This is a genomic window from Collinsella sp. AM42-18AC (assembly GCF_003467965.1).
In the GTDB taxonomy this organism is placed as follows: domain Bacteria; phylum Actinomycetota; class Coriobacteriia; order Coriobacteriales; family Coriobacteriaceae; genus Collinsella.
Window position 1 is genome coordinate 1 of sequence record NZ_QSFY01000009.1, and the last position, 57,671, is coordinate 57,671.

A 57,671-nucleotide genomic window follows, 5' to 3' on the forward strand; every position below is an offset into this window, starting at 1 on the left:
TCTTCAATACAGACAATATCAGTGCGGAATGTTTTCAGAGCTTTACCCTGTAGGGTCCCTGCCGCTACGTGGCAGCTAAGGAATCTGGAGTGGACGGCGGCTTGGCTACGAGCTGGGGCTGAGGATCTGAATGAATGGGTCCTGTTGCTGAGAGCACATGCGTTTGGGATCGATCACTTTGGATCCGAAAGGCGGAGTGCGGCCGCCGTCCCCCTGACAACAAAAAGGCCTCCGAAGCCGTTTGCTCTGGAGGCCTTTCGTTTACTTGCAAATACGCGCGTTAGTTGTTCTTGGTCAGACGCTCGACGTCGTGGGCTATCATGTATTCCTCGTCGGTGGGGATGACCATGACCGTAACGGCGGAACCGGCGGCACTGATGACCTGTGGGCCGTTGCCCACGGCCTCGCGGTTCTTATTGTTGTCGATGCGTACGCCCAGCCACTCAAAGCAGTCGCAGAAGGCCTTGCGGATCGACCAGTCGTTCTCGCCGATGCCGGCGGTAAAGGTGATGGTGTCCACGCCCGCCATGGAAGCGATCATGGAGCCAGCCTGCTGCATGGCCTTGTAGGCGAACATATCGAAGGCGAGCAGGCAGCGCTCGTCGCCCTCGGAGGCGCGCGTACGGATGTCGCGGGCGTCGTTGGAGATGCCCGAGATGGCAAGCAGGCCAGACTGCTTGTTCATCATGTCATCGACTTCCTGATAGCTGTATCCGCCCTCACGCTGGAGGTAGCACACGGTGGCCGGATCAATGGAACCGCAGCGGGTTCCCATCATCAGGCCGTCGAGCGGTGTGAGACCCATCGTGGTGTCGCGGCACACGCCGTCCTCGATGGCGGCGAGCGAAGCGCCATTGCCCAGATGGCACGAAAGCAGACGGTGGCAGCACGAGCCCAGGATCTCCTTAGCCATCATCCACTCGTAGCGGTGGCTCGTACCGTGTGCGCCGTACTTGCGCACGTGGTACTTGTCGCACACGTCCTTGGGCAGCGCGTAGGTGTAGGCGACCTCGGGCATGGTCATGTGGAACGAGGTGTCGAAGACGGCCACGTTGGGCAGCTCCGGATACTTCTCGCGGCAATATTCGATTGCCGCGGCCTCGCCGTAATTGTGCAGCGGAGCGAGCGGGGCCACCTCAAGAATCTTGGCCATGACTTCGTCGTCGACGACCGCAGAATCATCGAAGTGCCAGCCACCCTGAACGACACGATGTCCAATGCCGTCAATCGTAAAGTCGGTCTTCTCGAGCTCCTCGAGTACGCGCGCAATGGCCGAGCGATGATCGGGGAAGGGAACCTCTTCGGTCTGCTTGGCGCCACCGTTCTCGGCGTGACCAAAGATGCCCATGTCCGAGCCGATACGCTCGCAGTTGCCCTTGGCGAAAACCTCGCGGGTATCGGTATCCAAGAGTTGATATTTAAGGCTTGAGCTGCCAGCGTTAACAACAAGTACGTTCATGAGACTCCTTTGCAATGCAATACGGTCGGTAAAGGCCCCTTAAGGCGGCCGCATGTTAATAAGAAGTTATCATAACTTGATAAATAGCTATCAGATATATCGACCAGCGAGCGCAAAAGAGGGGCCGAACGGCGCTCGGTCGTCCAGCCCCTCCCCTCTTGTAATTACTTGGCGTTGACGATGCGCTCGACGTCGGAAGCGATCATGAACTCCTCATCCGTGGGGATGACGAAGATCTTGACCTTGGAATCCTTGGCGGACAGGCACCAAGCGCCGTCGCCGCGCAGGGCGTTGCGGGCATGGTCCATCTTGACGCCCATAAAGGCCAGACGGTCGGCCACGCCGGCGCGGACAGCCGGAGCGTGCTCACCGATGCCGGCGGTAAAGACCAGGGTGTCCATGCCGCACATGGAAGTGGCCATCTCGGCGGCCTTGGCGGCAATCTTGTAGACGAACATATCGAAGGCGAGCTGAGCCTCGGGGTCGCCGGCAGCGGCGAGCTCCTCGACGTTGCGGCAGTCGTTGGTCTTGCCGCCGGTCACAGCCAAAAGGCCGGACTTCTTGTTCATCATCTCGTCGACCTCGTCGAAGGTGTAGCCGCCTTCGCGCTGCAGGTAGCACACGGTAGCAGGGTCGATGGAGCCGCAGCGGGTGCCCATCATGACACCGTCGAGCGGTGTCAAGCCCATGGTGGTGTCCATGCACTTGCCGTCCTCGATGGCGCACAGGGAAGCGCCGGAACCGATGTGGCACACGACGACCTTGCGGGCCTCGCCGTTGGTCATCTCGGCAACCTTCTTGGAGATGTAGCGGTAGCTGGTGCCATGGGCGCCGTACTTACGAATGTGCAGCTTGTCGCAGACGTCCTTGGGCAGGGCGTAAGTCTTGGCGACCTCGGGCATGTTGAAGTGGAAAGCAGTGTCGTAGACCGTGACGTTGGGCAGGTCGGGATACTGCTCGAGGCAGTACTCGATAACGTTGGCCTCGGGGTTGTTGTGCAGCGGGGCGAGCGGAGCGACCTCGCGGATCTTGGCGAGGACGTCTTCGTCGACGAGGGAGGAATCGCCGAAGTACCAACCGCCCTGAACGATACGGTGGCCGATGCCCTCGATCTTGACGCCGTTGGCCTCGAGGTCCTTCAGGACGACCTCGATGGCGACCTTGTGGTCGGGGAACTCGATGTTCTCGGTCACCTTCTTGGAACCGTTGGCAGCGTGGGTGAAGGTACCGCCGGTAAAGCAGACGCGCTCGCAGGAGCCCTTTGCGGACACCTTGTGGGACTTGGTATCGATGACCTGATACTTAAGGGTCGAAGATCCTGCGTTGACGACCAGAACGTTCATGTGTCTCCCTACTAACAGGCGGTGTGGCGCCGCCAGGTTACATACGCTTCAATAATAAACCCAAACGCCCTCGCGCTCGGGTTTATTGCGTTGATATATAAGTTATCGATGCCTAAATACGCATGGCCTTTGACTTGTAAGACGAAATAGCGCGGGGATATACACCAAAGAAGAAATCCCGAGCGCGACAAGCAATATGACTCGAATGTCCGCGATGCTGCCCAACGCAGCATTGAACAGATAGAAAAGGATGGCACCCACCGCCACCATCTGACTTTGAACCGAAATCAGTGAACAGCGCATCGAAGAATCGGCGGCATTTTGAAAAATTGAGTATTTAATTGGAGCAAATAACGAGTAGGCGACCGTCTGCAACACATAGAACACGGGCAGCAAATAGATCGGAGTAAAGGGAATCAAAAATAGAGCAGTCAGGGAAAGGCGCACGATGCCGCAAATACGCGCAAAACGGCTCTTGTCGACATGAGCAATCACACTGGGCACAATAAGCCCCATGGAGGCCGAGGCAAGGAGCTGGACCGCAATGATCACACCCGAAGCGACGGCATTCATTCCGCGGCCCGCAAGCAGCAGTGAGAAAAAGTCTTCCAGGGCGACAAAAGCAAATGCCTGAGAACAGTCCATGATGAACGCCGAACGAAGAATACCATTACACGCAATAGCGGCACCGATCATCTTCGGGCTCATTCCACGTTCAGGTGTCGCCGCAGTGCCCTCTCTTCGCATCTCAGGAATGCAGACAACAACAACCAACGTCAACACCATTGCGATGATATCTGCCGAAAGACCGATGAGATATGTACCGACAAACGAAATGAAACCGCCCACGCAAGCGGAGATGGCATAAGAGGCATAGAAAACAAATCGCTCAACGACATTAAGTCTTACGAGCTGGTCCTGAGAGACGCTGTCAATGTAAATCGCTTCTATGGATCCGCTCAGACATGCAACGGCAAAACCTTTGAGAACGAACGCACCGATTAAAAGCGGAGGAGAACGGACGAGAAGCAGGGCGGCGTAGTACCCAAGCGTCCCCACAATGCCAACGAGGCCGCTCACCTTTCGTCCAAGCCTGTCAGCAATATAACCAGTAGGAACCTCAAGAATGAACTTACTCACTTGGTATGCAATCATCATGCTAGAAATCGCTACCATCGAGAATCCGACGAACTCAAGGTAGACAGTTAGAAAATACAAGATGGTGCTGAAGTTCGACAGAAAAACGAACGTCATATAAAGCAAAACCGTACGGTTTTTCATGCTCCGCCCTCCAAGAGTCAGCAATCTAAATCGAAATCTTGGAAAAGCATGAGGGCAAAGCTGTCAGCTATGTGTTGCAGGGCGTCAACATTCACTTGACGACACGAGGCCAAATGGCCTCACGAAGCGAGATGACGCAATAGGTGAAGAAATACCGTCTGGTGTCGATCGGTCCAGGCATTTTGTCGATAGCAAAAGTAGATGGGCAAGGCTACGTCATGTGAGGCTTCAATGGAGCACTCGCTCACTTCCGATCCATCCGATGCGAGAGAAGAGCCAGAAAAACTCAATATCAATCCCCCGGCTTGAAGAAACTCGGTCTGAGCCCTGCTTCCGTATTCAACATCACGGAAGCGAAAATTGACGAGCTGGGCTTCAGGGCATTGATTGATTGCATTGAGACAGGGTGACAAATTAATGGGAACAGCGAGCCTGCCGCCCAGTAACTCACGAATGGTCATAGCGTCAACAGATTGATGACCAGCTGGACATGAAAGAACCCTGAGCTCCTTTTCACCCAAATATTTTGAAGAAAGGACGCTGTCCCGTGGTTCCTCAAACGAGATAGCCGCGTCCGAAATTCCAAGTATAAGTGATTCAAAGCATGTTGCCGTTGGCTGATGCCACACATCAAGATGAATCTGAGGGTGCGAGCTTTCAAACGAGTCGTACCAGTTTTCGGAAAAAAGGCGCCCCCGCCCATGAAGGCAGGGGGCGTAAAGACGAAAGTGGCCATCGGGCGAGACGCCGTCGTCCCTTGATTGAGCGTACTTTTTGAGATCGTCGACTTGTGCCAGAATCACGCGTGCACGACGCGCAAATTCTCTGCCCGCCGGAGACAAAACAGCCTCCCCCGCCGATCGGTCGAGCAAAACAATCTGATACTCAGATTCCAACTTTTTTATTGCCGACGAAACGGCCTGCGGACTCACGTGAACAGCGCGAGCTGCTTTGCGCACGCCGCCATAGTTCGCTACCGCTTGAAGGTATTCGAGTTGAGAAAGCTGCATAGATTACTCCAAAGGCAGCCAAGTCGACGGCCTACGCGCCCTCAGATGAGGTTCTCGCCCAGGTTCTTGCCGCCGAGAACGTGCATGTGGAAGTGCATGACGGTCTGGCCGGCGTTGACGCCCTTGTTGGAGATGACACGGAAACCGTCCTCCAAGCCCTTGGCCTTGGCGACCTCCTGGATGGCGTGAGCCATGGCGCCCATGGTCTCGGCAGGCACGTTGTCGGCGATGTCGCTGTAGTGCTTCTTGGGGATCACGAGCGTGTGGACCGGCGCCTGGGGGTTGAGGTCGTCGAAGGCGATGACCTGATCGTCCTCATAGACAACGGTCGAGGGGATCTCGTGGTTGGCAATTTTGCAGAAGATGCAATCACACATGGTAGGTTCCTTTCTCACAGACCAAGGTAATTATATTTGGTCGGGATGGTTAGAACGAGAGACTGTCGTTGGTGTTGGCGGCCTCGCCGTCGGCGAGCACGTCGTTGCCGTCGACGTCCTTAAGGAGCACCGAGACCTTCTGCTCGGCATCGGACAGGCGGGTGCGCAGGCTCTTGAGGAGCTCGACGCCGCGGGTGTAGCTCTCGAGCGACTCCTCGAGCTCCATATCGCCCGACTCCAGGCTGCGGATGATGAGCTCCAACTCCTGCGAGGCCTGCTTGTACGTAAGCTGCTCGACCGGGGTCTTCTCTGCCATATCTGTTTCCTTTCCTAAAGGTTTATCGCTATGAAATGCGGCTTACTCGACCGTATCGACCGTTGCCGCCACGTTGCCGTCTGCCATGCGCACGCGAATGGCGTCGCCGGGCTTAAAGGTCTTGGCGCTCGTAGCCACACCGTCATCGCTGTACGCGATGGAGTAACCGCGGGCAAGCACCTTGAGCGGCGACAAGGCATCGAGCGACGCGGCAGCTCGGCCCAGGTCAGACGCGGGTTTGCTGAGCATCGTACGTCCCTGATGTTCTAGACGGGAGCTTGCAAGCGTGAGCGCATGGCGTTTACCATCGAGCCCTGAAGTGCTTGCGATCAAGCGCTCGGGCAGACGCTCGAAGTTGGAGCGGAAGGCCCCGACCGAGCGCGTTATGGCACCGGACAAACGATCGGCCGTTAAGGCAAGCTCAGACTCGCGACGCTCGACCATAAACGTTGGATCGTTGAGGCACGGGCGGCATGCGGCGGCATCGAGGGCATCGCCCAAGCGAGCCGTATAGGCATCCCAGGCACGGCGACCGCGCTGATCGAGCATCTCCAAATCAACCTGATTCGACCCAATCATCGATCCCATCGCGGCGCCCAGACGCTGATGGCGCGTCTCGAGCACGTCGGCCAACTCCGTCATAGCCGGTGCCACCGATTCCGCCGCTGCCGTTGGCGTGGAGGCGCGACGGTCGCTCACCATGTCGCAAATCGAGGTATCAGGCTCATGCCCAATGCCCGTCACCACAGGCACGGGACAAGCTGCCACCGCACGGGCAAGCTCCTCGTCGTTAAAGGTCATGAGGTCCTCGAAGGAACCGCCGCCACGCACGAGCAAAATGCAATCGGGCGCCGGCGTAATGGCAGCGGCGCGGTGCAAGCCTTCAATAAGCTCTGCCGGCGCGCCCTCGCCCTGGACCTTTGCGCCCACGCAGACAAGCTCGACGAGCGGGTTGCGACGACGCAGCGTACGCTTGACGTCGTCGATCACGGCACCCGAAAGCGAGGTGACGACCGCCACACACGAGCAAAACACCGGAATGCGGCGCTTGCGCGCTTCGTCCATCAGGCCCTCGCGACGCAACTTTTCGGCCAACTGAGCCACCTGCTGACGCAGCAAGCCCTCCCCCGCCAGCGAGAACGAGCGGGCGACGAAGCTCATGCGACCCGTAGGCTTGTAGAGATTGAAGCTGCCCTTAAAGCTCACCTGCATGCCGTCGCGCAGATCGAAGGTGCGCTTAAGGTAGGCACCCTTCCAGATGATGCAGTCGACGGCCGCCGAGTCGTCCTTGATTTGGAAGTAGCAGTGGCCGCTTCGGGCATTGGGACCACGAAAACCCGTGACCTCACCCAAAACGCTCAGCTGCGGAATGGCATCGAGCGCGCCGGCGGCGATCTCCACCGCTTGGCTCACGCTAAGCTCTTTGCGCTCCTGCTCGTCCGATCCGTCGAACTCGGCGGAAACGGCATTGCCGGTCAGATTCCAGCCTGCCACGCAGCCTCCTTTCGTTATCGCGCACAGAGGCTCCGGCCCTGTGCAAATTCAAGTCCAACACATAGTACAGCGCCGCAGGGACACAAATCCCCACGGCGCCCGTCGGTCCCATTTGTTATCGGTTGGAGTTTCTGTTGTAGCGAGCCATCAGGTAGAGCAGTTGAATGATCGAAGTGAGCGCTGCGGCCACATAGGTAAGCGCGGCTGCCGTCAGCACCTTCTTGGCGCCGTTGACCTGCTTGGAACTCATGCCCGACTGCTCGATATACGCCACGGCGCGGCGACTGGCATCGATCTCGACCGGCAGCGTAACCAACTGGAACAACACGCTAAACGAGAAGAAGACCAGCGCGAGGGTCGTGAGCCCCGCGATGTTCATGAACAGGCCCATGAGCAGCACGATCGTCCAGGTGTTTTGGGTAAAGTTGACGACGGGGACCAAAGCGGTGCGGACCTTCATCATGGCATAACCACTTTGACGCTGGGCGGCATGGCCCGCCTCGTGGCAGGCGACGGCAACGCTTGCGACCGACCCGCCCGAACGGTTGGCATCCGACAGATACAGGTTGTTATCCTGCGGGTTGTAGTGGTCGGTGAGCTCGCCAGCGACGCCCTTGATGCCCACGGCGCTACAACCGTTGGCATCGAGCATGCGGCGAGCGACCGTGGCACCTGTGTCGCCGTCCGAGCGAACCTTGGACCAGGTCCTGTACGTCGAGTTGATATAGCTCTGCGCGGCAAGGCCGAGCACCGTACAAACAAGAACAACCAGCAGGTACAGCGGGTCGATGCCAAAGCCGTATCCATAGTAATAGGGCATGCGAATTCCTCCGAATCGAGTTACACGTTGGAGGCATTCTACCCACTCAAGCGGCTAGGCTTCCTTATAGCAATTCAATTTTGCCATCTTTGACCGTCAACCCCATATTGCCGGAAAGCAGATCGTCCAGACGCGAACCCACAAGCTCAAAACGCCAGCCTTCGCGCAGGGGGCTCTGCTCGGGGTGCTCAATATAGTCGGCCAGGTCATCGCGCGAGGCAATGACCGAGGTCGCCACGCCCGAGCGCTCGGCAACCAGGCGAATGAGCGCATACATCAGGTCCGTCACGCTCTCCAACTCCGGCGAAATCTGACGGTGCCCGCGCACCATGAGCGGCAGGCGATCGTGCGGGCAGCTCGCGCCGCGCTTGATGGCCATGAGCGCGCCGTCCACATCGCGTTCCCCCAGCTGATCGGTGCCGCGGATGCTGCGGAACTCCTCAACGCGCACAGGATTGCGTTTGACGAGCGCCAGCAGCGTATCGTCGGACATGACCCACTTGCGAGGGATGTTGCGGCGCTCGGCGCGGTCCTCGCGCCAAGCGGCAAGCTCGCGCGCGATGCCCAACTGGTGACGGCTACACGAGTTGATGCGCTTGACCTTGCGGAACGCCTCATGGCGGTCGGCGCGGTAGTGCGACTCGTCGGCCAGCGGACGCAACTCGTCGAGCACCCAGTCCACCCGGCCCAGCTCGCGCAGGCGACTCATCATCTCGGTATAGGCGACAATCAGGTACTTGACGTCATCGATCGCGTACTCGACCTGCTTATCAGTCAGCGGGCGGCGCGACCAGTCGGTCAGCGACTCGGTCTTGGGCAATGAGACGCCGCAAAACGTTTGCACGAGCGCGCCGTAGGAAATCTGCTGGCGCTCGCCCAAAAAGGCGGCGGCCACCTGCGTGTCAAAAATGGGGCGCGGCAGCACGCCCACGGTGTGGAGCATGACCTCCATATCCTGCGAGCAGGCGTGGAAGACCTTGGTTACGCTCTCGTCGGCCATAAGCTCGGCCAGCGGCGACAGGTCGTCGATCACCAGAGGATCGACCGCGACACTCTCGGCAGGGGTGGCAATCTGAACCAGGCACAGACGCGGATGGAACGTGCGCTCGCGCAAAAACTCGGTATCGACGGCAATCGCGTCGAACTCGCGAGCGCGCTGGCAAAAGTCGAGCAGAGCCTGATGTGTGGAAATGTACATATCAACCCATCGAATAAGGTTAGGCCCGAAAAACACGGGTAGGATATCGGCATTGCCTTACAACTATACTCGGTTAGTCACAGAACGGGAACGTAAGTATGCGCTGCCTTATCATCCACAACCCGGCATCGGGCCCTAGCTCAGATGAAATCTACGCATTCACGCACGCCCTCGCGCAGGGCGGCGACGAGGTCGTGATGCGCTTTATCGGCGATGGCATGGAACCCGAGGATGCCGTGGCGGACGTGCGCGAGTTTGATCGCGTGGTCGTTTCGGGCGGCGATGGCACCGTCTCCAACGTGCTCGACCAGATGCGCGGGTGCGGTGTCCCCACGCTCGTCTTCCCCTCCGGCACAGCCTGCTTGTTCTTTAACAACATCGGTAATGCCCCCGAGGCAGCGGCGCTTGCCAAGGCTTGCCGCGCCGGTCGCACGGTCAAAGTAGACATGGGCGAGCTCTTTTGGCTCGACGAGGACGGCAACGAGAAGCGCCACGGCTTCATCATCATCGCCGGCTCGGGCTTTGACGCCGAGATCATGATGAAGGCGGCCCCCACCAAAAACGACATCGGCGAGATCGCCTACTTCCTCTCTGCGCTCGCCACGCCCAACCCTACGGTAGCGCACTTTACGATTGAGCATGACGGCATTGTCGAGGAGCTCGACGGCATTTGCTGCATGGCCGGCAACACCTCGGTCATCCAAAACGACATCAACCTGTTCCCCGACTGCCGCATGAACGATGGCATGGTCGACATTGCGGTCATCGAACCCGTGCGCACCGTGCAGCTGCTGCCTACTGTGATCACCGCTGCGCTTGACCCCGCCGGCAAGGTACTCGGGCGCCCGCAGTTCAAGATCATCCAGACCAAGGAAGCCAAGATCACCTGCACCCCGTCGCTGGGCATGCAGTTCGATGGCGAGATCATCTCCAGCAACTCGGGCGTCTTTGGTGCCCGCGCACTTCCGCAATGCCTCGACCTCATCGTCGACGAATTCTCACCGCTCGGAAAATAGGAGGACCCCATGAACGACAATCCCCTGCTCGGCTTTATCGTCATCGTTTTGGCCATGCTCGTCGGCTATGCGATCAACGTGATCCACCGCCGGAAGAAGTAATTCCACATTGGTATGATATTCATCCAATTATCGTCTCCCCCGTTGTTTATGCATTTGCCAAACAGCGGGGGATTTTCATTTCGAGCATTCCAGCTACTTTATTCGGCTACAGTAATTACAGGGCGTCTTTATTAAAGTAAAGCTACAAACTGAGTATAATTAACCGCTCATCGCATATTTCATTACGCTTATCGAGTAAGTTTCTTTCATAGATGAATATTGTTTCCAGTTCGTTACGCTAATGAGGTGTCTTTATTGGCTGAAGCCCTCTGGCGACAGAGGGCTTTCGCACGCTGGGAGGGAAAATGAGGAAAACTCGCCCCGTCAACGCGCTCAAGAAGCTAGGCATAGGCCTCGCCTTTGGAGCTGCGACCATCATGTCCATGCCGACATCTGCGCTCGCCTGCACGCAGATGTACATGGGCAAAAACCTTACGGCCGACGGCAACACGTACTACGGCCGCGCCGAGGACTTTGGCAAGCGCTATCTTAAGCACTACGGCATCGAACCTGCCCACGAACCTGGCTTTAAGTACAGCTCGATTGAATCTGCTTTTGAATACACTTCGAACAAGCCTACCTATCGCTACAGCTATGTACGCGACCACCCCTCCAACTGGATGGGTCGCACCGACGCCTACTCCGAGGCCGGCATCAACGAGAAGGGCGTCTCCTGCTCCGCCACGCTAAGCACCTCCTATAACGAGGAGGCCGCTGCAGCAGACCCCATCGATGAGGAAGTGGGTCTGGGCGAGTACAGTTACGGCAGCATCATCCTGGGCGAGAGCGCCACGGCCCGCGAGGGCGTCGAGCTTCTCGGCAGCCTGATCGATGATCAAGGCGTCTGCACCAACGACCAGATCATCATCGCCGACAACAACGAGACCTGGCTGTTCGCCACACTTTCCGCCCATCAGTGGATCGCCATGAAGCTCGCTGACGACGTCGCGTCGCTCAACCCTAATATCGGGAGCCTCAACTACGATGTCGACCTCAATGACACCGAGAATTGCCTCCACTCTGAAAAGATCCAATCCATGCCCGAAGAAAAGGGTTTCGCCAAATACTCCGCTGACGGCAAATTCGATGTCGCCCAAACGTATGGCGAAAGCCTCGCCGATTCCGGCGTAAACCAGTGGTCCCGCTATGTGCAAGGCCGCGATTATTTTGGTAGTCAGCTGACCGAAGGCACAGATTACGACATTATCACAGTAAAGAAGGAAGGAAAACCTGACCAAAAGGGAGCCATGGTCAGCGAGATCCAGCCCTTGTTCTTCAAGCCTGGCAAGTCTGGCTGGAGCACCTTTGAGCTGATTCGTGCCTTTGGCAACCGCGGCGAAAATGTCCCCGGCCTTAACGCCAACACCGACGGCGTCTACGCCATCGGCACCGAGCGCAACACCGAGATCAACCTCTTCCAGATTCGTCGTGGCCTTGACCCCCAGGTCGCTACCATTCAGTGGGAAATGCTCTCCCGCGCCGCGTACTCCGTCGCCATCCCGTTGTACTCCGCCCTGATAACTGAGGTCAGCCCGTACTTCAGCGATCAGACCGTCTCCTTCGATCACTGCAAACAGACTGACGTCGTGTACAACGAGGAGCCCGAGAACTCAATCAACTACGTCCTCATGGACATCAGCTCGCTCTGCTTTGAGAACCCTGACACCCTTGGTATCAGCGTCCGTGCCTACCTCGATGCGCTCCAGAACGAGCTCATCGAGCAGAACAAGGAAGTTGACGCTGCCATGCTGGCCGAGACGACCACCGAGGGCCGCACTGCCCTGGCCAACAAGGCCGGCAAGGCTGCTACCGAGAACACCTACGTCAAGTGCAAGGCCCTGCTCCAGGAGATGCGCGCCTATCAGAAGGCCGAAAACTTCGACCAGCCCTTCACCCCGAGCGACCTGAACACCGAGACCAACGGCCTCAAGGTGTCCATCACCTACGCCAAGGACGCTCTTGCCACCGACCCGGTAACCCCGGATCAGCCTGGCACTCCCGAGCAGCCCGGTACCCCCGAGCAGCCCGCTAAGCCCGAGAAGCCCACCACCAAGCCCGAGAAGCCTGGCAAGTCGGACACCACGACTACGGTAACCACCAACAAGACGAACACCAAGGGCGGCCTGCCCACCACCGGTGATCGTTTTGATGGCCGCGTGGTGGCTGCATTCGCCATCGCTGGCGTTGCCGTCATCTCCGCGGGCGGTTACTTCCTCTACCGTCGCAATAAGGAGTAACGTCTTAGCTGAGCGGGCAAGGCAGCAATGGCAGCCTCGCCCGCTCAGCCCGCTCTTTTGACCGGCGGGAAACCCGCCTGAAATCTTTTTAAAAAAGATTTCCCCGCACACACTTCGCTGTGCTATAGTGCAGCGCAACAGCTACTAGGTGCGACCGCGCCACGGCATCACGAAAGGAGCCACCAACATGAAGAACACGATGAACTCTCTCAACAACTGGTGGTGGCGTGATGCGAATACGATCGGTCGACAGTGAGTCCCTCACGCCTGTTTTTGCGCTCTAGGTGATTGGAAGGCCTCCGGTTTCGACCGGGGGCCTTTTTTCTATCTCGAGCCCGATCGCATTCGCATCACGCGCCTCCGCTTTTCTCTTGCACTCCCATTCCGAAAGGATTTTCACCATGTCTCAGAACACCACCGCCGCCCAGCCCCGCACCGTCCAGACCGCCGACCGCGGCAAACTCGATGTCCGCGCCCTCGTCCTGCTCGCCATCCTGCTCGCCGCCGGCTTCATCCTCAACTTCACCGTCGGCAAGGCAATCTCGGGCATCTCGGGCGGCATGATCAGCCCCGAGTTCATCATCTCGGCCTTCTGCCTCACCATCCTGGTCGTTCGCCCCAACATCGGCCAGGCGCTCGTCATTGGCCTCATCTCGGCTGCCGTGATCCAGATCACCACTACTTCGCCGTTCGTCGATTTTGCCGCTGAGGGCATCGCCGCCATGCTCATGGCCGGCATCGTCAACGCCGCCGGCAAGAACGGTCAGGTCAAGCCCGCGATTGCCATTGTCGCAACTTTCCTGACCACCTTTGTCTCCGGTGTCATCTTCATGGTCATCAAGATGGCCATGCTCGGCGTGGTCGGCGAGCTCGCCGCCGCCATGTTGCCCGTCGTCGCCATGACCGCCGTCTTTAACGCCATTCTGGTCGGCGCCCTCTACTTGCCCATCCAGAAGGCCCTGAAGCTCAACTAACCCGCTCGGCTTTATGAGCCACCCCATCTTGGCGCTCATTCGTCGCTCGCGTACCCAAGTACGCTTCGCTCCTCTTTCGCGCCAACCTGGGGCCCCTCGTAAAGCCGTCTCCGCACTCCACCAACAAAGACTGTCCCAAACAACGAGCTCTTGGGGACGTTCTTAAACGACTAGTCATTTAAGAACGTCCCCAATGACTATGAAAGGTATCCATGGAAACGATCATCAACGTCGACGATGTCTCGTTCTCCTATGGCACGCAGACCGAGCAGGCGCTCAGTCACATCTCGCTCAGCGTGAACAAGGGAGATTTCATCGGCATCATCGGACCTTCGGGCGCCGGCAAGTCCACACTTGCCGCCTGCCTGTCGGGAGCCGTACCCCACCATTACACCGGCACGTTTTTTGGCGCCGTCACTGTCGACGGCAGCGACACCTGTGAAGTTTCGCTCACCGATGTGTCGCAGATCGTCGGCAGCGTGTTGCAGGACATCGACACGCAAATGGTCGCCTCGGTCGTCGAGGACGAGATGCTTTTTGGCCTGGAAAACTTTGGCGTTCCCCACGACCAGATCGAGCAACGTGTGAGCGAGACGCTCGAGACCGTCGGCATCAGCGACCTGCGCGACCGCGAGATCGCCACGCTTTCGGGCGGCCAAAAACAAAAGGTTGCCATCGCCGCCATCCTCGCCATGCGTCCGCGTGTGCTCGTGCTCGACGAACCCACCGCGGCGCTCGACCCCGCCAGTTCCACGCTGGTCTTCGAGACCCTGCGTGAGGCCAACCGTGCACTCGGCATCACCATCGTCGTCGTTGAGCAAAAGGTCGCCCTGCTTTCGGAGTATTGCAGCCGCGTGCTCGTGCTCAATCATGGCGAAATCGCGCTACAGGGCGAGCCGCACGAGGTCTTCGCGCACGCCGATGAGCTCCGCACCATCGGCGTCGATTGCCCGCGTGTCACGCGCATTTTCAACAGCCTCGAGGCCGATGGCCTGGCCAGCGGCACTCCCTGTTTGGATGTTGATGAGGCCGAGCGCCTGATTACGGGCATCGTCGACCCCGCACACGCAAGCAGCGACAATCAGGCACCCGCCGGCTCACCGCACGCACCGTCGTTGCGCCCGCACGCCAAGGACGCCGAGCCCGTGCTCGCCTTCGATCATGTTGAGTTTGCCTATCCCAATGGCGGCGCCGCCGTCCACGACCTCAACCTGACCCTCTATCCCGGCGAGCTCGTGGGCATCGTCGGCCAAAACGGCGCCGGCAAGACCACGCTCACCAAGCTGCTCACAGGCCTGCTTAAGCCCGCCTCGGGCAGCGTGCGCGTCACGGGACTGGATACCGCGGCCGTTCCCACGAGCCGCATCGCCCGCGAAGTCGCAACCCTCTTCCAAAACCCCGACCGCCAGATCTGCAAGGACACCGTGCTCGACGAGGTCGCCTTTGGCCTGGAGCTTGCCGGCATCGACCGTGCCGAGGCTCTGCGTCGCGCCCAGCTCGTCATCGACCGCTTTGGCTTGCCGGCCGACGAGGCGCCTTTCTCGCTTTCGCGCGGCCAGCGACAAATGGTGGCACTCGCCTCTGTCGTGGTCGTAGAGCCCAAGATCGTCGTGCTCGACGAGCCCACGAGCGGCCTTGATTACCGCGAGTGCATGACCGTCATGGAAACGGTGCGCACCATGGCCGAGCGCGGTTGCGCCGTTATCATGGTCTGCCACGATATGGAAGTCGTTTCGGATTTTGCCGAGCGCATTGTGGTAATGGCCGACGGTCGCATCCTCGACCGCGGCCGCACGCACGAGCTATTCTCGAACATCGATCTCATGCGGCGTGCCTACGTGGAGCCTCCCCAGGTTATTGAACTCTCGCGCCGTCTGGCATCTTCCGTCTCGCCCGCTTTTGCGCAGGTGAGCGAGGTCACCGATATCGTTCGCATTACCGAGGAGATGGTCTGCCGTGGTTAACGTCATCGACTACATGCCGGGCGACACACTGCTGCACCGCCTGAACCCCGTCATCAAACTGGGCCTCGCCGCAGCCATCATCATCGGCATCTTCTTGTCCGACACCTATGTGGCATTGTTGGGCTTTTTGGCGCTCACGCTCGCGCTGGGAGCCTACGCCGGCGTCGTCGACCGCCTGCTCGCGCTGCTCAAGCTACTGATTCCACTCGCGCTCATCATGCTGGTGCTGCAGCTGGCTTTTATGCGCGATGGCAACGTGGTATGGAGCTTTGTCACCGATGAAGGCCTCATCACCGGCTCCAAGGCCTGCCTGCGCCTGCTAGGCGTGGCTCTGCCACTCATCCTCATGCTCATGGTGACCAAGCTCAACGACCTTGCCAACGCTTGCGTCGAGGTGCTGCACGTGCCGTATCGCTATGCCTTCACCTTTACCACGGCGCTGCGCTTTGTTCCGGTGTTTGGTCAGGAGATGAACGCCATCATGGAGGCGCAGACCGCACGCGGCGTCGAGTACGACACCAAGAACCCCATCAAGAAGCTTAAGCTCATGCTGCCACTGTGCGTGCCACTGCTCATCTCGAGCGTGGGCAAGACCGATGCCACAGCCTTGGCGGCAGAACAGCGCGGCTTCTGTCTGCGCACGCGCGCCAGCTCGTACAAGCGCTACCCCATCAAGGGCCTGGACATTGCCGTGCTCATCGTCAGTATCGCCCTCATCGCCATCGGCTTCCTGTTCTAGTTCACCACCGACAGCAACCGCCCAACGCAAAAGGCCTCGGCTCGCACCAAAACGAGCCGAGGCCTTTACTGTTTCACCAGATAAAACCTACCAAAATAAACCTGTCCCTTTTTGGCAGGTCGGAAGCTAGAGGCGGTAGGGGGCGCCGCTGCGGATGATGGATTCGCGCACCAGGACATCCATGGCGTCGAGGGTAATCTCGGGCATCTCTCGGTACTTCTGCAGCACCGATAGCTCGGTGCAGGCCAGAATGACGCGGTCGCAGCCGCTACGGGCGAACTCCCACATCACGCGGTCGAACTTATCCATATCGGGCTCACGTCCGGCCTTCACATCATCGTAGATAAGCGACATCACATCGTTCTGACGTTTCTCGCTGGGATAGACGACCTCAACACCCGCAGCCTTACATTCGCGGCCGTAGACGCCCGCGCCCACGGTTCCGTCGGTGCCCATGATGCCAATCTTGTGCACCGGCTCGGCCGGCATACTCAGGTTGGGGTCGAACTCGCACTCCCCCATCACCGCACCGGCCAGAGCATAGCGCACCGACTCACGCGGCATGTGAATAATCGGCACCTTCGTAAACGACTGGATCTGGTCGTAGAAGTAGTGCGACGTGTTGCAGGGAATGGCAATGTGCGCACAGCCCAGCGACTCGAGTGCCTGGGCACACTCTTTCATGGTCGCCAGCAGCTTGGCATGCTCGCCGGTCTTAATGGCAAGCGTGCGGTCGGGCATGGTCGACTTGGAGAGCACCACCATGTCGATATGTTCCTGATCGCAGGCAGCAGCCGTATGGCGCACCACCTGGTCGTAGTAATACGACGTGGCCTCGGCGCCCATGCCGCCGATAACTCCCAGCTTTTCCATCGCCGCCTCCTTGGTGACGCTTGCGCAATTGCGCGTATCATACCCGCGCCCGCCCGATGTAAACCGGACGGGCGCCGCACTCATCTACTTGTAATACGTCTTGAACAGCTTAAAGTGGCGCAGCTTGGTGTGCCACATGCGCAGCCAGCGGTTAAAGACAAAGTCGCCCTTCATAAACGAAGGGTCGGCGCCCTTGCCTTCCTTGTCCAGGCGATGCACCTTAGCGCGCAGCTCGGGATCCTTGACGTACTTGTCGACGACGCCCATGGGAACGACCATCCACAGCGCCTCGTCCTGCGCCGTCACAAACTCCGGCTCAAACGGGCGGTTGAACACATACTCGTCCACCACATACTTGGCAACGTTAAAGCCGCTGTTAGTGACGTAGTAGTTGCTGCGACCTTGGCGCGTGTTGAAATCGAAGAACTTAAACGAGCCGTCGCGCTCGTCGTACTTAACGTCAAAGTTGGAATAGCCCACAAAGTGAAGGTCCTCGAGCAACTTGCGCACGCCGCCCATGAGCTCGTCATTGGGCTCGGTGATGATACAGGCGTGGTTGCCGACACCGTGAGGCTGATGCTCCTCGAGCAGCACGTGACCCAGGCACATCATGCGCACCTTGCCGTTGCGGTCGGAATAACTGGTGAGCACGCGCATGTACTCGTCATTGCCGGGCACGCGATCCTGCAAGATCAGGTCGTCGGTGTAGCCGCTGGCATACGAGTCGCGAATGACCTGTTCCAGCTCGGCACGGTCGGCAATCTCATAGGCCTTTTTCTGGCCCTCGAACTCGTGCTGCCACCACATGATGCCGTCAGAAGGCTTCAGAATCATCGGGTAGGGAAAATCGATCTGGTCGAGCACTTCGGCAGGTGCCTCGCCTTGGGCGTTCAGCATCGCCATGGTGAAGGTAAAGGTATGCGGATAGGGCACGCCATGCTTCTCGCACAGCTCGTAGAAGATCTCCTTCTTCTGACACTGCTCAAGCATGCTGTAGGGAGCGTAAGGCGCGACGATGTTATCCGCCAACTCATGGGCATCCTTGGCCTGAGCCACGAGGGCAACATAGTTATCGCCACAGCCCACAAGAACAATCGTCTTATCGGCATGCGCTTGGGCAATGCCGTTGACGGTCCTGAGCATCACGGGCATGGTATCGATATCCACGTTGGGCGTGTAGTCGATAATCTGGCTGCGGTACGCGGGACCCGTCTGGTACTTGCCAAAGACCAGGCTCTTGACCTGGTACTCCTCGTAGAAGGCGCGCGCCACCGAATAGGCGTTGATGTCGCCACCGAGCAGCACGGGAATAAACTCGCGCTCTGTAAACTGCAATGCCATGGAAACTTCCTATCATGAACTGCCCACACAACGGGCGGTCTTTGCGCAACTGATTTATTCTAGCGTGCCAAACCGCCGGCGCCCAAAGCTCCACCGTATCTATGGCAATCGACGTAATCGTCCAGCACGAAGGCCAGCACGAAGACGGCGCTCACCGTTGTATGACAACGGGCAATGAACCTACCATTGTTGTAGGATTCAACATGTTGCCCGCCCCGTCGAAAGGTGCACCGTGCCCCAGGCTCATCCGATCAACAACCCCATCATTGACGCCGCCAAGCGCGAACTTGCGGATCGTGCCCAGACGGCAGCTCCCCTACGCACCGCAAACGATGCTTACAACGGGCCTGCCCGTATCGTCTCAATCAACACGTCGGAGCACAAAGGCACTCGCAAGTCGCCCGTCGCCGATGGACGCGACACCGTCATCGAGCAATTTGGCCTCGCTACCGATGCGCACGCCGGACATTGGCACCGCCAGGTCTCTTTTTTAGCCGCGGAGTCCATCCAGACGGCGCAGGCACGCGGGCTCGACGTACACGAGGGTGACTTTGGAGAGAACTTCACCACGCAAGGCATCAATCTACCCTCGCTCCCCCTGGGAACGCAGCTCAAGATTGGCAACGATGCCCTGGTCGAAATCAGTCAGATCGGTAAGGTCTGCCACACCCGCTGTGCCATCTACTATCTCGCCGGCGACTGTATCTTTCCCCACGAGGGCGTTTTCGGCGTGGTACTAAAGGGCGGAGAGGTCCATACCGGCGACGAAATCCAGGTGGTCAAACTCGGCGACGGCACCTGTTCGTTCACCCCTGCCAAGGCCCTCGAAGAGATTGAGCTGGCTCGTCAAGAGGGCACGCTGTAGTTGTAAAACCCCACGTTGAGATAGCTTTTACAGCCCAAAACTCCTCTCAAACAGGGTTCCGTAACGTTAAAGTTGAACTCTATGGTTTCTCAACAATTCATCATAACTGCAGGTCAAAGCCAAGCCTCAAGTTCAACTTGACCTTTTGGAACCTTTAAGGTTCAAGTTGAGGTCGAAAGCAGTAGTAGAATACCGTTCGAACCATAACCTACGATTGATTGCAGAGGGACTGGATGCAGCATTCGAATCATCGCACCGCAGCGCTCATTGCGTCGAAGCCGGCTCGTATCATCACGAGCGCCGCGCTCGCCGTTGCGCTGACGGCCACGCCGATGCTCTCCCCCGTTGCGGCGTATGCCGCCTCGCAGGCAACGCAGGACCAGCTTTCCGCAGCCCAGCAGAAGATCGAAGCCGCCACGAGCGCCTACAACGACGCCCGCACCAAACTCGATGACCTGCAAAAGCAGATTGACTCCAATGAGGCGAGCATCGAGGAAATCGAGGCTAAGCTTCCCGAGCAGCAGGCCAAGGCAAGCTCCGCCATGCGCGATCTGTACAAGTATCAGAAGGGTACCAATCCCATCGTGAGCTTCCTGGTCAATGCGCAGAGCCTGGGTGAGTTCATCACGACCTGCAAATACACCAACCAGATCACGAGCTCGAGCGTCGACGAGATCGAACAGCTCAATAACATGCAAACCGAACTCGAGCAAAACAAGGCTGAGCTCCAGCAGGCCAAGTCTCAGCTTGAGGCAGAGCAGAAAAACGCCGAGGATGCGTTGGCTCAGGCCCAGCAGCTCCGCAGCGAGGCACAGGCAAAAGCCGAGCAGGAAAATGCCGCCGAGCTTGCCAAGCTTGAGGCCGATAAGGCCGCTGCCGCCGAGAAGCTCTCGGGCGAGGGCGTAAGCGGCAGCAATTCCAGCAGCCAGGCCACCAACACCAACACCACCATCGACACCACGGTGAACAACGCCAATACCGGTAACTCCGATTACGATTCGTTCATTAATGAGTGGACGAGCCGCATCGACAATTATCTCGCCGGCTCCCCCATGGCAGGCCAGGGCTATAACTTTGCCGTCGCCGCTTGGAATACCGGTGTCGACCCCCGTTGGTCCCCCGCCATCGCCTGCATCGAGAGCACCAAGGGTGCTTATTGCGCCAATTCTTACAACGCCTGGGGCTGGAGTGCCCGTGGCGGCGGTTGGCGCAGCTTTGGCAGCTGGAGCGAGGGCATCTCCGCTCACGTTGCCTATCTGGGCGCCAACTACGGCTCCACCCTTACCCCGGCAGCGGCCAAAAAGTACTGCCCGCCCACGTGGCAGGACTGGTACAACAAAGTCGCCGCTCAGATGAACCGCATCTAGGTGCAACTGCAAAGGGCCCCAATGGGGCCCTTTTCTTTTAGGTAGCGGAGGTATCGACGACGCCGGTCGCATTGGCAACCGCGACTATGACGATCATGCATAGGAGCAGCACACCCAATGCCTTGAGCCAGAGTTTCGCGAGTTTCTTGCCGCGATAGCTGTCGAGCAGTGCGAATCGCCAACGAAGACGGCGCTTATCGAGCAGCGCAAAATGCATAAGCACCATAAGGCCATCGACAAAGAAAAAATACTCGATTATGAGAAGCCACGTCGGGTAGCTTTGGTTTGCTCCCGTGGGGTGAAAGACGGCAAAGTGACTTCCGGCAAAAAACACAAGCAGCGAGAAGCAGACGAGCGTATTCCAAATGCGCCCCAGAGACTCCGGAACGCGAGAGAGCAGACCGCATGCAGCGGAGGCGGCAGGCCTAAGAAGCCCTGCGGGGTTCTGGAGCCCTTGGGGCGTCAACACCGTCTCCGAGGCCGGAGTACGGACAGGCGCAGGCGCAGGAGGCCGCACGGGGCGACTTAGACCGTATGCCGCGCGCGTCGCCCGTCCCAACACTTCCGCGCTCGCAAAACGCTTGGCCGGGTCGAGCGCCATCGACATGCAGACGGCATCGGCAAGTGGAGTGGGAATGCCGTGCGCCTCGCATTGCTCGCGCATGTCGAGCCCTGGTTTAGGGTCGACTCCCGTCAAGCAGAAGAATAACAGGGCGCCAAGTGCGTAGACGTCGCTTCGCACGCTCGTCTGCCCAAACCCATACTGCTCGGGCGGCGCATAGGGTCGCGTGCCAAACTTGACGGTATCGGCATCGGCGCCGTCGCGCCATACGCGCGCGATCCCCAAGTCGATAATCACCAGCGATGAAAACGTCAGGCCGTCATCAAGCGTATAGTTGGCACCTGTCACGATGATATTCGACGGCTTGAGGTCGCGATGGATCACCGGCGCCGACGTCTCCCCCGCCATTGCAAAACCGGCGTGGAGCTCGCCCACGGCATCGCATAGGGCAGGATACATTTCGCGCGCATAATCGGGGGTAGCCCCCAGACGGTCCACCAGCGCCCCGAGCGTCTCCCCTTCGATGTATTCCATAACCACGTTGAGCTCGTCGCCCACACGACGACAATCGACGATTCTGGGCAGGTGCTCAAAACGCCTGCCTGCCCGCTGGGCGGCAAACAGACGCTCGTATGCCCCGCCGATTTGAGCCGAAGCATCGATGCGTTTACGGACAAAGGGGCCGAGCGAACCACCGCCGGTTCCTTCAAAGTACACGAGCTCGGTTGTTTCAACGGACGAGCGCTTAAGTACACGCTCCACGCGATAGCTGTCGTCGCGACCGAGCGACGCCAGGTGCTCGGCAAGCGCTGCGGTCAGCTCGTCATCGGAATATGCTGTGGTCTGAGTATCCATAGCCTCCATCATAGCGCAGAGCGCAGACACCCCATGGCATCCGCGCCCCGTTCGCTTGCATCGTTGTTCGGCAGCCCCACCGGCTCAGATATCAGCCGCTAACTCACCGTCTCCTCACCAAAGCGATACAGCTCCTCGTTAACCTTTTGGAGGCTACACCCGCGATCGATGCAAAAGATGATAATCGCATCACGGCGATCCTTGCAGTTAAGGACGCTTACCCCGGCAGCCGTCAGCGCACGGTTGGTCTCCCTGAGCGTTAGCGCCATCGCAAAGGCAATCTGCAGCACCTTATTGCGACTCGGGTGACGCGCACCGGTAAAGATCTGATAGCCAAAGGTCTCATTGAGATCGGCCATACGAACCACGCGCGAGCGCTCCAAGCCCTTTTCCTGCAGCAGCTGCTTCAGGTAGTCCGAAAGCGACGGGGCGGCAAAGTCGTGCTCCCTGATATAGCCATCGATGTTCGGCGCATCGAGAAGCTCATTGAGCAACTCCTCGGTCAGCTTTTTATCGGGCATACGACTTCACCTCCCCCAGTGCATGCAACATGCTAGAAACCGCTTACGTCCGAACGCTCCCAGCTAGCAACCTGGTCGGGAGACACCGTACCCAGCGCCTCGAACTTCCAGGAGCCGCCCGCCTTCAGATGATTGGTGTTTGCAAGAGCCGTTCCAACCTGGTTGCCATCGGCATCATACAGAACATACTCAATCTGAATGTAGCTCTTTTCCTTGTCCGTGTTATTGGTCAGCGTGCCCGTGATCTTATAGGCAAACTGATTGGAGGTGTCTTCAGCCTCATCAGCAATGGTATACGTTTCTTGCGGTTCTTTTTGCTCCTCAGCCTGCTGTGTCGCCTCGACAGGTTTTGCCGAATCGCTCGCAGACGAATCGGTTGAATTGCCACCCATAGAGCCCACGGCACCGACGATAACCAGCACCACGATGACGCCTAGGACAATCTTGCCGATCGGCTTCTTTCCCTCTTTTGCCATTATTCATCCTTCCTACGATCCGGCTACCGCGCCGGCACACAGCACATCGTAGAAAGGATTGAACTTGAATTCATTAGCTGAGAGCTAAGGCTGCGGTAAACGGCCAATGCAGTTATCCAAACGCCGAGCAAACGCACTTTGCGCGACCGTCTGCTGGCAGCGCATCAACCCACCGTGACGGATTCCCCAGTAAAGGTGCTCACAAGCAACAGGATAAAGAAGGCCAAATAGCTGATGCTCAGCAGGTAGGCGATGACCAAAAAGACAATCCATCCTACATTGGTCTTACCGTCGGCGCGGCGCTGTTCACGACTGCGATAAAGCCAAATCGTCACGCCGATGGCAGTGATAAACAGTACGAGTGCCGCCGCAGCCAGCCCAGCAAGTGCAAACATCACGCCTATACTCACAGCAATAACCGGGAGCAGCAGCAAGCCGCACCCGCAACCGCCCGGACTATATACAGCAGACTGTCGGCGTCGCCTCATCGCCACCCCCCCCCATCATCTTTGAGCACTACAGTGCGATGGCCTGCTGAACAGGAACGATCTTATCGAGTTCCGGTTCAATCCGCCTTTTCTCGGCCTCAAGGTCAAACGCCACCTGAGCGCGCAGCCAATAACCATCCGTCAGGCCAAAATAACGGCAAAGACGGAGGTCGGTGTCGGCCGTCACGCGACGTTTTCCCAAGACAATCTGCCCGATACGCTGAGCCGGAATCCCGGTCTCTTTCGCAAGGCGATATTGAGAAATGCCCATGGGAACAAGAAACTCCTCTTTGAGAAGCTCACCAGGAGTCACCGGCGACAACAAATCGGCCGAAGTCTCATCACTTGTGATAATCGACGATTTCGACATTCCAAGCCATCTCCTGTCTCCACTCAAAGCAGACCCGATAGCGCTCGTTAACACGGATGCTATATTGACCGGCACGATCGCCCTTCAAAGCTTCCAGGCGGTTGCCCGGTGGAACGCGAAGATCATCAAGCGAAGCACAAACCTGCAGTTGGCGAATCTTCCTCAACGCAACACGCTCAAAGGGCACGAACCTCCTGACCCGCACACCCATGGCAAAGCGTTCGGTATCCTCATCTTTATACGATGCAATCATAGTATCGCCTTACGTTAGTAACGTCAAACGTTTCTATAGACTTACATCTCTATTATATCGTACGTTTGTTCGTATTTTCTAGAACAAATAGTCCTTCACGCCTTAGTCAAGCAAAAGCAATCGTTTGTAGACATCGAGGCCTTTGAGTAGGATTTCCTCGTCGAAGAGCATGGTATCGGTATGCAGAGCGCTCGTGGCATAGGCGGGGCAGTCATCCGAATCGCTCGGGTTTTCTTGTCCCTCTGGCACGCCCGTGCCCAGCAAGAAGAACACGCCCGGCAGATGGCGCTGATAGAAAGCAAAGTCCTCGGCAATTAGCAGCGGCTCGTCCACAAGTTGCAGCTCGGACAAGGCAGGCGCAATGTGGGCGAACAGCTCGGGGTCGTTATCGACTGGCGGATAGCCCTCGGCAAAATCGAGGTCATATGTACAGCCCGTTGCGGCACAGGCATCGTCCAGCACGCGACGCACGCCCTCGCGCGCGCGGTCGAACATGTCGTCCGTAAACACACGTAGGCTGCCAGCAACATGGGCCTCCCCCGCCACCGCATTGCAGACGGTGCCGGCCCGCAGCAGGCCGAACTTACCAATGCAGGGCTCGTCGGCACCCAACTCGTCCATGAGCTCGCGCTCGGAAACCAAGAACTTGGCAGCCGCCAGCGCCGTATCGTGCGACTCCTCGACCGGAACGCCATAGGTCTTAGCGATATGGATGCTCGTCCCGTGAATATGAATGTGTGTCTCGCTTGAGCGCGCCAGCAGCGGACCGGAGCAGCTCGCCAACGTGCCGGCGGGCAGATCGGGCCACACGTGGAAGCCGAAGATGCGATCCGCCCCGTAACGCTCGAACACGCCGCTCTCGCACACCGTCTTGGCACCACCGGTCGTTTCCTCGGCCGGCTGAAACACAAAGAGCACATTGCGCTTAATGGCGCCCGGCCGCTCACGGATCGTACGGTCGACAAAGGTTGCCACCGCGAGAGCCATGGCCATGTGACCGTCGTGACCGCACGCATGCATCTTACCGGGATGCGTCGAGGCAAAGGCCGCGCCCGATGCCTCCGCGATGGGCAGGGCGTCCATGTCGGCGCGAATCGCCGTGGCATGCGCGGCGCCCGTACCGGCATCGAAGAAAGCGCAGACGCAGCTGGGACACGGATGGGTCACCTCGCAGGCGAGCGGAGCGAGCACGCCCTCGATATAGGCGATGGTTTGCGGAAGATCGAAGTCGAGCTCCGGAATGCGGTGCAAGTCGCGACGATAACGACGGAGTTCTTGGAGCTCGGTCATAGGGATTCCTTTCATGGGACGACTCGGTTGACACCTATTGTGACGCAGGATTGTGGCACCCTTGTTTCTAGCATGATGCTGCATTTTTTAAACGTTATATACGAATACTCTTGTTTGGTAAAGTGCAACGTGGTAGGGTCTTTACCACTTGATAGAGGCGCGGGCACGAAGATCCGCGGGCGAGTCGGCAGACTTTGACCCCGTGGGGAGGCGAAACCCGCCGAACTGGGTTTTTCGGGCACGAACAGCCTGGTGGGCCTGCGGGAAACACCCGCAGGACTGTCTGCAGCAATGCGGGAGCGCTATCCGGACATTGGGTCCACGCTATGCGGATTCGATGCGCAGATGGCGCCGTCTGGATAGCGAGGTTTACGGGACATGGCATTGACCCCCAACGAGGCGTATGCGGCCAAGCAGCCGTTTGTGGACAAGGAGACGCTCGAGCATATCGTCGAGCAGTTCCCCACGCCGTTTCATCTATACGACGAGGCGGGCATCCGCCGCAACATGCAAGAAGTGCGCGACGCCTTTGCATGGAACCCGGGCTTTAAGGAATACTTTGCCGTCAAGGCCAACCCCAACCCGGCGCTCATCTCCATTCTCAACGAATACGGCTGCGGCTGCGATTGCTCGAGCTATACCGAGCTCATGATCGCCCGCTCACTGGGTATCACGGGACACGACATCATGTTCTCGTCCAACGACACGCCGGCTGCCGACTTTGAGCTCGCCGACAAGCTGGGAGCCATCGTCAACTTTGATGACATCAGCCACATTGAGTTCTTTGAGCGCGTTGCGGGGTCAATCCCCAAGACGGTCAGCTGCCGCTTTAATCCGGGTGGCCTGTTCCAGCTCTCCAATGGCATCATGGATAACCCCGGCGACTCCAAATACGGTATGACCACCGAGCAACTCTTCGAGGCCTTCCGCATGCTCAAGGCCAAGGGTGCCGAGGACTTTGGTATCCACGCATTCCTTGCCAGCAACACCGTCACCAACGACTACTACCCCAAGCTTGCGCGCATCCTCTTTGAGCTTGCCGTGCGCCTGGAGCGCGAGACCGGCGCACACGTCGCCTTCATCAATCTGTCCGGCGGCGTCGGCATCCCCTATCTGCCCGAACAGCAGGCCAACGACATTCACGCCATCGGCGAGGGGGTACACACGGCATACGACGAGATCCTGGTTCCTGCCGGCATGGGCGATGTGGCCATCTGCACCGAGATGGGACGCTTTATGATGGGCCCCTACGGCTGCCTGGTCACCAAGGCCATCCACGAGAAGCAGATCTACAAGGACTATATCGGTGTCGACGCAAGCGCCGTCGATCTGATTCGCCCTGCCATGTATGGCGCCTACCACCACATTACGGTGATGGGCCAGCCGGGTGGCGCCGACAAGACCGTAGCACCGGTCACAAACACGTACGACATTACGGGCAATCTGTGCGAGAACAACGATAAGTTCGCTATCGACCGCGAGCTGCCGCAGATCGACATGGGTGATGTACTCGTGATCCACGATACCGGCGCACATGGCTACTCCATGGGCTACAACTACAACGGCCGCCTGCGCTCCGCCGAGGTTCTGCTGCGCCCCGATGGCTCGGCCGACCTCATCCGACGCGCCGAGCGCCCGGGCGATTATTTTGCCACGCTCGACGTGTTGCCGTGCGGCCGTGAGCTACTGGCCAAATCGCGTGCCGAAAGCGCCCGCCGTCGCGCCCAGGACGAACGCCTGGCCGTCGCCGCTCAGTGGAACAAACGCATCCAGATCGCGGAAGCGAAGGAGAAGAACATGGACATCCGTAATCTCGAGGGCTCAATCGTCGCCCTCGTCACTCCGTTTAAAAAGGACGGTAGCGTCGACTTTGACGCGCTCGAGCGCCTTATCGATTTCCACCTGCAAAACGGTACCGACGCCATCCTCACCCTGGGCACCACCGGCGAGAGTGCCACGATGACCGATGACGAGGACAACTCCGTTGTCGCCGCCGTGGTCAAGCAGGTTGCAGGACGCGCCCCCGTCATCGCCGGCTCGGGCTCCAACTCCACGCAGACGATGCTCACCAAGTCACTTACCTACCAGGGCCTGGGCGCCGATGGTCTGCTGCTCATTACCCCCTACTACAACAAGTCTAACGAAGAGGGCATCTACCAGCACTTTAAGACCGTGGCCGACGCCGTGGACATCCCCTGCATTCTGTACAACATCCCCGGCCGTTGCGGTTGTGGCATCAGCGAGCGCAATGTGGAGCGCCTGGCCGCGCACCCCAACATCATGGGCATCAAGGAGGCCTCGGGCAACGTTGCCTACGCGGCCAAGATCGCCCACCTACTGTCCGATGACTTCCGCATGTACTCGGGCGAGGATGCACTCACCGTGCCTCTCATGAGCCTGGGCGCCTCGGGCACCATCAGCGTGTGGGCCGATGTTCAGCCGCAGCTCGTGCACGACATGTGCCGTGCCTATCTGGACGGTGACGTGGAGCGCGCCCGCGACATCCAGATTGCCGGTCAGCCACTCATCAACGCCCTCTTTAGCGAGGTCAACCCCATCCCCGTTAAGGAGGCGCTCGCTCAGATGGGTATGATCGAGGCAAACTACCGCATGCCGCTATGCCCCATGGCAGACAACACGCGAGCTGCACTTACCGATGCTCTGAAGGGAGCTGGTCTGCTTGATTAAGACCGTCATTATGGGAACGGGCCGTATGGGCTCGCTCATCCGCACCACCGCCGAGGGCGTTGTCGACGCCGCCGGTCAGCCCGTTTTTGATATCGTCGCCCAGATCGGCTTCGACTTGTCCGAGCTCGAGAGCGCACCGGCCGCCGACGTCATCATCGACTTCTCGAACGTCGTGACCTTCGATGCCGTCGTCGCCTATGTCGAGCGTACAGGCGCGGCACTCGTTTCCGGCACCACGGGTTATTCGCCTGAGCAGATGGACCGCCTGCGCGAGCTGGGCCAGAATGCCCGTGTCATGCATTCGGGCAACTACTCTATCGGCATCGCTGCCCTGCGCCATCTGGTTGCCCAGGCCACGCGCGAACTGCCCGGCTTTGACTGCGAGATTGTCGAGACGCACCACAACCAAAAGGTCGACGCTCCCAGCGGCACCGCTAAGCTGCTACTCGACGCTGTAGTCGAGGCTGAGCCCGAGGCAGGTTACCACCCTGTCTACGGTCGCGAGGGCATGTGCGGCGCTCGCGATCCCAAGGAAATCGGCATGCACTCGCTGCGCGGCGGCACCGTCGCCGGCGTGCACGAGGTGAGCTTCTTTGGCCAGGACGAGGAAGTCACGCTCACGCATCGCGCCACGAGCCGTCAGATCTTCGTCAACGGCGCTCTGACAGCCGCGCAGAAGCTCGTCACCCGCGAGCACGGCTTCTATACGTTCGACCAGGTCATGTTCGCCTAACCAGTTATCTACCGTACCCACGCAAAGGAGAAACAGCATATGAGTAACGCAGCCGAGATGGATGCCCAGGAGATTATCAATTACATCGCTACCGCACCCAAGAAAACGCCCGTCAAACTGTACGTGCGCGAAAAGCCGGGCATGAAGGTCCAGTGGGGCGATGCGCACGTCTACGGCGGCCGTCGTGGCAAGACCGTCTTTGGCGACTGGGATGAGCTCAAGGCCATCCTGGACGCCAATGCCGATTCCATCGACTACTACGACGTCGAGAATGACTGCCGCAACTCCGCCGTCCCTATGCTCGACCTTAAGGGCATCAATGCCCGCATCGAGCCGGGCGCGATCATCCGCGACCGCGTCGAGATCGGCGACCGTGCCGTCATCATGATGGGTGCCATCATCAATATCGGCTCCGTCATCGGTGAGGGCTCCATGATCGACATGGGCGCCGTGCTGGGCGGCCGCGCCACCGTGGGCAAGAACTGCCACATCGGCGCTGGAACCGTGTTGGCAGGTGTCGTTGAACCCGCAAGCGCCACGCCCGTCATCATCGAGGACGATGTCATGATCGGCGCCAACGCCGTGGTCCTGGAGGGCGTGCGCGTGGGTAAGGGCGCTGTCGTTGCCGCCGGCGCCGTGTGCGTCGAGGACGTCCCCGCCGGTGCCGTCGTGGCCGGTGTCCCCGCCCGCGTCATCAAGATGCGCGACGAGAAGACCGACAGCAAGACCGGCCTGGAAGAGGGCTTACGTCAACTTTAATAGTTACGCGGTTATGACAAAAAGGCCGAAGTCCCAAAGGGCTTCGGCCTTTTCGTTACGGTCAATCTGCTCGATCCCTTATCGATTCTCGATGCTGCCGATATTCTTGAGCTCGATGGAGATGAGGCCGTTGGGTTCGTTGACGAACTCGATGTACTCGGAGTTCGAACCCATCTCGGCCGGGAAGCTGATCTCGATGCCCGTGTCGGTACGAATCTTGTGATTGCGCACCGCCGCGCGCTCGACTTGCTTGCGTTCCACGGGCACGCGCTCGGGCACCTTCTCCTCGGTCAGTGCCGCGCGCACGCTTTCCTTGATGACCGGCTCGTCCTCAAAGACCTCATCGACGATATCCCAAGGCGGCAGCTCTTCGTCATCCTCAACCTTCTCGGCAACGGCAGCCTTAACCTTAGCGAGCGCTACGGCCGTATTGGCACCGTGCTCCTCGGCGACCTCCTCGACCACGCGCGTCACGGTGTCGATGACCTCCTTGCCCGACACGCCCGTATCGCACTGCAGCAGACCGTCGGGAATGAGCATGCGGTCCTCACCGGCAATCTTGCGCTTCTTGTCCACATAGCCGATCTCCATGGTGCTCGCGCGCACGATGGCATAGCTTGGCACCTTTTGGGAAGGATTCGGCAGGATAGCATAGTGGCGCGCGATGTCGTTGCGTACCTCGCCCTCCTCGCGGGCCACCTCGTGCATAAAGGCCTGTTTGGAGCCCAGCAGCATCACAGCAAACCAGCGGGCATCCTCATCGTCGTCAAAGTCGGCCACGAGCACGTCGGTGGACTCGGCTTTCTCGGCTTTGGTGAGCTCGGAGGAGATAAACTCCGCAATCTGCTGCGACAGGTCCACGAACTCGCGCTCGCCAAAGAAATAACCCTTGAGCTCGCCGCCAAACGCAGAGTTCTCGGCAAACGTGGCGCGCTTATTGTCGGCCGAGGTTCGTGCGCGGCGCAGATGCGTGGTCACAAAGTTGCGCACGGTACGGCTCTCGATATCGAGCTCGCGCTGGCTCATGACGTTGACGGCAGAGTCAAAGTCCAGGATATGCAGAATCGCGTGATTGATTTTCATATACGGCATTCCGTTCTAGATCGATTTCGGCACGAACCAGTATAGCGGTCGAGCCCGCCCCATGCGCATCGAAGCTTGGTGCTCGGGGACAGGTTGCTTTGCACCAATGGTTAGCGCAGGAGCTCGGACTGCCAAGCCTCAAGCTGTTCTGCCAAACTCTTGCCGGCAGCGGGCATGTCGATCTGGGGTCGTTTGGGCAGCAGCGCGCATTTAAGGATTGCCACGATGGTCTGCGAGACAAAGCGTCGCGTATCCTCGTCAAAGCCTTGCGCAGCCTGGAGCATCACGGGCAGGCTCTCGCACAGATTCCCGGCGATATCCGCAAACCGCTCAGCACCCGTAGCCTCAAACACGGAGAACAACGCATCTACAAAACGCTCGCGCTCGCTAGGTGACACTGCAAGCAGCATCTCGCGAATGGAGTCATCAACGTATCGAGCACCGGCGGACAGGCGCTCACAGTACACGAAGTCGTGACCATCAACCACCCAGCTAAAGGGATTGTGCTGCAGCAGGCTGAACTCGGTGCTCTCAACGATGGCATAGTCCTCCTGTGTCTCGAACATCATGCCAAAGATCGACGACCGAGGTAGCGTCTTGTCGATTCGACCGGAAAGATCGGCAAAGGCGTTGCCGTTCAGAAACTCCTCGACGAAGCCCGGACCATCATGGGAATACACCCGTTCGATTCGCTCACGGGCGACATCGGAGCACATCGCCGCACCGTACACCGCAAGGTTTCCACCCTTGGAATGACCTCCGCACAAAAGCGGCCCGTCAATCGCATCCGCTGCCTCGTCCACATAGCGCGCCGCAGATTCCTGGGAGGGCACGGGACACCGGAACGCCATGTTGAAGTCCTCTTTCCAGCCCACAATCGTGCTGTCGGTCCCCCGGAAGGAAAGATAGCTAAACCCCGCCGGAAACCGGAACGCCATGGCTGCAAACTGCTCTGTCGCCACCACATCGCTCACGGCACGATAGCCGCAAACGTGCACGCCACGGTAGCGAGGGCTTGCTGCCACGGCCTCCAACAAGGCCCTGCTCCCCTCTGGATCCCACAGGTCGCCAATCATGTCCCGGTAGCACTCGGCACGAAGCAGCTCGCGTACGTCTAGGCCCTGCCAGTTCGTCAGCTCCGCCATAACACCCGGCAAACGCAAATAGGACAACCACGCAAAGACCAGGCTATCCACCGCGCAGAACGGCCGTTCCTCAAACGGGTCAAACGCCGTCTGGGCATAGGTCAAAAAATTAGGCGAATCCGACATGGCCCTCCCATCAACTATGGTGCATTGGGGTCAGGTTACTTTGCACCAAAAAGGCGCCCGGGCCGTGTGGGCTCGGACGCCTCCATTGTAGCGTTTCGCTCTAGCGAGCTTGATTTAGCAGGAGAAGTCGACGCTGTCGATGATGTCCTTGAGGGCCTTGGCGGAGGCGGTAAGCTCATGCTGCTCGTCATCGTTCAGCGGCACGGGGACGCGGCAGACAACGCCGTCGCGGCCAACAACGGTCGGCATGGAGATGGCAAGATCGGACAGGCCATACTCGCCCACCATGAGCGAGGAGACGGGCAGAACGGTCTGCTCATCGCGCATGACGGCGGTGCAGATGCGCTTGACGGCCATGGCGACACCATAGTAGGTGGCATGCTTCTTCTCGATGATGGTGTAGGCGGAGTTCTTGACGTCCTCGGCGATACGCTTCTCGGCAGCCTCATGCTCCAGATGACCGTGAAGCTCGCAGAAGGTGTTCAGCGGAACGCCGGCAACCTGAGCGCTGGACCAAGCGACAAACTCGGAGTCACCGTGCTCACCCATGACATAGGCCTGGACATCGCGCGGGTCAACCTCGACGTGGGCACCAAGCATCTGCTGCAGACGGCCGGTGTCGAGCACGGTACCGGAGCCGATGACATGGCCCTCGGGCAGGCCGGACATCTTGATGGCGGCGTAGGTCAGAACATCGACCGGGTTGGAGACGATGAGCAGAATGCCGTCGAAGCCGGACTTCTTAATCTCGGGGATAATGGACTTAAAGATGCTGACGTTCTTGTTGACCAGGTCCAGGCGAGTCTCACCGGGCTTCTGGGCAGCGCCAGCGGTGACGACGATCATGGCGGCGTCGGCGACATCGGAATAATCGCCGGCGTAGATCTTCATCGGCTCGGCAAACGTCATGCCGTGCGCGATATCCAGGGCCTCACCCTCGGCGCGGTTCTTGTCCACGTCGATGAGGACCATCTCGGAGAACAGGCCACTCTGCATCAGCGCGAACGCCGAAGACGAACCAACGAAACCGCAGCCGACAATAGCGACCTTCTTCTCGTTAACCATTAGAAACTCCCATCTCTCTCCACAAGCAAGCCGCCCGGGAACGACCCGAGCGGCTTGCCGTAATCCCAATACATCCAATCGGGACTTTGATTATGCTCCTATTCGCAGCCAAAAATCGACCGTTTACCGAAATTGTTTGCAGAAATCGTAAAATAACTGCACGAAATCGGTTTCGAGCTATTGACGAGCCGAAATACCTTTCTAATACAGGCCCGCCTCGCGAATGGCCTCGACAGCCAAAGCAATCTGGTCGGGCGGCAAGACCAGCGCCATGCGCACGTGCCCCTCGCCCGAAGGACCAAAGCTCGCGCCCGGCGTCACCACAACGCCGGCCTTCTCCATGAGCTCCTCGCAAAACGCCATGGAATCGGTGCGACCACCGGGAAGCTTGGCCCACACGAACATGGAGCCATGCGCGTTGGGACGCTCCCAGCCCAGGTTCTCAAGACCGTCGCACAGGGCATCGCGGCGCTCCTGGTACTTCAGACGCTGCGCCTCGACCTCATCGCGCGGACCGTTCAGGCAGGCGATAGCAGCCTTCTGGATCGGGAAGAACATGCCAAAGTCGATCTGGCCGCGCAGCTTGGCAAAGGCAGAGACCACATCCTCGCGGCCGACCAAAAAGCCGATACGCGCACCGGTGACGTTAAACGACTTGGAGAGCGAGAAGAATTCCACGCCCACCTCGAGCGCACCGGGATACTGCAAGAAGCTGCCGCCCGGCTCGCCGTCGAACACGATGTCGGAGTACGCGTTGTCATGGACGATGAGCAGGTCGTGCTCGCGGGCGAAAGCGATGATCTCCTCGTAGACCTCGGGCGTGCCCACCGAGCCGACCGGGTTTGCGGGCAGCGACACGATCATGTACTTGGCACGATCGGCCACCTCGGGGTCGATACCCGCCACATAGGGCAGGTAATTATGCTCGGCAACCAACGGATAGTACTCGAGCTTGGCATCGGCGATCTTGGCACCCGCCTCAAAGACCGGGTAGCACGGATCGGGAACCAGAATGGTGTCGCCCGGATCGAGCAGGGCCAGACCCAAATGGCCCACGCCCTCCTGCGTGCCGTTGCACGACTGCACCATGGGCGGCGTAATACCCGAAACGCCAAAGCGGCGCTCATAGTAATCGCACACGGCTTGCTTGAGTTCGGGCAGGTCGCGCAGGGCATACTTCCACATCTCGGGATCTTGGGCTGCTTGCGTGAGCGCCTCGACCACGTGGTCGTACGGCTTAAAGTCGGGCGTGCCCACGCTCATGTTGTAAATGGTCTTGCCCTGAGCCTTCAGCGCGAGAAGCTTGTTGTTGAGCGAGGCGAAGACCTCCGCGCCAAAGCGGTCGAGACGCTGCGATGCCTGCATGGTGCCACCTTTCGATATGAAAAACGCGGCGCTCCGACAAGAGCGCCGCGCGATACGGGCCATCAGATTGCAAAAGTGTAACGCTTACAAACCCCGCATTGGTTCAATTTAGCCAACCTTAGTCAATTACATTGAGCGCGTCGATCTGGGCGAGCCACAGGCGCGAGCTGGCGTCACTCGGCATGCGCCAATCGCCGCGCGGGCTGAGCGTGACCGAGCCCACCTTGGGGCCATCGGGCAGGCAGCTGCGCTTAAACTGCTGGGCAAAGAAGCGACGGTAGAACGTGCGTAGCCACGTGTGAATGGTCTTGACGTCGTAGACGCCCTCGAAGCTCTTGAGCGCCATGCGGTAGATCTTGCTCGGCTCAAAGCCAAAACGCAGCAGGTAGTAGAGGAAGTAATCGTGCAGCTCGTACGGGCCCACCAAATCCTCGGTCTTCTGCGCAATCTCGCCGTCGCCCGTGGGCGGCAGAAGCTCGGGGGACACCGGCGTATCGAGGATATCGAGCAAGACCTCGGCAATACGCCCGCCAAAGACATCAGCCGCATAGCGCACCAGATGGCGCACAAGCGTCTTGGGCACGCTCGCGTTGACGGCGTACATGCTCATGTGGTCGCCGTTATAGGTAGCCCAGCCGAGCGCCAGCTCCGACAGGTCGCCCGTGCCGATGACAAAACCACCAGCCTGGTTGGCCAGATCCATCAGAATCTGCGTGCGCTCGCGGGCCTGACTGTTCTCGTAGGTCACGTCCTGCACAGCAGGGTCATGCTCGATATCCTTAAAGTGCTGCTCCACGGCCGCGTGAATCGAAACCTCGTGGAAGCTCACACCCAGGTCGCGGGCAAGCGACTCGGCATTCGACTTGGTGCGATGCGTCGTGCCAAAGCCGGGCATGGACACGGCAGTGATGCCCGTGCGCGGCAGCCCCAGTGCATCGAAGGCACGCACGGTCACAAGCAGCGCCAACGTGGAGTCCAGGCCGCCTGAAAGACCGATGACAGCCGCCTTGGTACCCGTATGGGCAAGACGGGTCTTGAGGCCCGCGGTCTGCAGGTCGAGGATGGTCTCGCAACGCTCGGCCAGGTCACCATGGTCGGCCGGAACAAAGGGCGCGCGGGGGAAAACGCGGTCGATGTCGCAGGCGTCGCGCAGGACGGGAGCCTCGGAGAGCGTGCCCTCAAAAGAAAACTCAACGGTCGTGGCCTCCGGCGCATCGTCCGCGCGCGCCCACGTCGTCGCGCGGCGGCGCTCGGCAACCAGGCGGTCAAGATCAACATCGGCGATGGCCATGTCGCAGGTAAGCAGCTTGGTCGCGGCGAGCTTGGAGCCGTTTTCGTAGATAAGGTTCTCGCCCGCAAAGACCATATCGGTCGTGGACTCGCCCTCGCTCGCGTCCGCGTAGGCATAGGCACAGTACAGGCGCGCGCTTTGGTTAGAGATAAGGCTGCGGCGGTAATCTGCCTTACCGATGATTTCGTCAGAGGCCGACGGGTTGAGAATCACCGTCGCACCGGCAAGCGCCATCTCGGTCGAAGGGGGCGCCGGCACCCACAGGTCCTCACAGACCTCAACGCCCAGCACCAGGTCCTCGGCGTCCTCATCACAGCAACGGTAGACAAGCCCCGAACCCAGCGGGACCGGACCCTGACCGGCAAATTCAACCCACACGGGATCCGCAGGCGCCGGAGCAAACCAACGGCGCTCATAGAACTCGCCATAGTTGGGCAGATACTTCTTGGCCGTGAGACCCAAAAGCTCGCCCGCGCAGCACACGGCGGCGCAGTTGTAGATATTCTCGGCAACTGTAACGGGAAGACCGACAGTAAAGACAATCGGCAGCTCACGAGTCTCGTCGAGGATATGCACCAGAGCAGCCTCGCAGGCATGAAGCAGCGTGCGGTTATGGAACAAATCGGCCGCGGTATAGCCGCACAGGTTAAGCTCGGGCAGCACCAACGCACGAACGCCGCGCTCAGCAGCCTCGCGAACAGCCGCCAGCGCAACCTCGGCATTGCCCTCGACATCGGCCACGCGAATCCGCGGCGACGCCGCCGCCACACGCAAAAAGCCATCAGACTGAGAAAGGTGAAGATTCATAAGAATGCTCCCGTGCGTAGACGCCATTCACAACAATTAGCAAGCTCTATTGTAGTTCAACCGCCGGGTGCAACCGCATCCCACCAACTTGGTGAGCTATTGATGAGTTGATGGTATCTGTTAAATGTCACGTACGATTCACATCTGATGGGTACCCTGATGGCTGCATGAAACGAAGCAGATTTACATCGGGAGGGCCCCGTATGACAACCAAGTACACCGATGCGCCGCGCACGCGCGTCATGACACCGGCCGCGCTCAACAACGGCGTTCACGAAAACCATTCCATCGGACAGACCATGGCCATCGCGCCCAAAAAGGGCCTGTTCGATGACATTTCCATTCCTCAGATCATCGCCGGCGCCGCAGCCGCGGCCACAAGCGTGGCGCTTGCCTCCAAGATCGGTATCGCCGGATCGGTAATCGGCGCCGCCGTGAGCTCGGTCATCACCGTTGTGTCCTCGCAGATCTATCGCCACTTTATCTCCGCCAGCGCCGAAGCAATCAAGGGCACGCATGCCGCTGTCGACTACCCTGCCGGCGCCTATGAGCCCGTTGAGTTTGATGCCGAGGAGCACCTGGGCGGCGCCGCGACTACACAGGAGATGCGCCAGATTGCGGGGCGCGCGACCACGGCGCGCGTCGCCCCCAACAGCCTGCGCGCCAAGGCCGCTGCAGAGCGCAGCCAAACGCAAAAGAAGGTCATCATCTTCTCGATCGCTATCGCCATCGTCGCGGTCATCGCCTGCGCCGGCGCCATCCTTATCACCACTGCCGGTGAGGGTCTGGGCGAGCGTCCCGAGCCAATCCTGTCGTCGCGCACGACCGAGAGCGATGCAAATGGCAACACCCAGTCGCAGGATCAGCAGACACAGACGGACGACACGCAAGACAGTTCTGCCTCTGCCAATTCGTCCTCGAACACCCAAAACCAATCGCAGGGCACCGATTCCTCTACGGCCAACAGTGGCACGCCGTCCGGCACGACCGACTCAAGCCAAACGACCGACGATTCTCAGCCGAGCACGGGCGACCAGACGAGCGACACCACGTCGGGAACGGGTACAACAAACAGCAGCAACAGCAATTCGAGTGGCACCACATCGGGCACGGCATCTGACAGCTCAAGCCAAGGCACGACATCGGGCAACTAGGCACTGCATCCCCAGATAGGTAACCTGTACAACGGGCGCGAATCGAAAGCGGTTCGCGCCCGTTTGCCTTGGGCGCCGCCATGGCGAACGCCATGCGATGGTAAGATGCTTTACATGTGTAAAGAGGAGATTTGCCATGAGCAAGACAATAGTTAGGCCCACGCTTTCGCTGGGCAACCACATCTATCTGTATCGCCTACTGCGCGATGCGATTGGATGCGGCAAGCAAACGTTTATGACGCAGGTCGAGGAGGCGCTCGCCGCCGGCGACATGACCGCTTATGACCTGGGCTTCGAATCCACGCGCGAGCTGCTCGAGGAGCTCAACGACTGCATTAAGCTGACCGTCTTTAAGGGCGGCCGCCTGTATGCCACCGTCATCGTCAACGAGGCCTGGGATACCGCCCTTGCCAAGGGCGAAGACAAGCCCAAGGCTGCCAAGGGCGCCAAGCAGTCCTACAAAAAGAAGAAACGCGGTGAGAAGGACCTCAAGGCCGTGCGCCCCAAGCACGTTAAGCGTCCCGAGCCAGAAACCATGGTTGAAGCCGCGCCGGAACCCGAGTCCGAGACAGAGATCGAAGTCGCTATTGAGGTAACGGCAGAAGCCGAAACCGAAATCGCCACCACGACCGATCCCAAAGTCATATCCGAGCAGGAAGCCACTGCGGAGCTCGACGAGGCTCCCAAGTCGACAACCGAAGAAGCCGCTGACCAACCCGAGACGCCTGCGTTCCAAAACAGCGATGTCTTTGGCAACGAGGCCGAGGACGATCGGCCCGAAGAACTCGCAGAACAGGACGCTACCGAATCGGCACCGGAGCCCGAGACGCCGCAGCCCGCCATCTCGCTCACGGTCGTCTATGACCCCGAGAACGCCAATGCCGGCATCACCACCATGGCCTCCACACCGGTCGAGGCAAAGCCGTCTGTCGAGGCGGAGGACGCCCCGTAAGCCGATGCCAAAACCGAGACTGAAGACACATCCGTCTCCGTGGAACCGACAGATTCCGCAGTTAAGCCGGAACCGGCGCCCGAGTCTGCACCCGCCATCGAGTCCGCATCCGCACCTGTCTATGACCAAATTCCCGCACCGGCACCGGCTTCGGTACCCGCAGCGGCCCCAACCTCCGTACCCGCAGTGCCCTCCATCCCCGAGGACTTCCCCGTCGATTTCGCAACCGAGGTCTTCTGCCCCGGCCCGTTGCTACACCAGCTGTCGACTTATCTCCCCTACGGCGCCGACACGCTCGGCATCGTCGGCGAGTACTACTGGATCGCCCGCGAGCGCGGTACCATCGAGGCCGCGCGAAACCGCGCAAGCTTCCCCCTGCGCTACACGCAGGCCGGCGAGCGCCACGAAGTCACCGTGCGCATCCGCCGCAACACCACCGGAGGCCTCGGAGCCACCTGGACCGTCAACAAGGTTGAAGAATCCAACGAATAGCAAAACGCGGCGAACGTCACAAAAACGTTCGCCGCGTTTTTTATTTTCCCAGGTTGAGCATAAGTTCGTGTGACAAAGGGGCTGTCCCTTTGCCACATCAAACTAGTCCCTGGTAAGTTTCCTGTGGATACGATGCGGCTGGGCTGCGTCCTCGCCCAGGCGCTCGATGCGGTTGGCCTGATAGGCCTCGAAGTTACCCTCAAACCAATACCAGTTGCCCGGGTTCTCATCGGTGCCCTCCCACGCCAGGATGTGCGTGGCGACGCGGTCCAGGAACATACGGTCGTGGCTAATGACCACCGAGCAGCCCGGGAACTCGAGCAGCGCCGCCTCGAGCGAGGACAGCGTCTCGACGTCGAGATCGTTCGTGGGCTCGTCGAGGAGCAACAGGTTGCCGCCCTGCTTGAGCGTGAGCGCCAAGTTCAGACGGTTGCGCTCGCCACCGGAGAGTACGCCGGCGCGCTTCTGCTGGTCCTGGCCCTTAAAGCCAAAGCTCGCCACGTACGCGCGGCTCGGAACCTCGGTCTCGCCGACCATCATGTGGTCCAGGCCGTCCGAGACGACCTCCCATAGGTTCTTATCGGGGTCGATGCCGGAACGGTTCTGGTCGACGTAAGAAATCTTGACGGTCTCGCCCACCTCGAGCTCGCCCGAAGTCAGCGGCTCCAAACCCACGATGGTCTTGAAGAGCGTGGTCTTGCCGACACCGTTGGGGCCGATGACGCCCACGATGCCGTTACGCGGCAGGGTGAATGAAAGGTCGTCGATGAGCACGCGGCCATCGAACTCCTTGTGCAGGTGATGGGCCTCGAGCACCTTGTTGCCCAGACGCGGGCCCACAGGGATGCGGATGTCGGTCCAGTCGAGCTTCTGGCTTGCGCGGGCCTCGGCCTCCATCTCCTCGTAGCGAGCCAGACGGGCCTTGTTCTTGGCCTGGCGAGCCTTGGGCGAGCTGCGTACCCACTCGAGCTCGGCCTCCATGCGCTTGGCGAGCTTGGCATCGCGGTTGCCCTGCGCCTCGATACGCGCGGCCTTGGTCTCCAGATACGTGGAGTAGTTGCCCTTGTAGGGATAGAGGTGGCCGCGGTCGACCTCGCAGATCCACTCGGCAACGTTATCCAGGAAGTAGCGATCGTGCGTGACGGCAAGCACCGCGCCCTGGTAGTTGTGCAGGAAGTGCTCGAGCCACAGGATCGACTCAGCGTCCAGGTGGTTCGTGGGCTCGTCGAGCAGCAGAAGGTCGGGAGCCTCGAGCAGCAGCTTGCACAGGGCCACACGGCGGCGCTCGCCGCCGGAAAGCACGTTGACCGGCATGTCGGAATCGGGCAGCTGCAGAGCGTCCATGGCCTGGCCGAGTTTGGAATCGATATCCCAGCCGTCGGCGGCGTCAATCTCGTCCTGGAGCTTGCCCATCTCTGCCATGAGGGCGTCCATGTCGCAGTCCGGGTCACACATCTCCTCGCCGATCTTATTGAAGCGATCGACCTTGGCGATCATGTCGCCAAACGCCATGCGCACGTTCTCGATGACGGTCTTGTCGTCGTCGAGCGGCGGCTCCTGCTGCAGGATACCCACGGTGTAGCCGGGGGTGAGCCTGGCATCGCCGTTGGAGACCTCCTCAATGCCGGCCATGATCTTGAGCAGGGTCGACTTGCCCATGCCGTTGGGGCCCACGACACCGATCTTGGCACCGGGGTAGAAGCTCAGGGTCACGTCGTCAAGGATTACCTTGTCGCCATGGGCCTTGCGAGCCTGATACATCTGGTAGATAAACTCTGCCATTTGCCTGTTTTATCCTTTCTACCTGCTGTTTCCCTATTCTTGTTTCGCTTTAGTGGAAACGAAATGAGGAAATCAGCTCTGAAACTTAACGAAAAAGGGGCATGGTTGCCCACGCCCCTAATACTACCTGGGAAAAGTCCCCCAGAACATACTATGAACTGCGTACGCTAGTTTTCCGCAACCTTAGCGAACGGCTCGCTGCGATTTACGCCACAGCAGATACGAGTAGACGTAGACGGCTCCGACCGAACCAAACGCCAGCACCGCAATCACCGCGGCGACGACTTCACTCGAAAGCACGCTACCCGCCACGCCCATCACAATCAAACCAACACCCAGCACCATAAAGCAGGCGCCGCCAAAACGCTGCGTACGGCGCCAGTTCTCGGGATCGGCAAGCGCCCAAGGCGTCTTGATACCGAGCGTATAGTTCTGCTTCACACGCGGCAAGTAGTTGCCTACGCCGATGAACAGCAAACCGATAGCACCGGAAATCAGCACGTTGACCGAACCGACCGCCGGCACCACGCCCCAGACCGTAAGCTCACCCAACCAGCTTATGGCACACATGAACAAGGTGAAGGCGATTACGAAGCCCTGATAGAACTTGCCCGAGGTTCGATATGCCTCACCTTTGGGATCGATGCGCGGCACCACGAAGAACATTGCGAGAAGCGCCAGAGGCAGCACGCCGAGCGCGGAGGCCATCCAGCTAGGACCCCAACCGTCGACGGCGCCGTTCGCGCCCCAGTGCGTGGGAATCTGCGCCGGCAGGCTCGGCATCACCATAAGGTGCGCCGCGACATTAATAGCGCAGACCACAACAAGCATGGCCCATACACGCGGCGATACCCCCGTGGTATGAATGCCCTTGTTTTCGTTATTCATCCTTATCACCTTCCGTGTTTGTAAAGCCCATAAACCAACCGATCAAGTCCTGCATGACGGTGGTGTTTAAGCTGTAAACGATGTTTTGGCCATGACGTTCGTCGGTCACCAACCCGGCGTTTTTGAGCGTCGCCAAGTGATGGCTCAATGACGGCTTGCTAATGTCAAAATGCTCGGCAAGCTCCCCGGCCGTACAATTGCCCTCGCGCAGCAGTTCCAAAATGTGACGTCGTGTAGGATCGGCCAGCGCTTTAAAACCCTCTCCCGGCATAGGACCTCCTCTCACTATCTCTCACGACGCGCACACTATACTCGTTATTTAGATGTTTGTCTAATTATCTAATTTGATACTAAGTATAGAACATGCGTTCGTTTTTAGATACAATGAGCCCAGAAGCAGATGGGTCAGCTCCCTCTTACCAAGAAGGAGATGGACTATGAGTATTGACGATGTCCTGACGTTGTTATTGCTTGTAATCGCGGCTGTGGAACTCGGCATCCACATTGGAGGTCGAATGAAATAGCCGCCCCCGCGTAATGCGAAGACGGCCACTTCTCACGCTACAAACGTGTTTTGGAGTTGGCCAACCCGCTGCAACGGGTGCCATCTGCTTCATCTTATGCGAATCCCGATCTCATTTCAACAAGCCCCTAGGGCTCAAATGGAATCGTGATAATCCCTATAATGGCGATAGCCCAAACACGATCCGCTTCCCCATCGGAGGACATCTATGACCGAAACCGCAGCCGCAGCTCCCGTCGAGACACGCGACACCAAGCTCGAGATCATCATGGGCCGTGAGGCGCTCGATAAACTTGCCAACGCCACGGTGCTGGTGCTGGGCTGTGGCGGCGTGGGCTCCAACTGCTGCGAAGCGCTCGCGCGCGGCGGCATCGGTCATTTTGTGATTCTGGACAAGGATATCGTCGCGCCCAGCAATATCAATCGCCAGGCCATCGCCTTTCACAGCACCGTCGGCAAGCGCAAAGTCGATGTTATGGAAGCCCTGATCCACGATATCAATCCCGCCGCCAGCGTTATCAAGCGCACCGAATACCTGCTGAGCGACAACATCGATGATTTCTTCGCGAGCGTTTTGGAGCAGACGGGTGGCAAGCTCGACTACGTCGTCGACGCCATCGACACCATCTCGGCCAAGCTCACTATTGCCAAATATGCTCAGGACCACGACATCCGTTTGGTTAGCTCCATGGGCGGGGCCAACAAGCTCCATCCCGAGTGCCTACGCTTTGCCGACATCTTCGATACGGTACGTGACCCCATGAGCCGCATTATGCGCAAAGAATGTAAGAAGCGCGGAATCAAGAGCCTACATGTACTGTTTAGCTGCGAGGAATCGGTTAAGACACAGCCCCGCGACCCTTCCAACATCCACGAGCGCACCGAGCTGGGAACTGCCAGTTTTATGCCGCCCATCATGGGTCAGATGATTGCCGGCGAGGTTATCCGCCAGATCAGCGGGCGCGGCACCGAACGCGTACGCTCCGATGGCCAGCGCCTAAATTAACGAGACGCGCCGCGATGACACCGCAATTATTTGATGCGCATTGCCATCTTGATCTAATGGTTCACCCGGACGCCGTTGCCGATGAGGCGACGGCACTGGGCCTGGGCCTCTTTGACTGCGGCGTCGATCCGCGCGACTTCGCAAGCGCCAGCAAGCGCGCCTGCAGCCGTTCAAACATCTTTGTTGGAATCGGTCTCCATCCCTGGTGGCTTGCCGACGAGCGATGCGGAATCGCTGAAATCAATCTACTATGCGAAGTCGCTGCGCAAGAGCGATTTATCGGCGAGGTCGGACTCGACTTTTCCGCACGCTTTGCTGGAAGTGAGCCGCTACAAATACAGGCATTTGACCGGCTCTGCGATGCGCTCGTGCAGCATCCTCTTACCGGGCGCGTGATATCAATTCACGCCGTTCGTTCGGCGGGAACCGTACTGAACGTCCTCGAATCGCATGGACTACTCATCCCAAACTCCGACTCCCCCGTTATCATCTTCCACTGGTTTAGCGGCACTTCGGACGAACTCGTCCGCGCGCGAAACGCAGGCTGCTATTTTTCCGTGAACGAGCGTATGCTCGCCACCAAGCGTGGTCGCGAATATGCCCGACAGATTCCACTCGACCGTCTACTGCTCGAGACCGATGCGCCGGCCGAGCCAAACACAGAAACAAGTGTGCAATCGCTCATCAGATCGCTCGCAAGGACCTCGATGCACATTGCCTCACTCAAAAACTGTGACGCAAAGCGCATTGAGTCGGTAGTTTTAGCAACTGCGCACTCTGTTTTTGACCTTCGCTAACCCCTGTGGGCAAAAATGCCAAGGGACATGCGAATCGCACAACGCAGTCCCCATTGGCAGGCAGTACAATTCGGCAGCATTACACCAATTCGTGCATGAGATCACGGTTGCGTGCATACAATTCGTCAAAGATATGACGACGCGACGCATATAGCTCGTGGGCAGCCATATCGGGCACGATTGTTTGTGCAACGCCAAGGACTTGGGCGAGTTCATCCCATGATGCATAGGCGCCACCTGCGAGAGCTGCCATGATGGCATCACCGAAGCATGCGCCCACCGTAACCTTGGCAACCGAGACCTCGCGCCCGCATACGTCGGCGATAGCCTGCATCCAAACTGGATTCTTGGTTCCACCTCCGACAAGCATAATGCGCCCAATTGGCAGTCCATGCTCTCGCTCGATAATGTCGACATGGGATGCAACGGTATACGCGACGCCTTCCAAGGCGGCGCGAACCATATGGGCTCGCGTATGCCTTCCGGTCAGGCCAAAGAAGACGCCACGTGCCTCGGGATCGTTGAGCGGAGTACGCTCCCCCGCAAAGTACGGCAGGCACAGGAGCCCATCGGCACCCAGCGCCACATCGGCGGCATCATGCGCCATGACCGAATATGCATCGGGGCCACCGTGGCCCTCGGCCTCCACGGCGTCGCGATACAGTTCTTGGCGCAGCCACGATGTGAGTGCACCCGCCGTATTGGTCCCCGCGCAGATCCCGTAAGTTCCGGGAATGATAAACGTCCCTGGCCACAGGCGGGCATCATCGACCATATGATCAGCTAGGTAGATGAAATACGCCGTGCTCCCCAACTGAACCATCATATCGCCGGGACGAAATACACCCGTCGAAATGGCCTCGGCACCAGAGTCGCCCGTTCCCACTAAGACAGGTGTCCCTGCCGCGAGCCCTGTCGCCTCAGCCGCGCGCTGCGTAATCACCCCGGCAATATCGGTAGCCGACATTACCTCCGCCATCTGGTCAGGCCGGCAGAAACGAGCACATTCCCGAGCATCAACCCTCCAAGTGTAGCGGTCGTATAGGGGAAGAAAATCCTCCGCCAAGTAACGGTCCACCGTAAAACGCCCCGTCAACTTTGCGCATAGAAACGATGATGCCGTCAGGAACTTCGCGGCACGTTCGTGCACCTCGGGCATATTCTCCTTAAACCATAAGATCTTAGGAGCAATATCTGATGAGCAGGGATCGTGCCCGAAAAGTTCGCGTGCGCGACCTGACCCATATTCGGAAAGGAGCTCGTCAATCTGCGGCTTCGAACGTGCATCGACTCCATACAAAATCGCGGGCGCCAGCGCGTTGCACTCGGTATCGACCGGCACACAGTCGCAACCCAATGCGGAAAGGCCCACGCATCCGATCTGCACCGCGTTAACCCCCGATCGCATCACCAGCTCGCGCGACAAGCGGCAAAAATCGCCCCACCAAACTGCCTCAGCATCATGCTGGTACCATCCATCACACGGGTTGTCCGTCTCATGTCCACAAGAGGCTTGGCAAACGATGTTGCATCGATCATCGATTAAAACGCCTTTAGAGGCGCTTGTCCCAATATCAATACCCAGATAGAGCGCCATAGGTGCCTACTCCCCTCGCGCCGTACGAGCGGCAGCCATAAAACGAACCACCCGCTCAACATCAATCGGGGCATCCAGCTTTCCGTCGCGCTTTAAGCACGTGCCGACAAACGCGCCATCGTAGTGAGCAAATACGTCAGCCACGGTATTTTCGCGACAACCGGTGCCGCATACCACGGGCACTTCGCCAACACGCTCGCGGACCTCGTCGGCAAGCTCGCCCGAAGCGCCACGACCGGCAGCCGAACCGCCGATGACCATCGCATCCGGTAGGCAATTAAAGAGAAGTGAATCGGCAATGTCCGCGGTCGTGCGGTCGTTGAGATAAACCTCGCCCTCGCTCGTGATGAAGTGAAAAAGCTTGAGGTCGTCCAAGCGCAGCGCCGCCTTGCGACGCATGGTGTGAGCGAAATCTCGGTTAATCAGCCCGAGATCACCGGCCCAGGCACCGCAAAAATTGCAGCGCGTGAACTGCGCGTCGACGGCAGCGCACAGCTCGATTGTGGCATCACCATCGTAAATTGCCTCAGCTCCCCAAGGAGTCGACAGATCATGGGACAGAGCCCCGATTACATAGCCCATCGATGCAAGGGTTGAGGGAGAAACATGCTGCTCATAGGGCATCGAGAGCTCATTGGTAATCAAAATGCCATCGACACCGCCCTGCTGCAACGCCTCGAGATCCCGCTTGGCGGCTTCCACGACCTGCGATACGCTTCCGCCCGGGTAATACAGCGGATCGCCCGGCAGAGGACGCAGGTGCAGCATTCCGATAACCGGCTTTTCGTTCTTGAACATCGAAGTTAGAAACGACATAACGTGCTCCTTCATAGGGTTATTGCAGGGACGTTACTCCCCCAGCACCTCGACGTACACTTTTCGCTTCTGCGGACCGTCAAACTCCGCAAGATAGATGTTCTGGGCACTTCCGCACACGATGTGGCCATCTTGGACGGGAAAGAAGCAACTGTTTCCACAAATCATGCTCTTGATATGCCCACAGGAGTTGTTACCGGTGGCTCCATAGCTCGGCAGGAAGTGTGCATGCGCATAGGGGGCATCGAGTGGGGCGATGCGATCAAGCGTCTCCATAAGATCCGTCTCCACGCAGGGCAGTCCCTCGTTTACCACGATTCCGCAGGTCGTATGCGACAAAATAATCGCCGCCAAGCCATTGGTCACCGAGCTGCGTTCGATGGCAGCGTGCACGTCCTCGGTAATATCGATGAACTGGTCCGGAGCAGTCGATAGATAGCTCAATGTCTCGAGCGTCACCATGTTCACTCATCCCCTTCAAGAAAACGCAGGGCATTACCCCAGTAGAGCCTTTCTCGCGCATCATCGCGCATGGGCACGGTATCGAGCGCCCGCTTGAGTTTGAATGCACGGAAGCGCGGCGTATTGCTGGCGAACATCACTTGGTGCGATAGCGCGCGCTCATACCACAGCGGCCCCATATCGACCGTGAAAAGACGCTGCATCATCTCCTCGGGCGAATCGATGTAAGTGATAGAGGTGTCCGTGTAGCAGTTGGGATACTTGAGCAGCATCGCCACGGTCTCGCGCACCCAGGGCCAGCCAAAGTGGGTCAAACTAAAACGCACATTTGGATGCGTTGCGATTGTGTGCTCAAATACAAGCGGATTACTGCGCGAGAGCTCTGCGCCCGGCTCCCAAGACATACCGGCATGGAAAACTACCGGCTTGTTATAGCGCTCGCACAGCTCGTAAAGCGGCTCGGCCACGGCATCATCGGGAGCAAAACCCTGCTTTGCCGGATGCAGGCAAAGCCCCTTTGCCCCCAACTCGGTAAAGGCGCGCCCCAATTCGTCTGCGGCACCGCTCACCTGCGGATCTACGCTCGCAAATCCCCACAGACGATCGGGATGCGCGGCAACCAGCATGGCAATCTGGTCATTGGTGCCAAAATGCCCTCCGCATGCCGTGGTTACATCGAGCGGCATGAGCACGCTCTTCTGCACATCGCAGACGTCCATCTCGACTTGAAGCTCATCCCAATCCATGGGGCCCATATGCCCCATACCAAATTCTCGTGACCAAAAACCGAATCCATCAGGCTCATCACCCGGCGTATAGATCTCGCCGTAGAGCATGGGCTGGACCAACATGTCGATAACCATTTCGCACTCCTTTCCAAGCATTTGACCCTAGTACGGCTCAAAAGAGCCGATGACGCGGGACGAAAGCTCGGCGCCCGCCTTCATACACGCCGGAATATCAAGGCCATCAATCACGCCCTTGGTAAACCCGGCGATATACGAGTCACCGGCGCCCACGGTGTTAACGACCTTCTCCGCCGGTACGATCCCGCACTCATAGAAGCGTTCGCCGTCAAAGGCAATGCTTCCCTTCTCGCCAAGCGTGGCAACTGCCACCCGCGGCCCCAACTTCTGTACGTGACGTACCCAATCACGCAGCTCCGGAGTGTCCTCTTCAAACGACATAAACGCATAGTCTACGTAAGGAAAATGAGCCTCGCAGGCATATTCGGGATCCTGGCTGAACACCGAGAAGTCCATAACCACCGTCTTGCCCGCATCATGCCATTCGGGCAGGAGGTCCAAACAATTGCCAAACAGGTCGGTATGAATGATGTCATGCTCTAGGATAAACGCCCGGTCATCTTCATTCGGTCGATATGTCTCCATTACGCCATCGATTGCCTCGAGATGCACGCGATCGACGCCGTCTTTCAATGCCATGAGCATCACCGAGGTGTCGCCATCCTCCACCCGCAGATGTGAGATATCGAACCCCTCAGCGGCCAGCGCCTCTCTCATCTTGTCTCCGTACTCGTCCTTGCCGACAACCGACACGGCGGATACCGAAACTCCCATTCGTGCAAGATGGATACCCCAGTCAATGCCATTACCAGTCGGATAGAACACGCCGATGTTTTGATAGACGTCCGCACAGCAAAAACCAGCCGCGCACGCTTTAATACTCATGGTCTTCTCCAATGTTCAAAAGGGGACCCACCACATGGCGAGCCCCCTTTTCGCGTTTCGCTTATTGTTTTGCATCGGCCGTCCAAAGCCTCATAGCCAGACCGCCGTACGCTTTCTTAAGCTATTCGACGATTGGTGCTCCGTGGCCCCAAGAACCTTCCATGCCGCACACGGTCGAGGCAAACCCGGCAGCAAAGTCGAGCGCACGCTCGATGGCCTCGGCGCCATCTTCACCACGCTTGGCGGAATCGAGATAGCACATCAAAAACGAGGTGAGGAACGAGTCGCCCGCCCCCATGGTGTCCTTCATGTCCGTTACCGGTTTAGCCAGCTGGCGGTAATAACGCTCGCCGTCGTAAGCAATGCAGCCCTCGGCGCCCGCCGTAGCCGACACAAAACGCGGACCCAAGCCCTTCACCCATGCCAGACGCTCGCGAATCTCGTCCTCACTCGCGGCATCCGCCGCACTAAAGAAAGCGAAATCGACGTAGGGCGCAATCTGCTCGTAGTGCTCGTCGGTGGAGTCGTCCGAAAAGTCAAAAGAGACCGTGACGCCCGCAGCCTTCAGCTTGGGCAGCTCGCGCTCGGTAAAGCAATAGTTGCCCGAATGAACCACATCGAACTGCTTCATGTACGAAAGGTCAAAGCGATCGAGGACATAGCGCGCATCGCCACGGATACCGCCCTCGTTGGAGCCAAGGAAGACACGGTCACCGTCAACGACGGTGACGCGAGCCGCTCCGTTCTCGCCAATCATCTGCTCGCACTTGTCAAGCTCGATACCCTCATCCTCGAGGCTTGCAATGACATGCTCGGCAGCGGCGTCATTGCCAAAAATGCCCATGTATGCGGAGCGTGCGGCACCGCATTTCTTGGCATAAACGGCGAAGTTCACCGCATTGCCGCCAGGATACATGGTATGGATATGCTCGTAGCGATCGACGACGTTGTCGCCAAATCCGAGCGCGTTAACGTTAAATGCCATGGCCTTTGTCCCTTCTAGTACTCGACAACACCCATATAGCGACGGAAATCGGGATCGTGATCAAACACCTTGCCGCGTGCAGCACGCAGCTCGCAGTTCATGGCATAGAACAGCACCGGGTCCAGATAGGCACGGACGCTCGCCGGCACGGCTTCCATACCGTACTCCTTGGCATCGAGCACCATCAGCGTATCGGTATGCGTCTTAAGGAACGCCAGGGCGCGCTCGTCCATAGCACGGCACTCGCTGGAGCCCATCTGCAGGAAGTAAAAAACGCCATCCTGAGTAGCCTCGAAGGGGCCATGGAAGTACTCGGCAGAGTGGATGTAGCTGCAGTGCTGCCACTGCATCTCCATAAGAGAGCAGATAGCGAAACCGTAGGTCTGGCTAAAGTTGGGACCGCTGCCCAGAATATAGAAGAACTCGTGCTCCTGGCAAAGCTTGGCAAAGCGATCGCCCAGCTCGGCATTTACCTTCTCGCGTGCCGGGGGAAGAATCTTATCCATCTCGGCGATACCGGCATACATATCGGCAAGATCGGCGTAGCCCTCCTGCTGATCGAGCAGCTCTGCCGCAAGCGACAGCGAAATACCAGCGGGGACCTCGGCCTGCGGCACACCCTCGCCCCACGGGTAGACCCACGTGGTCCACTTGCCGGAGTCGATCTTAGATCCAGCGTTGTCGGTCTGGGCGATCACCGTAGCGCCGGCAGCAAGGGCAATCTCGCAGCCCTCGACGACCTCGGGGGTGTTGCCACTGTGGCTACAAGCGATGACCAGGGACTTCTCGCCCAGACGACGCGGACGCATAATGTCGAATTCACGCGCGGTATAGATATACGAAGTGAAGGTGGTTGCCTCGCGCTGCAGAAGCTCATGAGCCGGGATCAAATCGATCATGGAGCCACCGCAAGCAATCCAGTAGACGCTGTCGAACTTGCCCTTCTCGGCAATTGCCTCTTTGATCAGATCGTGTGCGTTCATATCCAGTTCCTTTCTTGTTTGGTCCGCAATCAATGAGATTGGCTGCGTGGCCGATAGTTGTTTTAGTCAATCAGATATTTCTCGAATGCGGCCATGTTCTTGGCATCTGCCGCCGCCGGGTCATCGTAGTAACGACCGTCCGTGATTTCCTGGCCCAGCATGCCGTCAAAACCATGGGCGTTGAGCGTGGCGACGAAGGCGTCCATATCGTGCTTGCCATCGCCCCACACCAGATGTCCATACGGGTCACCGTCGATAAAGTGCATCTCGTGAATTGCCCCATCACCAAAGGCGGCAAACCAGTCCTCGAGCGTCTCGCCTGCAACGCCCATCGCGGTTGTATCAACCATGGGCTGTAAGTACGGGCTCGCGACCTCGTCAATCATGCGCTTCGCATCGGAAACCGTCGTTACAAGGTTGCTCTCCTCGGGACGCAGGCTTTCCATCGTAAGCACCAGACCGTGCTCACCGGCATACTCCGCCAGAATGGACAAGTGCTCGCGGCTGCGCTTCCAGGCTTCCTCGCGGTCCTCGTCCCAGTCGCCCCAGCCCGAGTTGACGGACATACGGTCGCACCCAAGTACCTCGGCAAGCTCAATGCCGTGCTTAAAGTACGCCAGGCTGCGCTGTTCATGCAGCGGTTTGCGTGCGCAGTACTGCCAAGGATAGACAACATTCTCGGGGCACAGAGTACGATACCTAAGCCCACGGTCTGCAGCCTTTTTCGCCAGGACCTCAGCCTCAAAGTAGCCCGTGTGGTCGAGCGTCACATGCGGCTCCGCACACCACAGCTCAATGGACTCAAAGCCCAAACGCTGCTGCACATCAAGGAAGTAATCGAGCGACCACATGATGTAGTGGATATTCATGCCCGCAATCTGTTCGCGGCGCAGCGTCGGTTTGGATTCAGACATCTTATGCCTCCTTATTTCGATCGAACACGATTTGTCCGTCCGACATCGTCATATCAACCGAAAGATCGCGTGCGTTGCGATAATCGAGGTCGAACACATCCCGATCGAGCACGCAGATATCGGCAAGCTTGCCGACCTCAAGCGTACCCAGCTCGTCTTCGCGCATCAGATCGTACGCGCCCCCGGCAGTCCAAGCACGCAAGAGCTCGACAAGCGTCAGCGCGTTGGCCTCATTCACGGGCAGTCCATCGTCGAAGTATCCACCGCACGCGCTGTAGATTGACTCGCCCAGGCTCGGAATCAGCAGTGGCAAATCCGTACCACAGCACACCGTGCATCCGGAATCTTCCATGCCGCGGCGATTCCAGCTGTGCATAAGTCGCGTCTCGCCAATTTGTCGACGCATCATCGACAGGCAATCCTCGCGCCGGTCCAGCGTCAAAATCTGCGGATAGACCTCGCAAATTCCACCTAGCTTGCCAAACTCGACAAGATCGGTCGGGTCAGAGTTCTCGAGATCGGTAATCGCATGGCGGCGAAGCAACCGTCCATGCTCGTCTCGAGGCAGCGAGGCATAGAGCGCCACGGTGCGACGAACGGCGCCATCGCCCTGGCAATGCAAGGAATATCGGAAGCCGTCAGCATCAATTGCGCGCAGCTCGTTCTCAATCAGATCCCACTCGGGCTCCTCGACAACCGTCTTGCCGGCAGCTCCCGCATCGGCCGTGTCCTCATAGGGGTCAATCATCTCGGCAAGCCCCGCCCATACGCCGCGATCGGTCATACGGTTGAAGCCAGAAAAACGAACGAACGGTCCCCGGAAGCGCTCTCGTGCCTCGCGAGCATACGACAGATTTGCACCGGCACCCACCGGCTGCGACATCATAGAGACGCGAACCGTCAGCTCGCCAGATTCTTCACGGCGAGCCATTTCGTCGGCAAAACCGTAGTAGTCATCAAACGCCATCTCCTTGATGGCGGTAACGCCGCGCTCGTTAAGCATGCTCATGTAGTCCGAATACCCCGCACGTACCTCGGGCAGCGCGAGGAAATCGCTCATCATGCGCCAGATCTTTTCGGCATAGCACGCCTGGGGCGTGAAGCCGTATCGCACACTGGCGGCAGCATTGAGAACGCAGGTCTCCGCACCCGGTGTAAAGCAGACGACAGGGATATCGCCAAAACAATCGTCAAACACAGCCGCCGTATTTGCGTTCTCGGCATCCGATGCCAACGTTTCGGGTAGGTTGTGGCCAAAAGCCGCCGCGCAATCCGGATGATCTTCTTTCCATGCATGCAAGAGCGACACGGCCTCTTTGGCATCAGCGATGCCGGACAGATCAGGCCCCAACGTCCGCAGCGCCCAGCCTGTATAGAAGGTATGCACATCGATCAGGCCAGGCATGACGGTGCGGTCGCCCAGGTCAACTACCTCGTCCGCCTGGGTCAAATACAAAGCTAGCTCACACTTGGTGCCAACAGCCTCAATTCGATTGCCACGGACCGCTACGAAACCTTCAAACGGCAGGTCCCCCGTACCGGTAAAGACGCTCTTAGACGTCAGGACCGTCAAACGATCAGACATCACAACCACCTACGCCGGAAGCATGCCAGAAATTGCCGTTACGATCAGGCCAAAGACGACCATAAAGATGAAGAACTTCCAAATGGTCTTCCACCATTGGCCAAACGTAATCTTAGCCACGCCAAGGCCGGCAACCGTCATGCCCGCCACGGGACTGATGGTGTTGATGGTCTGGTTGGCAAACTGGAGCGCGGTAACGGCCGCCTCGGGATTGAGGCCCATGAGCTCGGTCAGGGGGCCCATAACGGGCATGGTGAGTGCCGCCAGGCCAGAACTCGAGGGAACCAGCAAAGAGAGCAGGCCAAGGACGATATACATAAACGTGGTGTAGACGGCGGCGGGTGCACCGGCGAGCGCAGTAGCGAGCGCCTGGAGGATGGTGTCGATGATCATGCCGCCCTCGGCGATGACCAGAATACCGCGAGCGATACCGATAACGATGGCGGCGTACGCAAAGTCGGCGAGACCTTTAACGAACTCCTCAGCAATCGTCTGCTGGTCAAGACCGCCCAGGATACCGGCAAGCAAGCCCATGCCAAGGAACACGGCGGAAATCTCATTCATGTACCAACCCTGGGTCACAAGACCCCAGACGATAATGCCCATACCGCAAGCAAAATCGATAAGCACGAGCTTCTGACGGGTAGTGAACTCTTCCTCAATGGAGGCATCGGTCACGGAAAACTCGATACGCTTGAGCTTATCGTCCTCGTACGTAATGGACGACTCGGGGTTTTTTTTGACGCGCATGGCGTAGCGCATGGCCCATGCGATACCGACGGCAGTGAAGATGACCCAAGAAACGGCGCGCAGCCACAGTTGCGGATTGCCCTCGATGCCAATGATGCCCTGGGCGATCAAAACATTAAACGGATCGATAGTCGAAGCGCAATATCCCAGGTTAGGACCAAGGAAGCAGATGATGAATGCCGTCATCGAGTCATAACCGATACCCATCATGATGGGAATGAAGATGGCATAGAACGGCAGGGCTTCCTCAGACATACCAAACGTGGTGCCGCAAATGGACAGCAACGTCATCGTGATGGGAATGATGAGGATGTCCTTGTTCTTGAGCTTTTTAATCACACGGCTCATGCCGGCATTCAAAGCGTTGGTCTTGGTGATGATTGCGAACGACCCGCCAATCAATAAGACGAACGCAACGACGTCGGCAGCCTCCTGGATGCCCTTAGTGGGCGCTTGCAGGACCGCGAAGATATCCTGCCCCAGATTGATGGTCTCGCCGGTCTCGGAATCGGTGTAGTTCTTATCGACCTGTTCATAGGTTCCAGCAACGGCGACTTCACGCTCGCCCGCCGCTGTCGAAATCGTCTTGCGCTGATACTGACCAGAGGGAACGATCCAAGTCAAGACCGCAAAGACAACGATCAGCAAGAACATGATCGTATAGACATGCGGTAATTTGAACTTAAAACGTCTGTTTGTCTTCTTCGCCTTCGTATCTGACATAGATACCTCCAAAGAACTCGAGACTGCATCGCATCTCGCTTCAACGTTTGCACAAGGCAAACGTTCTATGACGTTCTATAGGTTACCAGCAGCTTTTCTCGCCATCAAGATAATTTCAAACTGATTGCCGCAACGCGGTTGAACGGTTGCGTTTGCGCCGTGAACGGTATGGAAACGCCCGGTGAGATGATCCACCGGGCGCTTTCATACGCAATGTCCTAGATGTCAAAAACGTAGCGAGACCCAACGATCCGCTGACGACCGATGATAAACGGCCGCCGCTGCTCATCGAAAAAGAAGGCTTCCATATAAAACAAGGGTTCGCCAACGGGAACTGCCAACAACCGAGCGACCTCGGGCGACGCACACGCGATCTCAAGCGTGCATGGGTCGGTAAACGCGGGCGTGCGGCCCGTCCGGTTGCGCACGAACTCAAAAATGGATTGGTTAGATAGAGGTGCCGTTGATAGATAGGCGTTGTCCTCGTAAACATATATGTTGTTCTCGAGCATGACAGGGACGCCATCGGCAGTACGCACGCGCTCAACGCAGATCAAGTCAGTTCCAACGGGAACACCAAAGAACTGTGCTTCGGTGGAATCCGCCGGCAGTATCTTTCTCGAAATGACACGCGCCCCCGGTTCCATTCCGTTAACGCGGCATGCGTCCGAAAAACTCTGGACGTCATCCTTCTGGCGAATCTTGCGCTTGAGCTTGGGGGCATTGACAAACGTGCCTTTCCCCTGTCGCTTCGTTAGATAGCCCTGTTGGACGAGCTCCTCAATAGCGCGTCGCACGGTAACGCGGCCAACTTTATAGCTCTCAGCCAATTCGAATTCGTTGGGTATCCGCGCACCTGCCTTGTAGGCACCGGAGTTGATTTCGTTTTTGATGATATCGATAACCTGTTGGTACAGCGGTATCGCTGCTTTACCGTCAGTTAGCCCTTCAGTCGGTGGCATATACCCTCTCCAAGCACAATTAAGTCTAAAACGGGCTTAAGGGCATTCAACAAGTCCTTAAGCCCGCATTAGCTTAAAGTATGCTAGGTGTCGCACCAAAATGTCGGCTATTTACTCATCAGACCCGAAAAACGCGCAACTACCGCGCTCCTAAGAAAGCGTGAGCAGCTCCGGCAGCTGGTCGATGATCTTGTCCGCGGCATCCTGGCTAAAGCCAAAGCGCTCCTCGCGCTTGGCAATGACCGTCAGGCCGGCACGCTTGCCGGCAGTGATGCCAGGCACCGAATCCTCAACGCAGCAGCAACGGACCGCAGGCAGCCCCAACAGGTCCAGCGCATGCAGGTAGATGTCGGGCTCGGGCTTGCTCTCCTTAAACTGCTCGCCGCTCACCACATACTCAAAGGCATCCGACAGCCCGCATGCATTGAGCACTTCCTCGATGCTATCCATGGGAGACGAGCTGGCAAGCGCCACGCGAACGCCGCGGCGCGGCAGCTCGCGAATCGTATCCACAGCGCCTGGGTTAATCAAAGCCTGGTAGTCACGCGGACGCTTATGCGCCCACTCGTCCCAACGGGCCAATGCTTCCTCGCCAGTGAAGTGCCCTTTACCGGCGCGCTCAAACCAATCGACCAGCATATGCAGGAAGAACTGATATGAGGTACCAACCTGCCCGTTCAACTCCTCTTGGGTCAGATTCAACCCAAGCTCCTTGGCAAACGCGGCGGTCTCGCCCAGGTAGTAATACTCGGTATCGACAATGACGCCGTCCATGTCAAAGATAACGGCGTCGAACGGAAATGCGGACACGGCACCCTCCCTAACAAAAGGGCGCCTGTAAGCAGGCGCCCGAACCATGCATTATCGGCGATTCTAGCCCAGCAGCTTATCCAGCGCCACTGCAATACCGTCTTCGTTGTTGTTGGCGGTCACCATCTGGGCCACGGCCTTGACTTCATCGACAGCGTTACCCATGGCGACGCCGGTACCAGCCCACTCGATCATAGACTTGTCGTTCTGGCCGTCGCCAAACGATACGACCTCGCTGGCATCGATGCCGAGCTTGGGCAGGGCACCCTCGAGCGCACGGGCCTTATCGATACCGGGCGCCGTGTACTCAAAGTACCAGTCGGCCGTAAACATGCCCGAAAGCGTCTGCTTAAAGGGCGCATACATCTCCTCGTAATGCGCCTGCAGGTAGGCCGGATCGCCCGCCGTCAGCAGCTTGTCCACGGGATAAGTGTCCACGACCTCATGCAGGCTCTCGACCTCGCGAATCTTAAGGTCGCACGCATCGCGCTCGTATTTGACGATGTTTTTCTGCGAGCCGTCAGGCAGCGTGATCATGCAATGGTACGAGTCCTCGACGTGCAAATCGCGACCGAGCGAGATGATGGGGATCACGTCAAAATTACGCAGGTGATCAATCAGGCGATGCAATTCGTCGGCAGGCATAGCCTGATCGAACAGCACCTCGTCGGTCTGAGCATCGACGACGTGCGCGCCATTAAAGGCAACTAGCAGACCATCATGGTTCTGAAGGTCGAGCTCCTGCGCCAAGGCATGCAGCCCCCATGCGGGACGACCCGAAGCCAAGATAAGCTTAATGCCCGACTCCTGCGCCGCGAGCAGTTTCTCGCGCGTACGCGGGCTGATGACCTTTTGGTCGTTGGTGAGCGTACCGTCGATATCCATTGCGATGGCTTTGATTGCCATATATGCCTCCCTGACATTGAACAACCTTGTCTGAGCCATCATACAGAACACCCACGGCGGCGTTGTTTGCAACGGGAAAAATGTCATATTGTCCCAAACATGAACGGCGCGCCTTCGACGATTGCGATGCCCGTCGAGGCGCCTCCCGATACATTCCATCCTATCCAAATAGCAAAGGGCCCGCATCCCAACGGATACGGGCCCTTGTCGGCTATGCGTTAGTTTTCGCAGCGAATCCTA

Annotated in this window: 55 protein-coding genes and 1 riboswitch (1 of these 56 running past the window's edge); of the genes, 15 read left to right on the top strand and 40 right to left on the bottom strand. The window is 58.6% G+C overall.

Going from position 1 to position 57,671, the window contains the following annotated elements; genetic code table 11:
- Positions 1-280: 280 nt before the first annotated feature.
- The 9 genes from DW913_RS06355 to rnd form a co-directional block, all read right to left on the bottom strand.
- Positions 281-1,459, bottom strand: coding sequence for an acetate/propionate family kinase (locus DW913_RS06355; protein WP_117797973.1), 1,179 nt, complete (start codon positions 1,457-1,459; stop codon positions 281-283).
- 164 nt (positions 1,460-1,623) lie between these two features.
- A complete protein-coding gene (locus tag DW913_RS06360; protein ID WP_117797974.1) occupies positions 1,624-2,802 on the bottom strand; it encodes an acetate/propionate family kinase in 1,179 nt (392 codons plus the stop codon).
- A gap of 102 nt (positions 2,803-2,904) precedes the next feature.
- Complete coding sequence (locus tag DW913_RS06365; protein ID WP_117797975.1) at positions 2,905-4,083, bottom strand: MFS transporter; 1,179 nt, start codon at positions 4,081-4,083, stop codon at positions 2,905-2,907.
- A 119-nt stretch (positions 4,084-4,202) separates the two neighbouring features.
- Positions 4,203-5,093, bottom strand: coding sequence for a LysR family transcriptional regulator (locus tag DW913_RS06370; protein WP_117797976.1), 891 nt, complete (start codon positions 5,091-5,093; stop codon positions 4,203-4,205).
- A gap of 41 nt (positions 5,094-5,134) precedes the next feature.
- Entirely contained in the window at positions 5,135-5,470 is a 336-nt protein-coding gene (locus tag DW913_RS06375) for a histidine triad nucleotide-binding protein (protein ID WP_035137921.1), read from the bottom strand.
- Between the two features lie 49 nt (positions 5,471-5,519).
- On the bottom strand, positions 5,520-5,786 hold the full coding sequence (gene xseB / locus DW913_RS06380) for an exodeoxyribonuclease VII small subunit (protein WP_117797977.1): 267 nt from the start codon (positions 5,784-5,786) through the stop codon (positions 5,520-5,522).
- A gap of 42 nt (positions 5,787-5,828) precedes the next feature.
- Positions 5,829-7,280: an exodeoxyribonuclease VII large subunit gene (gene xseA, locus DW913_RS06385; RefSeq protein ID WP_369832268.1), complete on the bottom strand. Its 1,452-nt coding sequence runs from the start codon at positions 7,278-7,280 to the stop codon at positions 5,829-5,831.
- A 115-nt stretch (positions 7,281-7,395) separates the two neighbouring features.
- Positions 7,396-8,100, bottom strand: coding sequence for a zinc metallopeptidase (locus DW913_RS06390; protein ID WP_117797978.1), 705 nt, complete (start codon positions 8,098-8,100; stop codon positions 7,396-7,398).
- 64 nt (positions 8,101-8,164) lie between these two features.
- The gene (rnd, locus tag DW913_RS06395; RefSeq protein ID WP_117797979.1) at positions 8,165-9,298 is read right to left on the bottom strand and encodes a ribonuclease D; all 1,134 of its coding nucleotides are present in this window, start codon (positions 9,296-9,298) and stop codon (positions 8,165-8,167) included.
- 98 nt (positions 9,299-9,396) lie between these two features.
- On the opposite strand from rnd, the gene DW913_RS06400 reads away from it, so the two are divergent.
- The 5 genes from DW913_RS06400 to DW913_RS06420 all read left to right on the top strand — a co-directional run bounded on the left by DW913_RS06400 (position 9,397) and on the right by DW913_RS06420 (position 16,330).
- A complete protein-coding gene (locus DW913_RS06400) occupies positions 9,397-10,314 on the top strand; it encodes a diacylglycerol kinase family protein (protein WP_117766165.1) in 918 nt (305 codons plus the stop codon).
- Positions 10,315-10,721: 407 nt separating this feature from the next.
- Positions 10,722-12,653, top strand: a complete 1,932-nt coding sequence (locus tag DW913_RS06405) for a C69 family dipeptidase (protein ID WP_117797980.1) — start codon at positions 10,722-10,724, stop codon at positions 12,651-12,653.
- A gap of 401 nt (positions 12,654-13,054) precedes the next feature.
- Entirely contained in the window at positions 13,055-13,627 is a 573-nt protein-coding gene (locus tag DW913_RS06410) for a hypothetical protein (RefSeq protein WP_117797981.1), read from the top strand.
- A 212-nt stretch (positions 13,628-13,839) separates the two neighbouring features.
- Complete coding sequence (locus DW913_RS06415; RefSeq protein WP_117797982.1) at positions 13,840-15,591, top strand: ABC transporter ATP-binding protein; 1,752 nt, start codon at positions 13,840-13,842, stop codon at positions 15,589-15,591.
- Positions 15,584-16,330, top strand: a complete 747-nt coding sequence (locus DW913_RS06420; protein ID WP_117797983.1) for an energy-coupling factor transporter transmembrane protein EcfT — start codon at positions 15,584-15,586, stop codon at positions 16,328-16,330. Before DW913_RS06415 ends, DW913_RS06420 begins: the two co-directional genes overlap by 8 nt.
- 126 nt (positions 16,331-16,456) lie before the next feature.
- Here the strand turns inward: DW913_RS06420 and DW913_RS06425 are convergent, their stop codons facing one another.
- Positions 16,457-17,203: an aspartate/glutamate racemase family protein gene (locus tag DW913_RS06425; protein WP_040358337.1), complete on the bottom strand. Its 747-nt coding sequence runs from the start codon at positions 17,201-17,203 to the stop codon at positions 16,457-16,459.
- A gap of 84 nt (positions 17,204-17,287) precedes the next feature.
- Entirely contained in the window at positions 17,288-18,544 is a 1,257-nt protein-coding gene (locus DW913_RS06430; RefSeq protein WP_099431498.1) for an ATP-grasp domain-containing protein, read from the bottom strand.
- A 232-nt stretch (positions 18,545-18,776) separates the two neighbouring features.
- On the opposite strand from DW913_RS06430, the gene DW913_RS06435 reads away from it, so the two are divergent.
- Positions 18,777-19,409, top strand: a complete 633-nt coding sequence (locus DW913_RS06435; RefSeq protein WP_199580788.1) for an MOSC domain-containing protein — start codon at positions 18,777-18,779, stop codon at positions 19,407-19,409.
- A gap of 233 nt (positions 19,410-19,642) precedes the next feature.
- A complete protein-coding gene (locus DW913_RS06440; RefSeq protein WP_117797984.1) occupies positions 19,643-20,776 on the top strand; it encodes a glucosaminidase domain-containing protein in 1,134 nt (377 codons plus the stop codon).
- 37 nt (positions 20,777-20,813) lie between these two features.
- On the opposite strand, the gene DW913_RS06445 is transcribed toward DW913_RS06440, so the two are convergent.
- From DW913_RS06445 to DW913_RS06475, 7 genes are all read right to left on the bottom strand, one after another.
- Positions 20,814-22,193 (bottom strand): protein kinase, encoded by a 1,380-nt coding sequence (locus tag DW913_RS06445; RefSeq protein WP_158566208.1) that lies wholly within the window; start codon positions 22,191-22,193, stop codon positions 20,814-20,816.
- Between the two features lie 98 nt (positions 22,194-22,291).
- Positions 22,292-22,714 (bottom strand): XRE family transcriptional regulator, encoded by a 423-nt coding sequence (locus tag DW913_RS06450; protein WP_117797986.1) that lies wholly within the window; start codon positions 22,712-22,714, stop codon positions 22,292-22,294.
- A gap of 32 nt (positions 22,715-22,746) precedes the next feature.
- A complete protein-coding gene (locus DW913_RS06455) occupies positions 22,747-23,190 on the bottom strand; it encodes an FxLYD domain-containing protein (RefSeq protein WP_117797987.1) in 444 nt (147 codons plus the stop codon).
- A gap of 164 nt (positions 23,191-23,354) precedes the next feature.
- A complete protein-coding gene (locus DW913_RS06460; RefSeq protein WP_117797988.1) occupies positions 23,355-23,585 on the bottom strand; it encodes a hypothetical protein in 231 nt (76 codons plus the stop codon).
- A 121-nt stretch (positions 23,586-23,706) separates the two neighbouring features.
- A complete protein-coding gene (locus tag DW913_RS06465; RefSeq protein ID WP_050766086.1) occupies positions 23,707-24,048 on the bottom strand; it encodes a HigA family addiction module antitoxin in 342 nt (113 codons plus the stop codon).
- Positions 24,020-24,301: a type II toxin-antitoxin system RelE/ParE family toxin gene (locus DW913_RS06470; protein ID WP_006234335.1), complete on the bottom strand. Its 282-nt coding sequence runs from the start codon at positions 24,299-24,301 to the stop codon at positions 24,020-24,022. The genes DW913_RS06465 and DW913_RS06470 overlap by 29 nt, the downstream gene beginning before the upstream one ends.
- Positions 24,302-24,403: 102 nt before the next feature.
- Positions 24,404-25,591, bottom strand: coding sequence for an amidohydrolase (locus DW913_RS06475; RefSeq protein WP_117797989.1), 1,188 nt, complete (start codon positions 25,589-25,591; stop codon positions 24,404-24,406).
- A gap of 144 nt (positions 25,592-25,735) precedes the next feature.
- Positions 25,736-25,904: riboswitch (Lysine riboswitch) on the top strand.
- 65 nt (positions 25,905-25,969) lie between these two features.
- Here DW913_RS06475 and dapA point away from each other — a divergent pair.
- From dapA to dapD, 3 genes are read left to right on the top strand one after another with little or no spacing between them, the layout of a single operon-like run.
- The gene (gene dapA / locus DW913_RS10175) at positions 25,970-28,279 is read left to right on the top strand and encodes a 4-hydroxy-tetrahydrodipicolinate synthase (RefSeq protein ID WP_117797990.1); all 2,310 of its coding nucleotides are present in this window, start codon (positions 25,970-25,972) and stop codon (positions 28,277-28,279) included.
- Positions 28,272-29,012 (top strand): 4-hydroxy-tetrahydrodipicolinate reductase, encoded by a 741-nt coding sequence (dapB, locus tag DW913_RS06485; protein WP_199580792.1) that lies wholly within the window; start codon positions 28,272-28,274, stop codon positions 29,010-29,012. Before dapA ends, dapB begins: the two co-directional genes overlap by 8 nt.
- A gap of 39 nt (positions 29,013-29,051) precedes the next feature.
- Positions 29,052-29,771 carry a 2,3,4,5-tetrahydropyridine-2,6-dicarboxylate N-acetyltransferase gene (gene dapD, locus DW913_RS06490; RefSeq protein WP_117797991.1) on the top strand — a complete coding sequence of 240 codons (720 nt, stop codon included), beginning with the start codon at positions 29,052-29,054 and terminating at the stop codon, positions 29,769-29,771.
- Positions 29,772-29,849: 78 nt separating this feature from the next.
- Here dapD and DW913_RS06495 read toward each other — a convergent pair whose 3' ends face one another.
- The 5 genes from DW913_RS06495 to DW913_RS06515 all read right to left on the bottom strand — a co-directional run bounded on the left by DW913_RS06495 (position 29,850) and on the right by DW913_RS06515 (position 36,653).
- Positions 29,850-30,854 carry a nucleoid-associated protein gene (locus DW913_RS06495; RefSeq protein ID WP_117797992.1) on the bottom strand — a complete coding sequence of 335 codons (1,005 nt, stop codon included), beginning with the start codon at positions 30,852-30,854 and terminating at the stop codon, positions 29,850-29,852.
- A 110-nt stretch (positions 30,855-30,964) separates the two neighbouring features.
- Positions 30,965-32,125: a DUF2974 domain-containing protein gene (locus DW913_RS06500; RefSeq protein WP_117797993.1), complete on the bottom strand. Its 1,161-nt coding sequence runs from the start codon at positions 32,123-32,125 to the stop codon at positions 30,965-30,967.
- Between the two features lie 114 nt (positions 32,126-32,239).
- Entirely contained in the window at positions 32,240-33,190 is a 951-nt protein-coding gene (locus DW913_RS06505) for an L-lactate dehydrogenase (RefSeq protein ID WP_089573042.1), read from the bottom strand.
- Between the two features lie 201 nt (positions 33,191-33,391).
- Positions 33,392-34,555 (bottom strand): pyridoxal phosphate-dependent aminotransferase, encoded by a 1,164-nt coding sequence (locus tag DW913_RS06510; RefSeq protein ID WP_117797994.1) that lies wholly within the window; start codon positions 34,553-34,555, stop codon positions 33,392-33,394.
- Between the two features lie 118 nt (positions 34,556-34,673).
- Entirely contained in the window at positions 34,674-36,653 is a 1,980-nt protein-coding gene (locus DW913_RS06515; protein ID WP_233542021.1) for an NAD(+) synthase, read from the bottom strand.
- A gap of 203 nt (positions 36,654-36,856) precedes the next feature.
- Between DW913_RS06515 and DW913_RS06520 the strand changes: the two genes are divergently transcribed.
- The 3 genes from DW913_RS06520 (at position 36,857) to DW913_RS06530 (ending at position 39,251) form a co-directional block, all read left to right on the top strand.
- On the top strand, positions 36,857-37,807 hold the full coding sequence (locus DW913_RS06520; RefSeq protein WP_117797996.1) for a hypothetical protein: 951 nt from the start codon (positions 36,857-36,859) through the stop codon (positions 37,805-37,807).
- A 136-nt stretch (positions 37,808-37,943) separates the two neighbouring features.
- Positions 37,944-38,759: a hypothetical protein gene (locus DW913_RS06525; protein WP_117797997.1), complete on the top strand. Its 816-nt coding sequence runs from the start codon at positions 37,944-37,946 to the stop codon at positions 38,757-38,759.
- Positions 38,760-38,798: 39 nt separating this feature from the next.
- The gene (locus DW913_RS06530; protein WP_147349638.1) at positions 38,799-39,251 is read left to right on the top strand and encodes a hypothetical protein; all 453 of its coding nucleotides are present in this window, start codon (positions 38,799-38,801) and stop codon (positions 39,249-39,251) included.
- Positions 39,252-39,353: 102 nt separating this feature from the next.
- On the opposite strand, the gene ettA is transcribed toward DW913_RS06530, so the two are convergent.
- The 3 genes from ettA to DW913_RS06545 form a co-directional block, all read right to left on the bottom strand.
- The gene (gene ettA / locus DW913_RS06535) at positions 39,354-41,033 is read right to left on the bottom strand and encodes an energy-dependent translational throttle protein EttA (protein WP_055251458.1); all 1,680 of its coding nucleotides are present in this window, start codon (positions 41,031-41,033) and stop codon (positions 39,354-39,356) included.
- A gap of 183 nt (positions 41,034-41,216) precedes the next feature.
- Complete coding sequence (locus tag DW913_RS06540; protein ID WP_117797999.1) at positions 41,217-41,921, bottom strand: SdpI family protein; 705 nt, start codon at positions 41,919-41,921, stop codon at positions 41,217-41,219.
- Positions 41,914-42,192 carry an autorepressor SdpR family transcription factor gene (locus tag DW913_RS06545; RefSeq protein WP_117794490.1) on the bottom strand — a complete coding sequence of 93 codons (279 nt, stop codon included), beginning with the start codon at positions 42,190-42,192 and terminating at the stop codon, positions 41,914-41,916. Before DW913_RS06545 ends, DW913_RS06540 begins: the two co-directional genes overlap by 8 nt.
- 460 nt (positions 42,193-42,652) lie before the next feature.
- On the opposite strand from DW913_RS06545, the gene DW913_RS06550 reads away from it, so the two are divergent.
- On the top strand, positions 42,653-43,450 hold the full coding sequence (locus DW913_RS06550; protein ID WP_117798000.1) for a ThiF family adenylyltransferase: 798 nt from the start codon (positions 42,653-42,655) through the stop codon (positions 43,448-43,450).
- A 14-nt stretch (positions 43,451-43,464) separates the two neighbouring features.
- A complete protein-coding gene (locus DW913_RS06555) occupies positions 43,465-44,247 on the top strand; it encodes a TatD family hydrolase (RefSeq protein ID WP_117798001.1) in 783 nt (260 codons plus the stop codon).
- Positions 44,248-44,326: 79 nt separating this feature from the next.
- On the opposite strand, the gene DW913_RS06560 is transcribed toward DW913_RS06555, so the two are convergent.
- The 14 genes from DW913_RS06560 to pgi form a co-directional block, all read right to left on the bottom strand.
- Complete coding sequence (locus DW913_RS06560; protein WP_117798002.1) at positions 44,327-45,844, bottom strand: FGGY-family carbohydrate kinase; 1,518 nt, start codon at positions 45,842-45,844, stop codon at positions 44,327-44,329.
- A gap of 6 nt (positions 45,845-45,850) precedes the next feature.
- Complete coding sequence (locus DW913_RS06565) at positions 45,851-46,660, bottom strand: BtpA/SgcQ family protein (RefSeq protein WP_233503156.1); 810 nt, start codon at positions 46,658-46,660, stop codon at positions 45,851-45,853.
- 33 nt (positions 46,661-46,693) lie between these two features.
- Complete coding sequence (locus DW913_RS06570) at positions 46,694-47,122, bottom strand: secondary thiamine-phosphate synthase enzyme YjbQ (protein ID WP_006234356.1); 429 nt, start codon at positions 47,120-47,122, stop codon at positions 46,694-46,696.
- 2 nt (positions 47,123-47,124) lie between these two features.
- Complete coding sequence (locus tag DW913_RS06575) at positions 47,125-47,985, bottom strand: amidohydrolase family protein (RefSeq protein WP_233542022.1); 861 nt, start codon at positions 47,983-47,985, stop codon at positions 47,125-47,127.
- 27 nt (positions 47,986-48,012) lie between these two features.
- On the bottom strand, positions 48,013-48,813 hold the full coding sequence (frlD, locus tag DW913_RS06580) for a fructoselysine 6-kinase (RefSeq protein ID WP_117798004.1): 801 nt from the start codon (positions 48,811-48,813) through the stop codon (positions 48,013-48,015).
- 121 nt (positions 48,814-48,934) lie between these two features.
- Entirely contained in the window at positions 48,935-49,798 is an 864-nt protein-coding gene (locus DW913_RS06585) for a PfkB family carbohydrate kinase (protein ID WP_117798005.1), read from the bottom strand.
- A gap of 14 nt (positions 49,799-49,812) precedes the next feature.
- On the bottom strand, positions 49,813-50,781 hold the full coding sequence (locus tag DW913_RS06590; RefSeq protein WP_022094440.1) for an SIS domain-containing protein: 969 nt from the start codon (positions 50,779-50,781) through the stop codon (positions 49,813-49,815).
- Positions 50,782-50,843: 62 nt separating this feature from the next.
- Positions 50,844-51,695: a sugar phosphate isomerase/epimerase gene (locus DW913_RS06595; RefSeq protein WP_117629752.1), complete on the bottom strand. Its 852-nt coding sequence runs from the start codon at positions 51,693-51,695 to the stop codon at positions 50,844-50,846.
- A 1-nt stretch (position 51,696) separates the two neighbouring features.
- On the bottom strand, positions 51,697-53,280 hold the full coding sequence (locus DW913_RS06600; RefSeq protein WP_117798006.1) for an amidohydrolase: 1,584 nt from the start codon (positions 53,278-53,280) through the stop codon (positions 51,697-51,699).
- A 9-nt stretch (positions 53,281-53,289) separates the two neighbouring features.
- Complete coding sequence (locus DW913_RS06605; RefSeq protein WP_117798007.1) at positions 53,290-54,753, bottom strand: YfcC family protein; 1,464 nt, start codon at positions 54,751-54,753, stop codon at positions 53,290-53,292.
- 218 nt (positions 54,754-54,971) lie between these two features.
- Positions 54,972-55,715 (bottom strand): GntR family transcriptional regulator, encoded by a 744-nt coding sequence (locus DW913_RS06610; RefSeq protein WP_117786622.1) that lies wholly within the window; start codon positions 55,713-55,715, stop codon positions 54,972-54,974.
- 150 nt (positions 55,716-55,865) lie between these two features.
- Positions 55,866-56,525, bottom strand: a complete 660-nt coding sequence (locus DW913_RS06615; protein WP_369832270.1) for an HAD family hydrolase — start codon at positions 56,523-56,525, stop codon at positions 55,866-55,868.
- 63 nt (positions 56,526-56,588) lie between these two features.
- Positions 56,589-57,431, bottom strand: a complete 843-nt coding sequence (locus DW913_RS06620; protein ID WP_199576660.1) for a Cof-type HAD-IIB family hydrolase — start codon at positions 57,429-57,431, stop codon at positions 56,589-56,591.
- A 237-nt stretch (positions 57,432-57,668) separates the two neighbouring features.
- A protein-coding gene (gene pgi / locus DW913_RS06625; RefSeq protein WP_117798010.1) for a glucose-6-phosphate isomerase crosses the window boundary here: on the bottom strand, positions 57,669-57,671 show its 3' end. Its footprint extends 1,692 nt past the window's final position; the window shows 3 of its 1,695 coding nt (coding positions 1,693-1,695); the start codon falls outside the window, past its right edge; it ends in the stop codon at positions 57,669-57,671.

Coding starts and splice junctions, on each gene's coding strand:
- DW913_RS06460 (WP_117797988.1), bottom strand. CDS start 23,585: ATGTTTGCACTTGCTGGGCTGGCTGCGGCGGCACTCGTACTGTTTATC.
- DW913_RS06595 (WP_117629752.1), bottom strand. CDS start 51,695: ATGTCTGAATCCAAACCGACGCTGCGCCGCGAACAGATTGCGGGCATG.
- DW913_RS06590 (WP_022094440.1), bottom strand. CDS start 50,781: ATGAACGCACACGATCTGATCAAAGAGGCAATTGCCGAGAAGGGCAAG.
- DW913_RS06555 (WP_117798001.1), top strand. CDS start 43,465: ATGACACCGCAATTATTTGATGCGCATTGCCATCTTGATCTAATGGTT.
- ettA (WP_055251458.1), bottom strand. CDS start 41,033: ATGGCAGAGTTTATCTACCAGATGTATCAGGCTCGCAAGGCCCATGGC.
- DW913_RS06550 (WP_117798000.1), top strand. CDS start 42,653: ATGACCGAAACCGCAGCCGCAGCTCCCGTCGAGACACGCGACACCAAG.
- DW913_RS06585 (WP_117798005.1), bottom strand. CDS start 49,798: ATGGCATTTAACGTTAACGCGCTCGGATTTGGCGACAACGTCGTCGAT.
- DW913_RS06570 (WP_006234356.1), bottom strand. CDS start 47,122: ATGGTGACGCTCGAGACATTGAGCTATCTATCGACTGCTCCGGACCAG.
- DW913_RS06370 (WP_117797976.1), bottom strand. CDS start 5,093: ATGCAGCTTTCTCAACTCGAATACCTTCAAGCGGTAGCGAACTATGGC.
- DW913_RS06360 (WP_117797974.1), bottom strand. CDS start 2,802: ATGAACGTTCTGGTCGTCAACGCAGGATCTTCGACCCTTAAGTATCAG.
- DW913_RS06525 (WP_117797997.1), top strand. CDS start 37,944: ATGAGCAAGACAATAGTTAGGCCCACGCTTTCGCTGGGCAACCACATC.
- DW913_RS06390 (WP_117797978.1), bottom strand. CDS start 8,100: ATGCCCTATTACTATGGATACGGCTTTGGCATCGACCCGCTGTACCTG.
- DW913_RS06515 (WP_233542021.1), bottom strand. CDS start 36,653: ATGAATCTTCACCTTTCTCAGTCTGATGGCTTTTTGCGTGTGGCGGCG.
- DW913_RS06560 (WP_117798002.1), bottom strand. CDS start 45,844: ATGGCGCTCTATCTGGGTATTGATATTGGGACAAGCGCCTCTAAAGGC.
- DW913_RS06405 (WP_117797980.1), top strand. CDS start 10,722: ATGAGGAAAACTCGCCCCGTCAACGCGCTCAAGAAGCTAGGCATAGGC.
- DW913_RS06620 (WP_199576660.1), bottom strand. CDS start 57,431: ATGGCAATCAAAGCCATCGCAATGGATATCGACGGTACGCTCACCAAC.
- DW913_RS06470 (WP_006234335.1), bottom strand. CDS start 24,301: ATGATTGCATCGTATAAAGATGAGGATACCGAACGCTTTGCCATGGGT.
- DW913_RS06440 (WP_117797984.1), top strand. CDS start 19,643: ATGCAGCATTCGAATCATCGCACCGCAGCGCTCATTGCGTCGAAGCCG.
- DW913_RS06410 (WP_117797981.1), top strand. CDS start 13,055: ATGTCTCAGAACACCACCGCCGCCCAGCCCCGCACCGTCCAGACCGCC.
- DW913_RS06425 (WP_040358337.1), bottom strand. CDS start 17,203: ATGGAAAAGCTGGGAGTTATCGGCGGCATGGGCGCCGAGGCCACGTCG.
- DW913_RS06505 (WP_089573042.1), bottom strand. CDS start 33,190: ATGGTTAACGAGAAGAAGGTCGCTATTGTCGGCTGCGGTTTCGTTGGT.
- DW913_RS06475 (WP_117797989.1), bottom strand. CDS start 25,591: ATGACCGAGCTCCAAGAACTCCGTCGTTATCGTCGCGACTTGCACCGC.
- frlD (WP_117798004.1), bottom strand. CDS start 48,813: ATGAGTATTAAAGCGTGCGCGGCTGGTTTTTGCTGTGCGGACGTCTAT.
- DW913_RS06540 (WP_117797999.1), bottom strand. CDS start 41,921: ATGAATAACGAAAACAAGGGCATTCATACCACGGGGGTATCGCCGCGT.
- DW913_RS06375 (WP_035137921.1), bottom strand. CDS start 5,470: ATGTGTGATTGCATCTTCTGCAAAATTGCCAACCACGAGATCCCCTCG.
- DW913_RS06400 (WP_117766165.1), top strand. CDS start 9,397: ATGCGCTGCCTTATCATCCACAACCCGGCATCGGGCCCTAGCTCAGAT.
- DW913_RS06510 (WP_117797994.1), bottom strand. CDS start 34,555: ATGCAGGCATCGCAGCGTCTCGACCGCTTTGGCGCGGAGGTCTTCGCC.
- DW913_RS06605 (WP_117798007.1), bottom strand. CDS start 54,753: ATGTCAGATACGAAGGCGAAGAAGACAAACAGACGTTTTAAGTTCAAA.
- DW913_RS06495 (WP_117797992.1), bottom strand. CDS start 30,854: ATGAAAATCAATCACGCGATTCTGCATATCCTGGACTTTGACTCTGCC.
- dapD (WP_117797991.1), top strand. CDS start 29,052: ATGAGTAACGCAGCCGAGATGGATGCCCAGGAGATTATCAATTACATC.
- DW913_RS06430 (WP_099431498.1), bottom strand. CDS start 18,544: ATGGCATTGCAGTTTACAGAGCGCGAGTTTATTCCCGTGCTGCTCGGT.
- DW913_RS06610 (WP_117786622.1), bottom strand. CDS start 55,715: ATGCCACCGACTGAAGGGCTAACTGACGGTAAAGCAGCGATACCGCTG.
- DW913_RS06445 (WP_158566208.1), bottom strand. CDS start 22,193: ATGGATACTCAGACCACAGCATATTCCGATGACGAGCTGACCGCAGCG.
- DW913_RS06500 (WP_117797993.1), bottom strand. CDS start 32,125: ATGTCGGATTCGCCTAATTTTTTGACCTATGCCCAGACGGCGTTTGAC.
- DW913_RS06465 (WP_050766086.1), bottom strand. CDS start 24,048: ATGTCGAAATCGTCGATTATCACAAGTGATGAGACTTCGGCCGATTTG.
- DW913_RS06600 (WP_117798006.1), bottom strand. CDS start 53,280: ATGTCTGATCGTTTGACGGTCCTGACGTCTAAGAGCGTCTTTACCGGT.
- DW913_RS06565 (WP_233503156.1), bottom strand. CDS start 46,660: ATGTCGTTTCTAACTTCGATGTTCAAGAACGAAAAGCCGGTTATCGGA.
- dapA (WP_117797990.1), top strand. CDS start 25,970: ATGGCATTGACCCCCAACGAGGCGTATGCGGCCAAGCAGCCGTTTGTG.
- DW913_RS06455 (WP_117797987.1), bottom strand. CDS start 23,190: ATGGCAAAAGAGGGAAAGAAGCCGATCGGCAAGATTGTCCTAGGCGTC.
- DW913_RS06365 (WP_117797975.1), bottom strand. CDS start 4,083: ATGAAAAACCGTACGGTTTTGCTTTATATGACGTTCGTTTTTCTGTCG.
- DW913_RS06450 (WP_117797986.1), bottom strand. CDS start 22,714: ATGCCCGATAAAAAGCTGACCGAGGAGTTGCTCAATGAGCTTCTCGAT.
- DW913_RS06575 (WP_233542022.1), bottom strand. CDS start 47,985: ATGGTTATCGACATGTTGGTCCAGCCCATGCTCTACGGCGAGATCTAT.
- rnd (WP_117797979.1), bottom strand. CDS start 9,298: ATGTACATTTCCACACATCAGGCTCTGCTCGACTTTTGCCAGCGCGCT.
- DW913_RS06415 (WP_117797982.1), top strand. CDS start 13,840: ATGGAAACGATCATCAACGTCGACGATGTCTCGTTCTCCTATGGCACG.
- DW913_RS06545 (WP_117794490.1), bottom strand. CDS start 42,192: ATGCCGGGAGAGGGTTTTAAAGCGCTGGCCGATCCTACACGACGTCAC.
- DW913_RS06520 (WP_117797996.1), top strand. CDS start 36,857: ATGACAACCAAGTACACCGATGCGCCGCGCACGCGCGTCATGACACCG.
- xseB (WP_117797977.1), bottom strand. CDS start 5,786: ATGGCAGAGAAGACCCCGGTCGAGCAGCTTACGTACAAGCAGGCCTCG.
- DW913_RS06355 (WP_117797973.1), bottom strand. CDS start 1,459: ATGAACGTACTTGTTGTTAACGCTGGCAGCTCAAGCCTTAAATATCAA.